The organism is Pseudomonas sp. S2_C11 (assembly GCF_054668395.1).
Map to the genome: position 1 here is coordinate 5,268,518 of NZ_CP162765.1, position 57,671 is coordinate 5,326,188.

Consider the following 57,671-nt stretch of genomic DNA (forward strand, 5'->3'; position numbering starts at 1 on the left):
TCAAAGCAGGCGAAACCACCGGCACCGCAACTGTTCCTGCACCGTCCGATGACGTCTACAAAGACGCCGGTTCCGTCCAGGCAACGATCACTAGCGCTACCGGTGGCAACTTCGAGAATCTGGTACCGAGCACCACGCCAGCAGTGACCAGCGTCACCGACACCATCGACACCACCACCGTAAAACTGAGCGCAACCGCCACGGCGGCCGAAGGCGGCAACGTCGTCTACACCGCAACCGTCGGCGCGCCAGTCACAGGTTCGCCAGTGGTGGTCACTCTGGCCAACGGCCAGAACATCACTATCGCGGTCGGACAGACCACCGGTACCGTAACTGCCGTCGCACCGAACGATGCGCTGACCGGCCATGCGCCGATCACCAACGCCATCACCAACGTCAGCGGCGGCAATTTCGAAAACCTCGTCGCCGACAAGACCCCGGTCAGCACCACCGTGACCGACACCGTCGACACCACCAATCTGTCCTTGAGCGCCACCAACTCGGTGGCCGAAGGTGGCCAGATCACGTACACCGCGACCCTGACCAACGCCGCAGGCTCGCCTGTAACCGTGACCCTGTCGAATGGCGCTGTGATCACCATCAAGGCTGGCGAAACCAGCGGTAATGTGACCGTTCCGGCACCTTCCGATGACGTCTATAAAGACGCCGGCTCCGTGCAGGCGACCATCAGCAAAGCTACCGGTGGCAACTTCGAAAACCTGGTACCGAGCACCACGCCAGCCGTGACCAGCGTCACCGACACCATCGACACCACCACCGTAAAACTGAGCGCAACCGCCACAGCGGCCGAAGGCGGCAACGTCGTCTACACCGCAACCGTCGGCGCACCCGTCACCGGTTCGCCAGTGGTGGTCACTTTGGCCAACGGCCAGAACATCACCATCGCGGTCGGCCAGACTACCGGCACGGTAACTGCCGTCGCACCGAACGATGCGTTGACCGGCAACGCTCCGATCACCAACTCGATCACCAACGTCAGCGGCGGCAATTTCGAAAACCTCGTCGCCGACAAGACTCCGGTCAGCACCACCGTGACCGACACCGTCGACACCACCAACCTGTCGCTCAGCGCGACCGGTTCCGTGGCAGAAGGTGGCCAGATCACTTACACCGCGACCCTGACCAACGCCGCTGGCTCGCCAGTGACCGTGACCCTGTCGAACGGTGCCGTGATCACCATCAAAGCGGGCGAAACCACCGGCACCGTGAACGTTCCAGCGCCAGCTGACGACGTCTACAAAGACGCCGGCACCGTGCAGGCGACCATCAGCAGCGCCACCGGTGGCAACTTCGAAAAACTGGTATCGAGCACCACGCCAGCAATGACCAGCGTCACCGACACCGTCGACACCACCACCGTCAGCATCACTGGCAGCAGCTCGGTGACCGAAGGCCAGACCGCCAGCTACACCGTCAGCCTCAATCACCCGGCGCAGACCGAAGTGACCCTGAAAATCGTCTACAGCGGCACTGCTGCCGACGGTTCGGACTTCACCGGTGTGTACACCGTGAAGATCCCGGCGGGCGCCAGCAGCGCGCAGTTCAACGTCGCCACCCTCGATGACAAGATCACCGAAGGCACCGAGAACTTCGTGGTCAAGATCGATTCGGCTACCGGCGGCAACTTCGAGAACCTCGCGGTCAGCAGCACCAATGGCAGCGTCAGCACCTCGATCATCGACAACGATGCGCCACCGGTGCTCGATCTGGACGCCAACAACTCCAGCGGTGCGACCGGTGCCGATTACAAGGTGACGTTCACCGAGAACACCCCGGGCGCCGGCGTGTCGATCGCTGACACCGACATCAGCATCACCGACCCGGACAGCACGATGCTGACCGGCGCCACTGTGGTACTGACCAACCGTCAGGACGGCGATGCGCTGAATCTGGGCAACAGCGTCAACGGCATCACCATCAATGCCAACAGCACCAACGGCACGGTGACCCTGACCCTCTCGGGTAACGCGACCCTGGCCGACTACATGCAGGCCATCAAGAACATCAGCTTCACCAACAGCAGCGAAAACCCGAGCACCGTGCCGCGCGTCATCACCGTGACGGTGACCGATGGCGGCAACTACTCGAACACGGCGACGACCACAGTCAACGTGGTGGCGGTCAACGATGCACCGGTCGCTGCGCCGAGCAATGTCACCGGCACCGAAGACACGCCGCTGGTACTCGGCTGGTCGACCTTTGGCGTCAGCGATGTCGACAGCCCGGCGAGCAGCCTTGGTATCAAGATCACGCAGCTGCCGGGCGAGGGCAAACTGCAGTATTTGGACGGCTCGACCTGGAAGGATGTTGCCAATAACCAGACCTTCAGCAAGGCCGACATCGATGCCGGCAAGCTGCGCTTCCTGCCGGATGCCAACGAGTCGGGCACCAACGGTTACGGCGGCACCGGTCTGGGCAACAATCAGGCGGACTACGCACAGATCAAGTTCCAGCCTACCGATGGCCAGGCGCTGGGCAGCACCGGCACAGTGAAGATCGACATCACGCCAGTGGCGGATGCGCCGACCGTGGCCGTGGCCGATAACAGCGTTAAATCCACAGGTCTGATCAAAGAAGTCTGGACCGGTCTCTCGGGGCTGGGCACTGACGGCAGCGGCGCGAACTCGACCACCCTGAAAAACGTGATCGACGCCGCCGGCAAACCGAACTCCAGCGCCAACGTCACCAACGTGCAGTCTGACGGCAGTGTCGCCGCCGGTACGGCGTCGAAGACCTCGGGCCTGATCTACCTGGAAGCCGGCAAGACCTACAGCTTCAGCGGCGTGGCCGATGACAGCCTGCTGATCACCATCGGCGGCAAGAACGTGGCGTCGGGTACCTGGGGCGCGGGCGGTGCGATCAACGGCTCGTTCACCCCGACCACCAGCGGTTACTACACGCTCGACATCTACCACCACAATCAGAGCGGCCCGGGCAGCTACGACGTCAACCTGTCGGTCAACGGCGGCACGCCAATCGATCTGAGCAACGCCGGCGTGCCGATCTACACCGGTGTGCAGGATCTGATCAACTCGGGCGTGACCGTCTCCGATCTGCACGGCACCAACGGCGAAGGTTATTACGACGGCTACAAGCTCAACACCGGCGCTGAAGGCACCACGGTGAAACTGTCGGCAATCAGCACCGCGCTGACCGACACCGACGGCTCGGAAACCCTGAGCGTGAAGATCAGCGGCGCACCGGTCGGTTCGGTGCTCAGCGATGGCGCGGGGCATACCTTCACCGTTACCGCGAGCAATGGCGAAGCCAACGTCACCGGCTGGAACCTCGGCTCTCTGACCGTGACTCCGCCGACCTACTACAACGGCCAGTTCAACCTGACCGTGACCTCGACGTCCACCGAACAGGTCGGTGGCTCCGCGAGCAGCACCGCGACCATTCCGGTCACGGTAGTGCCTGCGGTGTACAACGCGGTCACCGCCACCTCGGGTGATGACAACGTTACCGGCACCGATGCCAACGACATCATCGTCGCTGACATCGGCGGCCTGACCGTGGTGCCGGGCACCAACTACAACATCGCGTTCATGGTCGACAGCTCGGGCAGCATGAGCACTTCGTCGCTGAACGCCGCGAAAGACTCGCTGACCTCGGTGTTCAACAGCCTCAAGCAAAGCCTGGGCGGCAGCAACTCGGGCACGGTGAACATATTCCTGGTGGACTTCGATACCCAGGTCAACAAATCGGTGTCGGTGAATCTCAACGATCCGAACGCGCTGACGATGCTCAAAGCCGTACTCAACTCGATGGGCTCTGGCGGCGGCACCAACTACGAGGACGTGTTCAAGACCACGGCCAACTGGTTCCAGAGTGCCGACGCAGTGGCCAACACCGGGGCGAAGAACCTCACGTACTTCATCACCGACGGCCAGCCGACTTACTACCAGACCGGCGAGCAGACCAACCCGACGCTGTATGGCAACGTGAAACTCGACAGCGTGGTGAACGCCAGCAACTACAAGCAGGGCGACACGTTCAGCACCTACATCGACAACTCGCACTACCTGACCATCAACAGTGCTGGCAGCGTTGTGCTGCAAACCTACAACTCGTGGTGGGGCTGGAGCAGCGAAACCCTGGGCACGATTCATGCGCAGGGCGACGGTACTTATGAATTGTCGAACCTCGCGGGTACCGGCAACAGCACCAACTCGTCGACGACCAGCAATTCGACCAGCGGCTTCGCTTTGTTGAGCGGATTGTCGAGCGTCGAAGCCATTGGTCTGAACAACGACGTCAGCCTCAACGACCTCAAGCCGTACGATTCGGACAAAACGCCGCAAACCAACATCGATCCGAAGGATCTGGCCAACTCGATCATCGGCCATACCGAAGCGACGATGCCGGGTAACGACACCGTCAACGGTGGCGAAGGCAACGACATCCTGTTCGGCGATCTGGTCAGCTTCAACGGCATTGCCGGCGAGGGTTACCAGGCGATGCAGGCGTTCGTCGCCAAAGAGACCGGCGTCGACGTCAGCAAAGTCACCACCAGCAACGTGCACCAGTACATCACCGAGCACTATCAGGCGTTCGATGTATCCGGCGCGCACGATGGCAACGACACGCTGCTCGGTGGCGCGGGCCATGACATCCTGTTCGGCTCGGGCGGCAACGACCTGCTCGACGGCGGCAAAGGCAATGACATCCTGCTCGGCGGCACCGGCAACGACACGCTGATCGGCGGTCAGGGCAATGACATCCTGATTGGCGGTTCCGGTGGCGACACCTTCGTCTGGAAATCGGGCGACACCGGTAGCGATGTGATCAAGGATTTCAAAGCCAGCGAAGGCGACCGCATCGACCTGCGCGACCTGCTGCAGGGCGAGACCGGCAGCACGATCGACAACTTCCTGAAAATCACCACAGTGGATGGCACGTCGTCGCTGCAAGTCAGCTCGGCGGGCAAATTCAACTCGGGCGATGCCGCTGCGGCCACGCCGGACGTGACGATCAAACTGGAAGGCAACAACTGGGCGAGCGCCAACCTGCACAACCTGATTGCCGGCAGCGACCCGACCATCAAGGTCGATCACAACAACAGCTGAGGCTGAAACAACGACGGCCGCCTCCTGTGGGGCGGCCGTCGCGTTTGCGGGCAATGCAGCGGTGACGATTTGATCGTCGCCCCGCATACTGGCGCGCAGTTGGCTATGCTGCTGACAGCATGACGCTGTTCATTTGTGAGGGATGCTCAATGTTTTACGTGCAACGCGATGCGCAGGGCCAGTTGATTCGCGTGGAAGCTGCGGCGTACGCCGAGGCCACGGAAACGCTGCCCGCCGATAACCATGAAATTCAGGCGTGGTACGCCAACGAAGCCGTGGAAAACAGCCTCAAACAGCTCAAGCAGAGCGACTTTGAAATGATTCGGGTACTCGACGACCTGATTCAGGTGCTGACCCAGAAAGGCGTGATCCGCGTCACCGACCTGCCAGCGGCGGCCCAGGCCAAACTGATGGATCGTACCCAGGCACGTGAAGCGCTGGGCGGGTTGAGCCAGTTGATCGATGAGGATGAGGGTGGGTTGATCTGATCCTCCCAGGATCCAAAGCTTACCCTCACCCCAGCCCTCTCCCTGAGGGAGAGGGGGCCGATCGAGGTGTCTTGCGCTATCCATCGACCTGAGCGATCGAGTCGATTTTGGATTCAGTGGAGCTCTTGCACGTCGGCGTATCTCGTAAATATCCCACGGTCAGTCCCCTCTCCCTCTGGGAGAGGGTTAGGGTGAGGGCGCTTATTGGCTCACCCCCAAGGCTTCGGCTCACCGAGCAACTGCCCCTGCACGCCATACAAGCCCATCTCGCGAATCACTGACAACTCCCCTTCAGTCTCGACCCGCTCGGCAATCAGCGGCAGATCGATGCTGTGCGCTGCGCGCTGGATCGCTTCGATGAACAGGCGCTTGTCGCTCTCCTGATCGATCGCCCGAATGTAGCTGCCATCGATCTTCAAGTACGCCAGACCCAACCGCGCCAGGTTGCCGATCATGCTGAAGCGCCCGCCGAAGCGCTGCAGACTCAGCGAGAAACCGAGCTCGCGCAGGCGTCGGGTCAACTGCTCCAGCACGGCCTGTTCAGGCAATTGCTCCTCGCCGATTTCCAGAGTAAGACGCGCGCCGAGATTGGAATGCGCGCGCAGAATCTCGAAGACCTTGTTCAGCGCCTGCGGGTCAGCCAGGGTCGCCGAGGACAGGTTCAGCGCCAGCGAATCCTCGTGCCCCTTCATCTGCTCGAGCACGCGTTCGAGCATCAGCCGATCGAGCCGCGCGGTCCAGCCGAAGCGCTCCAGCCACGGCAGGAAGCGCCCGGCGGGAATGGTCTGGCCCTGCTCGTCGAGCAGGCGCGACAGGACCTTGTAATGCAGCACCAGTTGCGTGTCCTGCGCGGCGACCACCGGCTGGAAATACAACTCGAAACGCTGCTGACTCAAGGCCTGATCCAGCAGTCGATGCCAAGCGTGATGGTCATCACCGACCTCCGCCACCAGACTCTGATCGATACACGCCCAATTCTGCTCGCCCTGCCCTTCGGCCTGCGCGAGCGCCTGATCGCCCAGTGTCAGCACCGCTTGCGGGGAGTCGCCGTGAGCGAAGGGCGCCAGCCCGATCGAAGCCACCGCCGGCACATCGGTCGCGCCAGTGGCATGCAGGCTGCTCAGGGCATTGTCGAGATTCTGCGCCAACTGCAGCGCTTCCTCACGCACCAGCCCCGGCGCCAGCACGGCGAATTCACCGCCGCGAATGCGCGTGACCAAGTCCTGGGTTTGTGGATATCTGGCGCACTCGCGGGTCAGTTGCTCACCGACAGCCTTGAGCAATTGGTCGGTACGCTGGCCGCCGAGACGCTGGTTGAGCCCGGCCAGATCCTTGACCCGCAACAGCAGCAAATAACCGGAACTGGCCTGCTCCGGGTTGCTCACACGGTTGTTCAGTTGCATCTCGAAATAACGACGGTTGGCCAGGCCGGTGAGGTTGTCCTGATAGGACTCGGTACGCAGTTTTTCACTGCGCTCGGCCTGCTCCTGGAACAATGTCTTGAGCTTCTCGACCATCTGATTCATCGCCTGCACCACGCGACGCAATTCAGGCGTGCGCGGCAGATCCGGCAGGCTGAGAAATTCGCGGCGGGCAATCGCATGGGACTGCTGGACCATGTAATCGAGCGGCTTCAACTGCCGACGCAGCAACAGCGCGCCGAGCACCGCACTCAATGCGCCGCAGATCAGCAACCAGCCAAGGCTGCCCAGTGCGCTCTGCCACAGCTTGGCCACGGCGAACATCGGATGGCTGACCACCTCGACCCGCGCCGCCTGCTCCCAGCCACGACTGACCAGTGCATCGCCACCAGCCGGTTCGAGGCCGATCAATTTGACGAACCAGTCCGGCACGTTGCTCACCGCCGGGGTACCGCTACGCTCGACAATGGTCTGCTCGGTCTTCACGTCGACCACGCGGATGCTCGCGTAATAACCGCTGTCGAAAATCGAACTGACCAGCAACTCGACCATCGCCGGGTCGTCGATATTCGGCGTCAGCGACAACGCCAGCGCCGTCGCCGCGTCCTGTGCGTGGGAGCGCAACTGGTTGACGTACTGGGTGCGCGAGCTCTCCAGGCTGACCATGAAGCTGCCGGTGAAGGCCACGACCAGGAACAGACAGATAGCGATCAACAGCTGTTTGAACAAAGACATCTGAGCGCGTGCTCCTAGTTAGTCGTCTCGACCGGGAAACCTTCGGCCTGCATTTTTTTCAGCACATCCTGCCAGCGTGACAGGCGTTTGGTGTCGCCGACCTTTTTGTTGCCCTTGGCGCCGGGCAAATACAGGCCTTCGGCATTGAAAGAGTAGACCGGCAGCAAATCGGTTCGCTGCGCCGCCGGCTGGATCGGATCGATCAGGCTGTCGAGCACCAGCGGCATGGCATCGGGGGTCGCATAGTACGTCAACACCATGTGCGCGCGGTTCTGCCGCAGCGCCTTGACGTAGGTGATGCGCAGCTTGTCACTGGAAACGCCGAGATGGCGCAGGCTGAAATACTTGGCGATGGCGTAGTCTTCGCAGTCGCCGGCGCCCTTCCACAGCGCTTCGATCGGGGTTTCCCAGTAATCCACTTCGCGCCACAGATCGATGTCTTCGACGTAACGCACCTGCTTGTTGAAGAACAGGTTCACCACTTTGAGCTTGTCCATCTCACTGGCCTGCTTCTGCGTCGCCAGCAGATTCTGCCAGGCATCGATGCGCTGCTGCCCGGCGCCCAGTGGCCCATAAAGAGCAGTGGCCTTGCGGCTGATCGCGGAAAAATCCCAATCGGCGTGCAGACCGCCCAGCATGACACCGGCCAGCAGCAATGCGCAGCCAAGCCAGCGCAAGGTCCGAGGGATCGCGAAACGTACCGCCACTGCAGGTTTCCAGATGGGTAAAAAGGAGGCGTTTGATGGTGAAGCTTAGCCCGGCAAAAAACAATGGCACCGTGAGATCATCGAAGACCCGCTAGATTTGAGATTGCCGCGCAACGTTTTACAAGGTTTGACAACCTGTAGAGCAATCACTAGTGTCATTTGGATCCAAATATTGCGACCTACAGGGTGTGTTGTCGTGACTCAGAAGCCCAAACCGCTGCACAGCATCAAAGTCGAAGGACCGATTCCTGCGCATCTGGCCCGGTCGGTGATTGAAGAGACCCTGCGCTCGGCCATTCTCGATGGCCGCCTGCCCTGTGGCACTGCGCTGCGCCAGCAGGATCTGGCCGATCTGTTCGGGGTCAGCCGCATGCCGGTGCGCGAAGCCTTGCGTCAGCTCGAAGCGCAAGAGCTGCTCAGCGTCACCACGCACAAAGGCGCCGTAGTCGCGCCACTGATCCAGGGCGATGCCGCTGAAACCTACGAGTTGCGCATTTTGCTCGAATCGGAGGCATTGCGGCAGTCCATTCCGCTGCTGACTGAGGCCGAGCATCAACTCGCCGCCGGCTACATCGAAGAACTGGAAGCGCAGCACGACTACAACGAGATCGGCCGCCTCAACCGTCTGTTCCACATGGCCCTGTACAGCAAGGCGCCCAATCAGCGACTGCTGCGTCTGGTGGAAGACGGTCTGAATGAAGAAGAACGTTTTCTGCGTTTCAATCTGGAAGCCATGGGCCTGGGCAAGCTGTCCCAGGATGACCATCGCGCCATGCTCCAGGCCGTGATCGAGCGGGACATCCCGCGCTCGCTCGAAATGCTGGAGCAGCACCTCAACCGTGGCGTCGAGGTCATCACCCGCTACCTCGCGACTCCCGCCGCACAGAAGCGCCACACCGCACGCTGATATCTCGTACGTCGAATAATCCCCTTACAAATCTTCGCGACCGCTCTGCTGCCGGGTCTGGCAGCGGATCGGCGTGCCCGCTGGCGACCGCCCCGACCCTGCCGACGCGTTTCCGCTGCCCGCCGATGACCAATCGGTAATAGCCCTGACGGCAATTTACCCGCACTCTTCCAGCGCCACCCCTACAGAACGGGGACGCGCCGCCCTGACGGCACAGTCCCCGCAACAGGAACCTACGGAAGGAGCCTTGTCACGGGAAACAGGAAGTCATGGCGCCGGTCCCGGCCAACTTTCGCCCCCTTTGAATTCATAAACTTCCCTTGTTTAAAAAGTTGCTTCGAGTGAGGCATTCACTCTTGTTATCGATTTTGGCCGTTATTAGCCGAAAGGAGTAACTACGCCCAAATAAAACTTGATCCGAAAGTTTTATCGGCCACTCTCATATTCAAAAAACAGCCAACTTAAAATAATTAAAAATAAACTTGTTAAATGCATTTGCCCTGTATTAGTTTTTCTCTCGCCAGGTTTGAACGTCGCCGTTCAGCGCGGCATACCTTACGCAGCAGATGTAGCAACCGTGGCGCCGCAACGGCGTTACACCGCAATCAAGCTATTGCCCGGACAAGTTCCCATCCAACTTGCTCGACCGTTTAAAGCAATGGCAAAGAACCGTGCACTTCATATCAATGATAAAGGACATCATGATGCCTACTAAGCAGCAACTCGCCCTGAAGAAAGCCGAACTGAGTATTCACCCGATCTTTTCCGAGATTACTTCGTTATCGGTATTACGCCGTTTCATGGAAACCCATGTATTTGCCGTATGGGACTTCATGTCGCTGACCAAGCGCCTGCAACAGGAACTGACCTGCACGCGTTTGCCCTGGTTGCCGCCGCGCGATCCCCACGCCGCTCGGTTGATCAACGAGATCGTGCTGGGCGAGGAATCGGACGATCGCCTCGATGCCGGCCATTATAGCCACTTCGAGTTGTACCTGGATGCGATGCGCGAAATCGGCGCGAGCACCTCGGCGGTGGAGCGCTTCGTCGCGTTGCAGCGCGAAGGCGTGAGTTATGACGTCGCATTGCAAAGCGTCGACGTCGACCCGGCGGCGGCACAGTTTGTTCGCGATACCTTGCGCATTGCCCTGGAGGCGCCGGGACACAGCGTTGCCGCCGCGTTCCTGCACGGTCGCGAGAGCGTTATTCCGACGATGTTCCAGCGCATCCTTGATGACTGGGGCATCGGCATCGAACAGGCGCCGACCTTCCGCTACTACCTGCAACGGCATATCGAAGTCGATTCCGAAGACCATGGCCCCGCCGCCGAACAGTTGCTGGAGCGTCTGGTCGATGGCGATCCGCAGCGCGCAGCCGAGGTTTACGCCAGCGCCATCGCTGCCGTGGAAAGCCGCATCGCCTTGTGGGACGGGCTGCGCTTGAGCATGGGCGTGGAAGTTGCCGAGGTGGCCCAATGAACGCTGCCGACTATCAATCCTTCGCCGAGGCCTGGGAAAGCCGCGCGACCATCCGCACCCGTCCACGGCGGTTGCTCGAAGACGATCAGCGCTTGATCTATCCACTCAGCCGCCAGCCGCTGGTGCTCAGCGAAACCTTCCTGCGTGAATGCCCGCAACAACGTGATTTCGCCCTGGTGCAGACGTTGTACAAATTCATCAATGACGTAGTGATTTTCGAGACCGAAATCGTCGACAAGACCGCCCGCAGCATTGCCAAGAATCGCTTCGCCGTGGCGTTCCCGTTCGCCTGTCGTTACGACGCGATGACCGTGGTGGTCGATGAGGATTACCACGCGCTGGTGGCCATGGATTTCATGCAGCAAACGGTGGCACTGACCGGTATCGAACCGATTCCGTTGCCCGACGAAATCGAATTGAGCCGGGCGATTCCCGCCGCTGTTGCGCTGGCGCCGGAACACCTGCGCAGCGCGGTGGAACTGATCTGCGTGGCGATCGCCGAAAACACCGTGACCGGTGATGTCGCCGCGTTCGCCCGCGACGATTCGGTCAAGCCGTCGATCAAGGGCCTGATGGCCGACCACTTGCTCGACGAAGGTCGCCACTCGAGTTTCTGGGCGCGGATGGTGCGCATCTATTGGCACACCGCCAGCGACGCAGACCGCGAAACCATCGCGCAGATTCTGCCGGTGTTCATCGGCCATTACCTGACCAACGACATCCAGAAGTCCTTCGATTTGCGCCTGATCGATGCGCTGCCGGTCAGCGAAACCACGCGCCATTCACTGCGCGAAGAAATCGCCGGACTGGCCTTCCCGATCAATCGCCACCACCCGCTGGTGGGCAACATCGTCAGGTTTTTCCACAACAGCTCGCTGCTCGACACACCGTGCGTGCAGCACGCGCTGCGCGACTATCTGGTTTGAGGAGGCTGACATGAAACGTCTCGACATTTTGCTCACCGGCGCCAGCCAGGCCATGACCGATCTGGCCCGGGAGCTCGAACAGCATGGCCATGCTGTGACCCGCAGCGGCGTGGCTCAAACGGCGGTGGATCTGATCATCGACGATGGTTTTATCGCTGCCGGCGACTTCTGCGCGATCCCGCATCTGCACCTGCGCCTGGGTGTCGCCGCGCAAGACCATGGCGGCCTGCCGACCCTCGACTTGCTGTGCTTTCTCGGCTCGTCGCTGATCAGCCGTGTGCCGATTGGCGATGAGCCGTCCGGCAACGGTCAGTCGCTACGCCAACGAGCGCTTGCCCATGTGGTCGATGAGGTGGCGTTGCTGGTCAGCCGCTTTTCCCGCGATGCCGATTATTTCCGCCATGCCCCTGCGCTGATCGCGCCGGATTTCGAACGGCTGGAAGACCTGCTGTTTATCGACAAACTGGCGTATGTCCACCGTCTCAACGACACGGCAAACCCGGCGCTGCTGCAACAAGCGCAAATCCCGCTGATCGAGCGCCTGCAACAGAGCCTGATCGAGCATGCCGAACGACCTGCCCTGCACCTCGGCGGACAGTCCATCAGCTACCGCCAGTTGCACGCCCACAGCCGCGCGATTCAACAGCGCCTGCTGCCCTTGCTCGAGCAACATTCGCAGCCGTGGGTGGTCGCTGTCTGCCAAGGCAAAAGCCCGGCACTGTTCGCCTCGATTCTGGCGATTCTCGGAAGCGGCGCGGTGTACTTGCCGCTGGAGCCGAGCCATCCTTTGCCGCGCCAGCAATACATCCTGGAAAACGCCGGCGCGGTGCTGTTGCTTCACGATGGACAGCAGGCGCTCAGCGAATCGATAGCGGGGCTCGATGTCAGTGGCATCGAAGCGCCGAACGCCGCTCTCGACCGGCCGCTGATGCAGCACCGCCCGGAGCTCGATGCGCCGTGCATGGCGCTCTACACCTCGGGTACCACCGGGCATCCGAAAGGCGTGCTGCTCAGCCAGGCCAATCTCGCCCACTTCACCGCGTGGTACGCCGACTACGTGCAGTTGCGCGCCGAGAGTCGGGTGTTGCAGTTTTCATCGCTGAGCTTCGATTCGTCGCTGATCGACATCTTCCCCAGCCTGCTCGCAGGGGCGGAACTGGTCGTGCCCGACGACACCCAGCGCCGCGATCCATTGCAGCTGGTTGCGCTGATTCGCCGACGGCAACTGACCCACGCCTTCCTGCCGCCGGCATTGTTGAGCATCCTGCCACTGGAGCAACTGGAGGGCGTGCAGGTGATGACCGGCGGTGATGTCTGCGAGCCGTACGTCATCGAGCAACTGACCCGCCAAGGCACCCTGCACAACCTGTATGGCCCGACCGAAGCCACCGTGCTGATCACCGCGCGCCAGCTCAAACCGGGCGACAGCAACCGCACGCTGGGAGGGCCGATCGCCAACAGTCGGGTGCTGATTCTCGACGACGATCTGCAACCGGTGCCCGATCAAACCGTCGGTGAGCTGTTCATCGTCGGCCCCGGTGTCTGCCTCGGTTACCTGAACAATCCGCAGCAGACCGCCGAGCGTTATCTGAGCCTGTCATTGCCCGGCGGCGAGACCCTGCGCGCCTACCGCAGCGGCGACATGGCCCAATGGGGCGAGCATGGTATCGAGCTGTGCGGGCGGCGCGACAATCAGGTGAAAATCCGTGGCTTCCGCGTCGAGCCGGAAGAGATCGAGCGCTGCCTGCGCGAGAGCCGCTTGTATCGGCAGATCGCCGTGGTCATCGACAGTCAGCGGCGGATTCTGGCGTTCCTCGCCCAGCCACAGACCGAGACTGCCCGCGATGAATTGAAGGCGCATGCCCGGCAATTTCTGCCGGACTACATGCAGCCGATGGCATGGACTGAACTGGCGCAGATGCCGTTCGCCAGCAACGGCAAAGTCGATCGCAACGCGCTGCTTGCATTGCCGGTGACGGTGCAGGACAACGCTGCGAAATGCCTGCCGGCCAATGCTGACGAAGCGCTGCTTCTGGAGATCTGGGCCGAATTGCTGGAACTGCCGACCAGCGACATTTCCACCGACGAAAGCTTCTTCAATCTCGGCGGTCATTCGATTCTGCTGTCGCGGATGTTGCTACGCTTGCGTGAGGAATTCGGCCGGAGCATTTCGATCAATCGCTTCATCGAACAGCCGACCATCAGCAAACTGGCGACGCTGGTGCGCGGCAGCGATGACAGCGCCGTGCTCAGCGCTCAGGCCATGGCCGACGCCGAGCGCGAGCTGGATATCGAACCGCTGCCGATCAGCCGCATGGGCGATGTGCACAAGGTCATCGTCACCGGTGCCAACAGTTTTGTCGGCGTGCACATCGTCGAAGCGCTGCTCGGTTGGGGCGCCAGCGAGGTGGCCTGTCTGGTGCGCGACGGCGCCGGGCAAACGGCGGCGCAACGCTTCGCTCAGGCACTGAGCGAAAACCGTCTGGAGCACCTCGATCTCAGCCGTGTGCGGGTTTACGCAGCTGATATCAGTCGCCCGCAACTGGGCCTGGGCGATGAGGATTATCAGCGCCTGGACCGCGAGTTCGGTGCGCTGGTACACAACGCCGCCAACGTCAACCACGTACTCGATTACGAGTCCCTGGCGGCGGACAACGTCGAGCCGATCTTCGCCCTGCTGAAGCTGTGCGAGGGGCGCAGTAAGAAGGTCTTCAACTTCGTCTCGACCCTGTCGGCATCCAGCACCGTGGATGATGCCGGTCGGGTGCTGGAACTGCCCGCCGCCGCGACGCCGCCGATCTACATTCGCAACGGCTACAACCTGTCGAAGTGGGTCGGCGAACGCATCCTTGAGCGGGCGCGCGAGCGGGGTGTACGGGTCAATCTGTATCGCCCCGGCAACATCAGCTTCAACAGCCTGAGCGGCGTCTGCCAGCCACATAAAAATCGCTTGATGTTGATGCTCAAAGGCTCGATCCAGCTCGGTCAGGTGCCGGCCTTTGCACTGAATTTCGACTTGATGCCAGTGGACTTTCTCGCCCGCTTCATCGCCTTCCATGCCAGCCGTTATTCAGCGGATCGTGCGGTGTTCAACCTGCACAACCCCGAGCCGCTGAGCTGGGATGCCTACGTCGCTTCGTTCCGCGAAACCGGTAGCGAGTTTGCGCTGGTCAGCGTCGCCGATTGGCAACAGCAACTGAGTCGGGTCGACGCCGACAACGCGCTGTTCGGCGTGCTCGGTTTCTACCTCAACGGCTTTGAAGAAGACATCGGCGACATCTCGCTGATCGGCCACGCCAACGCCGAGGCCGGCGTGCAGCAGATGGGCGCGCACTACCCGCAGAAATCCCCGGCGCTGCTGCGTCGCGGCTGCGACTACCTGAAAGAAATCAACTTCATCTGACTCATCCCAAAGGAGCAACACCATGAGCAATCTGCAACCCGACACCCTGATCAAAAACCCGCAAGGCTGCCACGTTGTGTCGTCGGTGGAAGTGCCGGCGGACGCGGCAAAAGTCTGGGCGATCGTTGGCGATTTCGCTGGCTTCGAACGATTCATTCCGGCGCTGTCGCACACCGAAATGACCGGCGAGGGCGTGTCTTCGCTGCGCAAGAAAATCTTCAAGGACGGCAACGTCGTGGTCGAACAACTCAACTCGCGCGATGAACAGGCACAGCGCATGACCTGGACGACGATTTACAACACCCTGGGGGTGGCGAATCTGTGGGCGGCAATGCAGGTGGAATCGCTGAGCGAAGGGAAGTCGCGAGCGACCTGGACGATCATTGCTGAACCAGCTTCCGGCGGAGAAGAGGCGTTGCCGGGATTCAGGGATTTCGTGCAGGGGTTTGCCGATGATGCGATGGGCAATGTCTTGAAGTTGTTTGTTTAAGGCATCGGTTTGGCGGTGATTGAACCGCCGCTTTCGCGAGCAGGCTCGCTCCCACATTTGGAATGCATTTTCCCTGTGGGAGCGAGCCTGCTCGCGAAGAACGATAACGCGGTCTGCGATCTGTGAATCAGATCTTGAAGCTGTCGACCAACTGCTTCAACCGGTTCGCCTGCTGCGACAACGCATCACAATCCTTCAACGTTTCGTTGAGGTTGGCCACGCTCTGCTGGTTCAACAGGTTTATCTGGTTGACGTCGACGTTGAGAGTTTCCACCACCGCAGTCTGCTCTTCAGTCGCAGCTGCCACCGACTGGTTCATACCGTCGATTTCGCCGATACGCTGAGTCACGCTGACCAGACGCAGACCGGCCTGATTCGCCACTTCCACGCTCTGCTCGCTTGACGCCTGGCTGGCGTTCATGGTGCTGACCGCCTCACGCGAGCCGACCTGCAGCGAGGTGATCATCTTGTGGATCTCTTCCGCCGATTCCTGGGTGCGATGCGCAAGGTTGCGCACCTCATCGGCGACCACGGCAAAACCGCGCCCGGCTTCACCGGCACGTGCGGCTTCGATGGCAGCATTGAGCGCCAGCAGGTTGGTCTGCTGCGAGATGCCTTTGATCACATCGAGAATGTGGCCAATGTTGTCGGTGCTGGCGTTCAGGGTTTCGATCTGTGTGCACGACAGGCTGATTTTCTGCGACAGCTCGGTCATCGCCTGAATGGTTTGCTCGACCACCTGACGACCGTCGTCAGCTTGCTCGCTGGCGCCACTGGCGTGCTGCGAAGCATCCGCCGCGTTGCGCGCGATCTCCTGAGTAGCGGCGCCCAGCTGATTGATCGCCGCCGCCACGCTGTTGGTGCGCGCACTTTGCTCGTCGGAACCGACGATCGAAGCGTTGGACGACGCCATCACCCGTTGCGACAAGTCGTGAACGTGACGAGTCGCCGACGACACTTCGGAAATCGAAGCGTGAATGCGCTCGACGAACTGGTTGAACGCGCTGCCCAGTTCACCGAACTCGTCTTTGCTCTCGACCACCAGACGCCGGGTCAGATCGCCCTCGCCCTGGGCAATGTCTTTCATCGCGCGGCCCATAGTGGTCAGCGGACGCATCAACACATTGATCAACAGGCTCAACAGCAACGCAATCGCCGCGACCGCGACAAACATCGCGATCAGCGCTGAGGTGCGGAATTGGCTGAGGGCGGCATAGGCCTTGTCGCGATCGATCGACAGACCGATGTACCACTGCGCATTCGGCAGATCGCTGACCGGGGTGAACGAAAGAATGCGCTCCTGACCGTTGAGCACGACGTTCTGGTTGCCCTTCTCGATGCGCACGCTGGTGTTCGGGTAGATGTCCTTGAGGTTTTTCATCACTTGGTCTTTGTCCGGGCTGACGATCACCTGACCGTCAGCACTGACCAGAAACGCATGGCCGAGGCCACCGAAGTCCACCGAGTTGATGATCTTGACCAGGGTTTCCAGGCTCAGGTCACCGCCGACCACACCGAGCAGTTCGCCGTCCTTCTTCACCGGCATGGCGATGGTCACCACCAAGCCGCCGACTGCCGCCATGTACGGCGGCGTCAGCATGGTTTTGTCGGCGGCCACGGCCTGCTTGTACCAAGGCCGCTGACGCGGATCGTAACCGTCCGGCATCTTCGCATCGGGGCGCTGGGTGAAGACACCGTTGGCCTGGCCGACGTAAGTGAACTGGAAGTTCGAAGTGAAGGCCGGTTGATCGACAAGGCCCGGCAAGTCGGCATTCCTGCCTTGATGGGCAACGTTCTGCGCGAGGTTTTCCAGCACCAGAATCCGTCCGCTCATCCAGTTCTGCACGCTGCTGGCGGTGAGGTCACCGGCCTGCTGCACAGAGGACTGCAGATTCTGGCGAATGGTGTTTCGCTGCAAGTAATCGTTGTAGAGCGTGAACAACGCGAACGCCAGGACGACGACGCCCGAAGCGGCCAGGAGGATTTTATGGCTGAACTTGAGATTCATTTCATGGGACTTCTTATGCCAAAAGTGGGGATGCGTTCCGGTTGCAACATTCCATGTACAGCGCAGGCAGCGTTCTTCTGGCCGCTCTACTTTGGTGCACGCATTTCTCACCAGTCTGTCGGCCAACGGCGGAGAAATCTTAGGGCCGCGTGAGAAATGGACGGTTTTAGGACAGGATTCCCGCCGAACGGCGTGCCAGAGCGGCTGCGAGGGAATTTTTCACAACCGCCATAGGGACGACGGTTGCAAAATCTGTAACCCTTGATGACAATGCGACTAATTATCATTTGTGACGTTCGGGCTGGCGTGTCATGTCTTCACCTGAGTTGGTCGTACAGGCGCTTTACGGTAGTCATCACGGCTGGCTCAATGCCTGGTTGCGCGCGCGGCTGGGCAACGCAGCGGATGCGGCGGATCTGGCTCAGGACACTTTCCTGCGCCTGCTGCAACGTACTGAACGCCTCGAACTCAAAGCGCCTCGCGCTTTCCTGCGGACCATCGCGCGCGGCCTGGTGATCGATCATTGGCGTCGCGAGGAAATCGAGCGGGCCTATCTGGAAACCATTGCTCATTTGCCTGAAGGCGAAGTACCTGACGCCGAATCGCGCGCGTTGGTGCTGGAACTGCTGGAAAGCATTGCGCGCATGCTTGAGGGGTTGAAGCCGAAAGTGCGTCAGGCGTTTCTCCTGGCGCAGTGCGAAGGTTTGACTCACAAACAGATCGCCGAGCAGTTGGGCGTGTCGGTACGTTCAGTGGAACGCTACGTCGCCGACGCGCTATATCACTGCTATGTGTTGCGGTATGAAAGCTGATGCCTGTGGATAACCTCTCACTCGCTCGCCGCGTCGAACCGCGCCAACAGGTGGTCAAGCAAGCGATTCACTGGCTACTGCGGCTGCGCAACAACCACGGCAATTCGCGGCTGACTCGCCAATGCGAGCAGTGGCGCGCCGAGCATCACGAACATGAAATCGCCTGGCAGCGGGTACAGTCGCTGCAAGCCGAATTGAGCTCCAGTCTGCGCGCCGTGCCGGGTGCGCAGGTCGCTTTCAATACCTTGGAAAACAGTGCGCAGGGGCTGGGCCGACGCCAGGCCTTGAAGTTGTTGTCGGGCGCGCTGTTGATGGGCTCCGCCGCGTGGCTGGCCAAGGACAGCGCCCCTTGGCAGCAATGGAGCGCCGACTACGCGACGGCGACCGGCGAACGGCGCGGTTTCCAGTTGCCCGACGGCACGCGGATCGAACTCAACACGGCCAGCGCCGTGGACCTGGATTACACCGCGCAGCAGCGCCTGATCAAACTGACCCGTGGCGAGATCATCGTTACCTGCGGCGGCTCTGACGAAGGCGCGGGATCCGATCGACCGCTGCGCGTACAGAATCGCCACGGGAGTTATGAACCGTTCGACGCGCGTTTCATTTTGCGTCAGGACGATCAGTGCACGCGGCTCAGCGTTACCCGCGGCCGAGTGTTGGTTCGCGCTGGCGGTCATTCCCTCGAAGCGCTCGCCGGGCAAAGTTTTCTGGTCGACCAAAGCGGTTTGCGCGCAGCGCCGACGCCGGATATGGATGCGGGCGCCTGGCTCGACGGTTTGATCGTCACGCGCAATATGCGCCTGGGTGATTTTCTTGCTGAAGTCGCCCGTTATCGCCCGGGGTTTCTGAGTTGCGCGGCGGATATCGCAGACTTGCGCCTCTCTGGGGTGTTCCGTCTGGAGGACACCGACAGGCTGCTGGCGGTCCTGCCGCAGACGCTGCCGGTGCAATTGCGTTATCGCACCCGCTGGTGGGTGACTCTGGAGCGTGCGGTCTGAACATTTTTTGGCGGGTTTTCGCAGGCAGTCCGGCTTAGTCAGTAAGCACTTCAACTCAGCCCCCGCGACTGCCTACGGAAATCCACAATGACTGTCCGCGCCACTTGTAAGAACCCTCTGAATTTCACTGCAGAATCGACACTGCTGCGCCATGCGGTTCGGGCGGCACTGCTGACCACCGCGCTGGGCGTCAGCGTGTTACCGAGCCTGAGTCTGGCCGCCAACACCGGCACCGAGATCAGCCACCGCTACAACATTGCTGCCGGGCCATTGGGCGAGGCGTTGAATCAGTTTGCCCGGCAGGCCGGTATCACCCTGGCGATGACACCGCAACAGACTCAAGGTCAGCAATCACCCGGCGTGCAGGGTGAATATTCGACCGACCAGGCCTTGAGCCATTTGCTCGGCAGCTCAGGGTTGGAAGCCGTCAGCCAGGACGGCAGCAGCTACATTCTGCGCCCACTCGCTGAAAGCGAAGCTCTGGCCTTGCCGACCACTGATATCAAAGGTTTTGCCCTCGGCAACGCGCTGGGCAGCATGGCCGGCTACAACGCCACGCACAGCCAGATCGCCACCAAGACCAGTACCGCATTGCTGGAAACCTCGCAAAGCGTATCGGTGGTCACGCGCGAGCAAATGGATGACCAAGGCTCGCAGACCGTCTCGCAAGCGATGCGCTACGCCCCGGGCGTGCTGACCAACCCGTATGGCGCTACGCACCGTTACGACTACGTGGCGATGCGCGGTTTCAACGACGGCTCGGTGGACAACATCTACCTCGACGGCCTCAAGTCGATGGGCGACAGCGGCACCTACAGCACCATGCAGGTCGATCCGTATTTCCTTGAGCGTGTGGACATTCTCAAAGGCCCGTCGTCCGTGCTGTACGGCCGTAGCTCGCCCGGCGGTCTGGTCGCGCTGACCAGCAAAAAGCCGTTGTATGAGGCCTACCATCAGGTGCAGGCGACAGTGGGGACGCAAGGCCAGCGTGGGGTTGGTTTTGACTTCAGCGGTCCGGTCGATGACGACAAGCGCATTGCCTATCGTCTGACCGGACTAAGCGATCAGTCCGACACGCAATTCGACCATAACAAGGAAAAACGCTTCGCCCTTGCGCCGACGCTGAGCGTCGATTTCAGCGAAGACACCTCGCTGACTCTGCAAGCCTATCTGCAGCACGATCCGGACGGCGGCTATCACGGCGGCGTTCCGGCGGACGGCACAGTCCATCAGCGCAATGGCGAGCGCATCTCGCCGCGCTTCTTCGAGGGCGAGCCGGGGATCGATGGCTACTCCCGTGACCAGCAGTCGTTTGGCTATCAGTTCGAACATCGCTTCAACGATGTCTTCACCGCCCGGCAGAACTTCCGCTATCTCGATTCCAAAGTGAACATGGATCAGGTCTACGCCTATGGCTGGACCACTCCGACCAGCAATGAACTGAACCGTTATTACACCGGCGGTGATGAGCGCCTGCATGCGTTTATCGTCGACAACATGCTGCAGGCCGAATTCTTCACCGGCGCGACCAAGCACACAGTCCTGATGGGCGCGGATTATCAACGGCGCAAAACCGTGGTCGACTGGACCAGTGGTGGGCTGGCGCCGATCAATGCGTTCAATCCGGTATACGGCAACTCGGCGATCGAAATGTACGGCGACACCAGCTATCTGCGTCGCCTCGAACAGACCGGTGTGTACCTGCAAGACCTGATCGAGATGGACAAGTGGCGCTTCTCGCTGGGCCTGCGTCAGGACTGGGTCGAGACATCCGATGAAAACCGCATCGCCGAAGCGGGGCGTCCGGTTGGTACAGAAATCAATGATCGGCGCACGAAACTCACTGGCCGCGCCGGCGCGTTATACCTGTTCGATAACGGTCTGGCGCCATACATCAGCTACTCCGAGTCGTTTAACCCGAACTCCTATGCCGACAGCGCCGGTAATCCACTCGCCCCTACCGATGGCACACAGTGGGAAGTCGGTTTGAAGTATCAGCCGCCGGGCACCGATAACCTGTTCACCGCCTCGCTGTTCCGCATCGACCAGGAAAACCTCGCGACCAAACTGCCGCAGGAAAACTTCTATCGCGCGGTCGGCGCCGTGCGCTCGCAAGGTCTGGAGCTGGAAGCGCATATGCAACTGACCGATAACTTGAAAGTGCTCGGCAGTTACACCTTCACTGATATCGAATATTCCAAATCGATGATCAGCACCTTGAGCACGCCGACCGATGTCATCGAGAACAAGGGCAACTCGCCAACTCAAGCGCCGCGCCACATGGCCTCGCTGTGGGCTGACTACAAGTTCGACAGCGCCGCACTTGATGGGCTGCGCCTGGGTGGTGGGGTGCGCTATGTCGGCTACAGCTGGGCCGATGCGGAGAACACGATGAAGGTGCCGTCTTACACGCTGTTCGATGCCTCGATTGGTTATGACCTGGGCAAGGTCGGCTTGAAGGGTGTGGATGTACGGCTCAACGCGAACAACCTGACCAATGAATCCTATGTCGCGTCCTGCGCCAGCCTCAACTTCTGCTACATGGGCGAAGAACGCAACGTAGCGGCGACCGTCAGCTATCAGTTCTAAAGCATTGTTCTGTGCATAAAAAAGCCAGCCCCTGATATCAGGGGCTGGCTTTGTCGTTTCTTCGGGGTGTTTTGTATGCGTGCGTTTCTGGTTTTGTTGCATCGGTACATTGGCTTGGCCACTGCGACGTTTTTATTATTGGCCGGGCTGACCGGCAGTGTGCTGGCGTTCAATCACGAACTGGACGAGTGGCTGAATCCGCAGTTCTACGAGGCGACGTCAGTGGGTGAGCGCTTGTCGCCGGGCGCGTTGGTAGATGCAGTGCAGACAGCGCATCCGAAACTGCAAGTCTGGTACATGGAGTATCCGCAGGAGGCGGGGCATACGGCGCTGCTGGCGGCCGTTCCGCGTAAAGATCCGGCGACGGGCCAGCCGTTCGATGAGCGCAATCAGGTGTTCTATCTGGACCCGATCAGCGCGGAGCAAAAAGGCGCGCGCTACTGGGGTGAATGCTGTTTTCAACGAGAGAACTTCATCCCGTTCATTCTGGAGTTTCATTACAACCTGACATTGCCCGGTAACTGGGGATTGCTGTTGATGGGTGGGGTGGCGATCGCGTGGGTGATCGACTGCTTTGTCGCATTGTTCCTGACCTTGCCGCGCGGCAAGCCCTTCTGGAAGAAGTGGGCGACTGCGTGGAAGGTCAAAGGCGGGCATGCCTACCGCTTGAACTTCGATCTGCATCGCGCCGGAGGATTGTGGTTGTGGCTGCTGCTGTTACCGATCGCCGTCAGCAGCGTGGCGATGAACTTGCCGAGCCAGGTGTTCAAGCCTGCGGTTTCGTTGTTTTCGCCCATCGAGCCGAGCGTTTATGAAGCCAGAGGACGAATGCCCGCCAATCAACTGGGGACGACACAGTTGAGTTATCAACAGGCGTACGAAAGGGCATTGCAGGAAGGGGAACGATTAGGACTGACGGCCGCGATCGGCGAGTTGTATTACAGCTTTGAGTACAACTTCTACGGCGCAGGATTTGGACAGCACGATACGGACGCTCACGGTAAATCCTGGTTGTTCTTTCACGGTACCGATGGCCGATTATTGGGACAGGAGATCGCGGGACAGGGCACGCTCGGAGAGCAGTTCTATCGACTCCAGTTGCCCATACATGGGGGACGGATCATCGGGGTAACAGGGCAGGTAATGATCGCGGTACTGGGTGTGTTGATTGCGGGGTTGTCAGGGACGGGGGTTTATATCTGGTGGCGCAAGTGGCAGGCAAGACGCAACAGCAAGACTCGCAGAACGGCATGATCTTTCGTACACGTTTTAATGACAAAACCCCTGTCTGCGTTAGCAGACAGGGGTTTCGGAATTCAATCTTGACGATGACCTACTCTCACATGGGGAAACCCCACACTACCATCGGCGATACATCGTTTCACTTCTGAGTTCGGGATGGGATCAGGTGGTTCCAATGTTCTATGGTCGTCAAGAAATTCTTTATCTGGCCCGTCAACACGGTAACAAGCCAGCAAAAACAGGAACTTCTACTAAAACAAAACCCCAACTGCTTTCGCAATTGGGGTTTCGGAATTTAATCTTGACGATGACCTACTCTCACATGGGGAAACCCCACACTACCATCGGCGATGCATCGTTTCACTGCTGAGTTCGGGATGGGATCAGGTGGTTCCAACGCTCTATGGTCGTCAAGAAATTCGGGTACTGACTCGGGACCGGATGGCCTCGCTTCAGCAAATTGGGTATGTGACAGCTAGGTGTTTGTGAGTTTCGAACTTTCGGTTCGTTTCGTCTTCACACACCGCAATCTGGTGCCTTTTCAGGTCAGCAAATTGCTTGGGTGTTATATGGTCAAGCCTCACGGGCAATTAGTATTGGTTAGCTCAACGCCTCACAGCGCTTACACACCCAACCTATCAACGTCGTAGTCTTCGACGGCCCTTCAGGGAACTCAAGGTTCCAGTGAGATCTCATCTTGAGGCAAGTTTCCCGCTTAGATGCTTTCAGCGGTTATCTTTCCCGAACATAGCTACCCGGCAATGCCACTGGCGTGACAACCGGAACACCAGAGGTTCGTCCACTCCGGTCCTCTCGTACTAGGAGCAGCCCCTCTCAAATCTCAAACGTCCACGGCAGATAGGGACCGAACTGTCTCACGACGTTCTAAACCCAGCTCGCGTACCACTTTAAATGGCGAACAGCCATACCCTTGGGACCGGCTTCAGCCCCAGGATGTGATGAGCCGACATCGAGGTGCCAAACACCGCCGTCGATATGAACTCTTGGGCGGTATCAGCCTGTTATCCCCGGAGTACCTTTTATCCGTTGAGCGATGGCCCTTCCATACAGAACCACCGGATCACTAAGACCTACTTTCGTACCTGCTCGACGTGTCTGTCTCGCAGTCAAGCGCGCTTTTGCCTTTATACTCTACGACCGATTTCCGACCGGTCTGAGCGCACCTTCGTACTCCTCCGTTACTCTTTAGGAGGAGACCGCCCCAGTCAAACTACCCACCATACACTGTCCTCGATCCGGATAACGGACCTGAGTTAGAACCTCAAAGTTGCCAGGGTGGTATTTCAAGGATGGCTCCACGCGAACTGGCGTCCACGCTTCAAAGCCTCCCACCTATCCTACACAAGCAAATTCAAAGTCCAGTGCAAAGCTATAGTAAAGGTTCACGGGGTCTTTCCGTCTAGCCGCGGATACACTGCATCTTCACAGCGATTTCAATTTCACTGAGTCTCGGGTGGAGACAGCGCCGCCATCGTTACGCCATTCGTGCAGGTCGGAACTTACCCGACAAGGAATTTCGCTACCTTAGGACCGTTATAGTTACGGCCGCCGTTTACCGGGGCTTCGATCAAGAGCTTCGCGTTAGCTAACCCCATCAATTAACCTTCCGGCACCGGGCAGGCGTCACACCCTATACGTCCACTTTCGTGTTTGCAGAGTGCTGTGTTTTTAATAAACAGTCGCAGCGGCCTGGTATCTTCGACCGGCATGAGCTTACGGAGCAAGTCCTTCACCCTCACCGGCGCACCTTCTCCCGAAGTTACGGTGCCATTTTGCCTAGTTCCTTCACCCGAGTTCTCTCAAGCGCCTTGGTATTCTCTACCCAACCACCTGTGTCGGTTTGGGGTACGGTTCCTGGTTACCTGAAGCTTAGAAGCTTTTCTTGGAAGCATGGCATCAACCACTTCGTGTTCTAAAAGAACACTCGTCATCAGCTCTCGGCCTTAAGATCCCGGATTTACCTAAGATCTCAGCCTACCACCTTAAACTTGGACAACCAACGCCAAGCTGGCCTAGCCTTCTCCGTCCCTCCATCGCAATAACCAGAAGTACAGGAATATTAACCTGTTTTCCATCGACTACGCTTTTCAGCCTCGCCTTAGGGACCGACTAACCCTGCGTCGATTAACGTTGCGCAGGAAACCTTGGTCTTTCGGCGTGGGTGTTTTTCACACCCATTGTCGTTACTCATGTCAGCATTCGCACTTCTGATACCTCCAGCAAGCTTCTCAACTCACCTTCACAGGCTTACAGAACGCTCCTCTACCGCATCACCCGAAGGTGATACCCGTAGCTTCGGTGTATGGTTTGAGCCCCGTTACATCTTCCGCGCAGGCCGACTCGACTAGTGAGCTATTACGCTTTCTTTAAAGGGTGGCTGCTTCTAAGCCAACCTCCTAGCTGTCTAAGCCTTCCCACATCGTTTCCCACTTAACCATAACTTTGGGACCTTAGCTGACGGTCTGGGTTGTTTCCCTTTTCACGACGGACGTTAGCACCCGCCGTGTGTCTCCCATGCTCGGCACTTGTAGGTATTCGGAGTTTGCATCGGTTTGGTAAGTCGGGATGACCCCCTAGCCGAAACAGTGCTCTACCCCCTACAGTGATACATGAGGCGCTACCTAAATAGCTTTCGAGGAGAACCAGCTATCTCCGAGCTTGATTAGCCTTTCACTCCGATCCACAGGTCATCCGCTAACTTTTCAACGGTAGTCGGTTCGGTCCTCCAGTCAGTGTTACCTAACCTTCAACCTGCCCATGGATAGATCGCCCGGTTTCGGGTCTATTCCCAGCGACTAGACGCCCTATTAAGACTCGCTTTCGCTACGCCTCCCCTATTCGGTTAAGCTCGCCACTGAAAATAAGTCGCTGACCCATTATACAAAAGGTACGCAGTCACAGAACAAAGTCTGCTCCCACTGCTTGTACGCATACGGTTTCAGGATCTATTTCACTCCCCTCTCCGGGGTTCTTTTCGCCTTTCCCTCACGGTACTAGTTCACTATCGGTCAGTCAGTAGTATTTAGCCTTGGAGGATGGTCCCCCCATATTCAGACAAAGTTTCTCGTGCTCCGTCCTACTCGATTTCATGACTAAGAGATTTTCGCGTACAGGGCTATCACCCACTATGGCCGCACTTTCCAGAGCGTTCCGCTAATCTCAAAGCCACTTAAGGGCTAGTCCCCGTTCGCTCGCCACTACTAAGGGAATCTCGGTTGATTTCTTTTCCTCAGGGTACTTAGATGTTTCAGTTCCCCTGGTTCGCCTCTTGCACCTATGTATTCAGTACAAGATAACCATCTTATGATGGCTGGGTTCCCCCATTCAGACATCTCCGGATCAAAGTCTGTTTGCCGACTCCCCGAAGCTTTTCGCAGGCTACCACGTCTTTCATCGCCTCTGACTGCCAAGGCATCCACCGTATGCGCTTCTTCACTTGACCATATAACCCCAAGCAATCTGGTTATACTGTGAAGACGACATTCGCCGAAAATTCGAATTTCTCAACTAAGAGAACTCACAAATTTTACCTTAGCCTGATCCGTTACCAGTGAAAGTAACGTTCAGTCTATCTTTCTATCACATACCCAAATTTTTAAAGAACGATCTAGTCAAAGACTAGAAATCAACATTCATCACCAAACCGGTGGAATGCTCATTTCTAAGCTTTCAAACTTCAGAAGCAGTAGTGGTGGAGCCAAGCGGGATCGAACCGCTGACCTCCTGCGTGCAAGGCAGGCGCTCTCCCAGCTGAGCTATGGCCCCGTATTTCTACAGGCGTTTCCCACACAAAATTGGTGGGTCTGGGCAGATTCGAACTGCCGACCTCACCCTTATCAGGGGTGCGCTCTAACCAACTGAGCTACAGACCCAATTTCGGGCTGCTTCTATCGTCTTCTTCAATGAATCAAGCAATTCGTGTGGGAGCTCATGCAGCAGCTGATGTCGTCGATTAAGGAGGTGATCCAGCCGCAGGTTCCCCTACGGCTACCTTGTTACGACTTCACCCCAGTCATGAATCACACCGTGGTAACCGTCCTCCCGAAGGTTAGACTAGCTACTTCTGGTGCAACCCACTCCCATGGTGTGACGGGCGGTGTGTACAAGGCCCGGGAACGTATTCACCGCGACATTCTGATTCGCGATTACTAGCGATTCCGACTTCACGCAGTCGAGTTGCAGACTGCGATCCGGACTACGATCGGTTTTATGGGATTAGCTCCACCTCGCGGCTTGGCAACCCTTTGTACCGACCATTGTAGCACGTGTGTAGCCCAGGCCGTAAGGGCCATGATGACTTGACGTCATCCCCACCTTCCTCCGGTTTGTCACCGGCAGTCTCCTTAGAGTGCCCACCATTACGTGCTGGTAACTAAGGACAAGGGTTGCGCTCGTTACGGGACTTAACCCAACATCTCACGACACGAGCTGACGACAGCCATGCAGCACCTGTCTCAATGTTCCCGAAGGCACCAATCCATCTCTGGAAAGTTCATTGGATGTCAAGGCCTGGTAAGGTTCTTCGCGTTGCTTCGAATTAAACCACATGCTCCACCGCTTGTGCGGGCCCCCGTCAATTCATTTGAGTTTTAACCTTGCGGCCGTACTCCCCAGGCGGTCAACTTAATGCGTTAGCTGCGCCACTAAGAGCTCAAGGCTCCCAACGGCTAGTTGACATCGTTTACGGCGTGGACTACCAGGGTATCTAATCCTGTTTGCTCCCCACGCTTTCGCACCTCAGTGTCAGTATCAGTCCAGGTGGTCGCCTTCGCCACTGGTGTTCCTTCCTATATCTACGCATTTCACCGCTACACAGGAAATTCCACCACCCTCTACCATACTCTAGCTTGCCAGTTTTGGATGCAGTTCCCAGGTTGAGCCCGGGGATTTCACATCCAACTTAACAAACCACCTACGCGCGCTTTACGCCCAGTAATTCCGATTAACGCTTGCACCCTCTGTATTACCGCGGCTGCTGGCACAGAGTTAGCCGGTGCTTATTCTGTCGGTAACGTCAAAATTGCAGAGTATTAATCTACAACCCTTCCTCCCAACTTAAAGTGCTTTACAATCCGAAGACCTTCTTCACACACGCGGCATGGCTGGATCAGGCTTTCGCCCATTGTCCAATATTCCCCACTGCTGCCTCCCGTAGGAGTCTGGACCGTGTCTCAGTTCCAGTGTGACTGATCATCCTCTCAGACCAGTTACGGATCGTCGCCTTGGTGAGCCATTACCTCACCAACTAGCTAATCCGACCTAGGCTCATCTGATAGCGCAAGGCCCGAAGGTCCCCTGCTTTCTCCCGTAGGACGTATGCGGTATTAGCGTTCCTTTCGAAACGTTGTCCCCCACTACCAGGCAGATTCCTAGGCATTACTCACCCGTCCGCCGCTGAATCCAGGAGCAAGCTCCTTTCATCCGCTCGACTTGCATGTGTTAGGCCTGCCGCCAGCGTTCAATCTGAGCCATGATCAAACTCTTCAGTTCAAACATCTTTGGGTTTTTAAGAAACCCTAAACTTGGCTCAGCAATCGTTGGTTACATCTTTGATTTCTCGCGGAGTAACTTGTGATGCTGATAATCTTGTTGACTATCAGTCTGACTGCACAAACACCCACACGAATTGCTTGATTCAGTTGTTAAAGAGCGGTTGGTTAAGATCTTTCGTCTCAACCGAGGCGCGCATTCTACAGCAGCCTCATTTGCTGTCAAGTGATTATTTTCAGAAGTTTTCGAAGAATTCTTCAACAACTTCAACCACTTGCGCTTCCGATCTCTCGTTAGCGGGAGGCGAATTCTACAGCGTTAATCGCTGCTGTCAACACCTCTTTTTCTCCGCTTTCGACCGAGAAGATCGAACCGTTAAAAGAGCTACACATCACTGCTCTTTCAACTCCTTCCAGGCTTCGATAATCTGAAGCAAGCCGCTGTCGAAAACCGCATAACTCTTTGAATATCAAGGAGTTTTCCGTTTCGACTGCGCCGGAAGTGGGGAGAATTATAGACCTCTGGAATCTGCCGTCAACCGTTAATTTCGCTTTTCTTTCAATAACTTGCGTATTGGTTAAAAAACATCCAATCAAATGAGAAAAGAGTTTCTTCTATATAGAAGAAGACTTAAAGGACGCCTTCCTCCTTCAACGCAGCCACCGCGCCTGCCCCCAGACCCAGCACCCGCTGCAGAACCTCTAATGTGTGCTCACCTAATAAAGGAGGCGCATGACGATATTCAACGGGCGTCTCCGACAACCGGATCGGGCTGGCCACCTGAGGCACCATCCCCGCCAATGCATGCGGCAGCTCTATCGCCAGACCGCGCGCCTTCACCTGGGAATCTTTAAACACCTGCGACAGATCATTGATCGGCCCACAAGGCACACCCGCCTGCTCCAGTTGAGCAACCCACTCGGCCGTGGTCTTGAAGACCGTAGCTTGGCGGATCAACGGGATCAGCACCGCGCGGTTCGCTACCCGCAGCTTGTTGGTCGCGAACCGCGGATCATCCGCCCACTGCGGTTGGCCAGCCACCTCTGCGAACTTGCGGAACTGCCCGTCATTACCCACGGTAAGAATGAAGTCACCATCCGCCGTAGGAAAGTCCTGATAAGGCACGATGTTGGGATGCGCATTTCCCAGACGCTTTGGCGCATTGCCCGTGGTCAGGTAGTTCATCGCCTGGTTAGCCAGACACGCGACCTGCACATCCAGCAACGCCATATCGATGTGCTGGCCACCACCGTCGTGATCGCGATGAGCCAACGCCGCGAGGATCGCCACCGTTGAATACAGCCCAGTAAGAATATCCGTGAGCGCGACACCGACTTTCACCGGACCGGCGCCCTCATCTCCGTCAGGCCGGCCGGTCAGGCTCATCAAGCCGCCAAGCCCCTGGATCATGAAGTCATACCCTGCGCGCTTCGCGTACGGGCCGGTCTGGCCGAAGCCGGTGATTGAGCAGTAGATCAGATTCGGGTTGAGAACCCTCAGCGACTCATAGTCCAGACCATAGGCCGCCAGACCGCCCACCTTGAAATTCTCGATCAGAATGTCCGACTTCGCCGCCAGGTCGCGCACCAGCTTCTGCCCTTCAGGCCGGGTGAAGTCGATGGTCACCGATTGCTTGTTGCGGTTTGCCGAGAGGTAATAAGCCGCTTCCGATGTGTTCTCGCCGTAAGCGTCTTTAAGAAAGGGCGGGCCCCAGGCGCGGGTGTCATCACCATTGCCCGGGCGCTCGACCTTGATCACCTCGGCACCCAGGTCGGCGAGGATCTGTCCGGCCCAAGGCCCGGCCAGCACTCGTGATAAATCCAGTACCCGTAGATGCGACAGCGCGCCCATGGTCCGCCCTCCTATTAATAGAACGCCTGCAGACCGGTTTGCGCACGCCCGAGGATCAGCGCGTGAACGTCATGGGTACCTTCATAGGTATTCACCACTTCCAGGTTGACGAGGTGACGGGCCACGCCGAACTCATCGGAGATACCATTGCCACCGAGCATGTCGCGCGCCATCCGCGCAATATCCAGCGACTTGCCGCAGGAGTTGCGCTTCATGATCGAAGTGATTTCAACGGCGGCGGTACCTTCGTCCTTCATCCGGCCCAAGCGCAGGCAACCTTGCAGCGCCAGAGTGATCTCGGTCTGCATGTCGGCGAGTTTCTTCTGCACCAGTTGAGTCGCGGCCAACGGACGACCGAACTGCTGACGATCCAGAGTGTATTGACGCGCGGTGTGCCAGCAGAACTCGGCCGCGCCCAGTGCGCCCCAGGAAATGCCGTAGCGTGCGGAGTTGAGGCAGGTGAACGGACCTTTCAGACCTCGGACGTCCGGGAAGATGTTTTCTTCCGGCACGAACACATTGTCCATGACGATCTCGCCGGTGATGGAAGCGCGTAGGCCGACCTTGCCGTGAATCGCCGGAGCGCTCAGACCTTTCCAGCCTTTCTCCAGAACGAATCCACGGATATCGCCGGCATCATCCTTGGCCCAGACCACAAATACGTCAGCAATCGGGCTGTTGGTGATCCACATCTTCGCGCCGGTCAGGCTGTAGCCGCCATCGACCTTGCGCGCCCGGCTGATCATCGCGCCCGGATCGGAACCGTGGTTCGGCTCGGTCAGACCGAAGCAACCGATCCATTCGCCGGAAGCCAGTTTCGGCAGGTACTTCTGCTTCTGTGCTTCGGTACCGAATTCGTTGATCGGCACCATCACCAATGAGGATTGCACGCTCATCATCGAGCGATAGCCAGAGTCGACGCGCTCGACCTCTCGGGCAATCAGGCCATAACTGACGTAATTCAGACCACTGCCACCGTATTGTTCGGGAATGGTCGCACCGAGCAGGCCGACTTCACCCATCTCGCGGAAGATTGCCGGGTCGGTCTTTTCATGACGGAAAGCTTCGAGCACACGCGGGGCGAGACTCTGTTGAGCGAACTGCGCGGCGGTGTCGCGGATCATCCGCTCTTCTTCAGTGAGCTGTTGATCCAGCAGCAGGGGATCGATCCAGTTGAAGCTAGCTTTACCGCCCATGAGTGTGCCCTCGCAATCGGGTGAATTAACGTGGCATTGATCCTAGGCGCGGTTCGCCGTCGGAGCAAACGAGGATTTCGCATTCTGTTGTGCTAATTTCTCACTCCGTACCGTCGCGAATAGCCTTTTATGCGGCGCATTAGTGAGGTTGACGTACATGCGTAGGAAGATCCCCAGCACCGCCGCCCTGATCAGTTTCGAAGCTGCCGCCCGCCATGAGAGCTTTACCCGTGCTGCTGAAGAACTGTCGCTCACCCAAGGCGCCATTTGCCGACAGATCGCCAGCTTGGAAGATTTCCTCAGCGTGGAACTGTTCCGACGCTCGCGACGTGGAGTGAAACTGACCGAGGCGGGTCTTTCCTACAGTCGTCGGGTGGCGACTCAGCTCGATGCAGTGGAGCGCGACACCCTCTCGGTGATGGGCCAGCAGGGCACCAACGTCATCGAGCTCGCCGTCGTCCCGACCTTCGGCACGCAATGGCTGCTGCCACGCCTCAAGGATTTCCAGCTCAAGCACCCTGAAGTGACCGTCAACCTGACCAACCGCACCCGGCCATTCCTGTTTGCCGACACCGAATTCGATGCCGCGATTTACTTCGGCGACGCCGACTGGTCGGGTACCGAATCCCACAGATTGATGGGCGAGAATCCGATGCCGGTGTGCAGCCCCGCCCTACTCGGCGATCGCAAGCATCTGACAGCGCAAGCCATCGCTGAACTACCGCTGCTGCAGCAAACCACCCGACCTTACGCCTGGCGCCAATGGTTCAACTCGCAGCAACTGAATATCCCTCGCGACATGACAGGTCCACGCTACGAGCTATTCTCCATGCTTGCCCAGGCAGCCATGCACGACATGGGCGTTGCGCTGATTCCGCCGTTTCTGATTCAGCGCGAGCTGACAGAGAAACGTCTGGTGGTTGCCAACTCTCAAGCGCTCTCCAGCATCAAGGCCTATTACCTGATGATTCCGGAGCGAAAGGTCGAATCGGCATCGCTGAAGGCATTTCGTGACTGGCTGGTAAATCAAGCGCAGAGCTACAGCCTAGAAGAATAAAGGCTTTGCGCAATACCTAACCCCGTAGTCAGAAAAACAAAAGCCCTACAGATATAACTATTTGTCGCTTCTGAGCAGACTGTATCCGAAAGTCGTACAGACGTCCCACAAGCTGCCAAACACGTGGCTTTGAGCCTCTAATGGCGACTCATTGCTGCCTATTCACGCCACCGATGCGAATTTTTTTCAAATTCAGCCAGAATCCTTGCAGGGCACGGCCTGCAAGGGGTTCAACTGGCCATCTGCGACATTCGGTCACGGCATGACTTGTAGTTAATTTTCCGTCACCCGTCATAATCCCTTGAAGGGCATAAAGTTCGCCTGCAAAATGCCGCGCCCCGCCCTGATTCGGCGGGATCGTGCTGATCGGCCGCCCCAGTCGCACCATCCGTAGTGCATGGGTTTACTCAATAAGATCACGCAGGAGATTTGACGTGCACATTGGTGTTCCTCTCGAAACCCAGACCGGTGAAACACGGGTTGCTGCAACCCCGGAAACCATCAAGAAGCTGATCAGCCAAGGCCATAAGGTCACTGTGCAAAGCGGCGCTGGCGTCAAAGCCAGTGTCGTCGACAGTGCCTATGAAGCGGCCGGCGCAAGCATTGGCAGCGCCAATGACGCGTTTGGCGCCGAGCTGATTCTCAAAGTGGTCGCGCCAAGCGATGCCGAACTGCCGCTGATCAAGCGCGGCACGGTGCTCGTGGGCATGCTCAACCCGTTCAACAACGAGACCATCGCGAAGATGGCCGAATGCGGCATTACCGCGTTCGCCCTCGAAGCGGCGCCGCGCACCTCGCGGGCGCAGAGTCTTGATGTGTTGTCGTCGCAGGCGAATATCGCCGGCTACAAAGCGGTGTTGCTCGCGGCTCACCATTACCCACGCTTCATGCCGATGCTGATGACTGCTGCGGGTACCGTGAAAGCGGCGCGGGTGCTGATTCTTGGCGCAGGCGTGGCCGGTTTGCAGGCGATTGCCACGGCGAAACGCCTGGGTGCGGTGATCGAAGCGTCCGACGTGCGCCCAGCGGTGAAGGAACAGATCGAATCCCTCGGCGCGAAGTTCGTCGACGTGCCTTACGAGACCGATGAAGAGCGCGAATGCGCCGTCGGTGTCGGCGGTTACGCGCGGCCGATGCCGGCGAGTTGGATGCAGCGTCAGGCCCAGGCCGTGCACGAGCGCGCCAAGCAGGCCGATATCGTCATCACCACTGCGCTGATTCCGGGCCGCAAGGCGCCGACGCTGCTCAGCGCCGAGACCGTGGCGCAGATGAAGCCGGGCTCGGTGGTCATCGACCTCGCGGCCGCTCAGGGTGGCAACTGTCCGCTGACCGTCGCCGATCAGGTCGTTGTGGAAAACGGTGTGACGATCGTCGGTCCGACCAACCTCGCCGGTGAAGTCGCTGCCGATGCTTCGGCGCTGTACGCACGCAACCTGCTGGACTTCCTCAAGCTGGTGTTCACCAAGGAAGGCCAGTTCGACGTCAACCTCGAAGACGACATCGTCGCCGCGTGCCTGATGTGCCGCGACGGCCAAGTCATCCGCAAAAACGCCTAAGCAGGGATTCAGACGATGGAAGAGCTTATCTCCCCCGGTATCTACAACCTGATCATCTTCGTGCTGGCGATTTATGTCGGTTACCACGTGGTCTGGAACGTTACGCCTGCGCTGCACACGCCGTTGATGGCAGTCACCAACGCGATCTCGGCGATCGTGATCGTCGGCGCCATGCTCGCCGCTGCGCTGACAGTCACGCCTTTGGGCAAGACCATGGGCACGCTGGCTGTGGCACTGGCGGCGGTCAATGTGTTCGGTGGCTTCCTGGTCACTCGCCGCATGCTTGAGATGTTTAAAAAGAAAGCCCCGAAAGCAAAAGAAGAGGCGCCGAAGTAATGAGCATGAATCTCGTGACGACGCTCTACCTGATCGCGTCGATCTGCTTTATCCAGGCCCTCAAAGGCCTGTCGCACCCGACCACCTCGCGGCGCGGCAACCTGTTCGGCATGCTCGGCATGGCACTGGCTATCATCACCACCGTCGGCCTCATCTATAAGTTGGGCGCTGAACTGGCCACGGCTGGCATCGGTTATGTGATCGTCGGCCTGCTGGTCGGCGGCACCGCCGGTTCGATCATGGCCAAACGCGTTGAAATGACCAAGATGCCGGAACTGGTAGCGTTCATGCACAGCATGATCGGCCTCGCGGCGGTGTTCATTGCCATTGCGGCAGTGGTTGAGCCGCAGTCGTTGGGTATCGTTAAACAGCTGGGCGATGCGATCCCGGCGGGCAACCGTCTGGAGCTGTTCCTCGGTGCGGCAATCGGTGCGATCACTTTCTCCGGCTCGGTGATTGCCTTTGGCAAGCTCTCGGGCAAGTACAAGTTCCGCCTGTTCCAGGGCGCACCGGTACAGTTCAGTGGCCAGCACAAGCTCAATGCGATTCTGGGTCTGGCAACGCTGGTTCTCGGTCTGACTTTCATGTTCACCGGCAACCTTACGGCGTTCGCACTGATGCTGGCGCTGGCGTTCGTGATGGGCGTGCTGATCATCATCCCGATCGGCGGCGCCGACATGCCGGTGGTGGTTTCGATGCTCAACAGCTATTCCGGCTGGGCGGCGGCGGGCATCGGTTTCTCGCTGAACAACTCGATGCTGATCATTGCCGGCTCGCTGGTGGGTTCGAGCGGTGCGATTCTCTCGTACATCATGTGCAAGGCGATGAACCGCTCCTTCTTTAATGTACTGCTCGGCGGTTTCGGCAATACGGCAGATGCAGGTCCTGCCGGTGCGCAGGAAACCCGCCCGGTGAAATCCGGCTCGGCGGATGACGCGACTTTCCTGCTGACCAACGCCGACACCGTGATCATCGTGCCGGGTTATGGCTTAGCAGTAGCGCGTGCACAACATGCGCTGAAGGAGCTGACCGAGAAGCTGACCCATCGTGGCGTGACTGTGAAGTACGCGATCCACCCGGTGGCCGGTCGGATGCCTGGGCATATGAACGTCCTGCTCGCCGAGGCCGAAGTGCCTTACGACCAGGTGTTCGAGATGGAAGACATCAACTCCGAGTTCGGTCAGGCCGACGTGGTGCTGGTGCTCGGCGCGAACGACGTGGTCAACCCGGCCGCGAAGAACGATCCGAAGTCACCGATTGCCGGCATGCCGATTCTCGAAGCGTTCAAGGCCAAGACCATCATCGTCAACAAGCGCTCGATGGCCAGCGGCTATGCCGGTCTGGACAACGAACTGTTCTATCTGGACAAAACCATGATGGTTTTCGGCGATGCGAAGAAAGTCATCGAAGACATGGTCAAAGCGGTCGAGTAATCACCCGTTGCAATAACGAACGCCCCGACTTGTCGGGGCGTTTTTGTTTGCGCCAGACGCTGGACAATTTGCCGCGTTGTTGCAGATCCGGTAACGGTGTTTTACTGCAAACCCGCGAAATAGAGGCCTCGTTTGCGACCTTGGTAGCGGGACAGGCGCCGGCCAAATTCACTAGACTGCGCATCCTGCTACTCGTTGCCCGAGATAATAATCCATGTACCGTGACCGTATTCGCCTGCCTTCGTTGTTGGATAAAGTGATGAGCGCCGCCGACGCCGCTGCTCTGATTGAGGACGGCATGACCGTCGGCATGAGCGGTTTCACCCGCGCCGGCGAAGCCAAGGCCGTTCCCCACGCACTGGCCGAGCGCGCCAAGGTCACGCCGCTGAAGATCAGCCTGATGACTGGCGCCAGCCTGGGCAACGACCTCGACAAGCAACTGACCGAGGCCGGCGTGCTGTCGCGGCGCATGCCGTTTCAGGTCGACAGCACGTTGCGCAAGGCAATCAACGCCGGTGAAGTGATGTTCATTGACCAGCATCTCTCGGAAACGGTCGAGCAGTTGCGCAACCAGCAATTGAAGCTGCCGGACATTGCCGTCATTGAGGCAGTCGCCATCACCGAACAAGGCCATATCGTGCCGACCACTTCGGTGGGCAACTCGGCCAGCTTCGCGATCTTCGCCAAACAAGTGATCGTCGAGATCAACCTGGCCCACAACGCCAACCTCGAAGGCCTGCACGACATCTATATCCCGACGTACCGCCCGACGCGGACGCCAATCCCGCTGGTGAAAGTCGACGATCGCATCGGCAGCACGGCGATCCCGATTCCACCGGAGAAGATCGTTGCGATTGTCATCACTCAGCAGTCGGACTCGCCGTCCACAGTGTCGGTACCGGACGTTGATACCAATGCCATTGCCGAACACCTGATCACCTTCTTCAAGCAGGAAGTCGCGGCCGGGCGCATGACCAACAAGCTAGGCCCGCTGCAAGCCGGGATTGGCAACATCGCCAACGCGGTGATGTGCGGCTTGATCGACTCGCCGTTCGAAGACCTCACCATGTACTCGGAAGTGCTGCAGGACTCGACCTTCGACCTGATCGATGCCGGCAAGCTGAGCTTCGCCTCGGGCAGTTCGATCACCCTGTCCGAGCGCCGCAACAGCGACGTGTTCGGCAACCTGGAGAAGTACAAGGACAAACTGATTCTGCGGCCGCAGGAGATCTCCAATCACCCGGAAGTGGTGCGGCGTCTGGGCATCATTGGCATCAACACTGCGCTGGAGTTTGATATCTACGGCAACGTCAACTCTACCCATGTCTGCGGTACGCGGATGATGAACGGCATCGGCGGCTCCGGCGACTTCGCGCGCAATGCGCATCTGGCGGTATTCGTGACCAAATCGATCGCCAAGGGTGGCGCCATCTCCAGCGTGGTGCCCATGGTCAGCCACGTCGACCATACCGAGCATGACGTCGACATTCTGGTAACCGAGGTCGGCCTCGCCGACCTGCGTGGCCTGGCGCCACGGGAACGTGCACGAGTGATCATCGACAACTGCGTGCATCCGGACTTCCGCCAGGCACTGAATGATTACTTCAGCGCTGCCTGTGCAATCGGCGGTCACACCCCGCATATTCTGCGCGAAGCCCTGAGCTGGCATATGAACCTGGAAGAAACCGGGCGCATGCTGGCAGTGTGATTCACACAGATACCCACCGAGGCAAACACAGTTTTGCCTCGGTGGATGCCCGCGAGAAGCAGGATCGCAAAAAACTGTACTGCTGTACCGGTCTTTTCCTACCGCAAACTCCTACTCAACCCCCTGATACGAGCCGAAATGCACCAATCAAGTGCAGACAGGTACAGTTTGCCCAATTTCGACCCGTACACCATCCATAAACAGTTAACTGCTCACTCACAATACAAATGAACTGTATCTACAGAGACTAGGCAAACGAGAGGATCATGGGCACCAGTCAAACCACTACCTGATCCCGCCACAAGCGGAAGGATGTCAACCATGGAACGTACACTCAGTTCCGAACTGTTCTTCGAAGACAAAGCTGTAAACACCCAGGCTTCCCTGCCTCTGCGCGTTATTGCCAACCTGATGTTGTGGCAGCGCCGCATCTCCAGCCGCCATCAACTGGCCCGTCTGGATTCGCGTCTGCTGGCCGACGCCGGTATCAGCGAAGCACAACGCTACGAAGAGCTGAGCAAGCCGTTCTGGCGCTGAGCAGCGTCGCTGGCTCTGGTCGTCAGACCCACCGCCAGCAACCCGAATTGCACAAGCAAAACCCGTCGTGGGCAACCACGACGGGTTTTGTCGTTTCAGGGCCTTGAATGCTCTAAAACGCATAACTGAATGAGTACAGGTACAATTCACGAAAGCCTCAGATAACACCAGTACAGTTATGCAGAACCTTTGGAGTATCACTGGCCACCACTGGGCGAACCGGATTTGGCAGCCTAATATCCATGCAGAACGTGGCGAACGTTGCGCAACAGGCGTCTGACTGCTCAGATACCGAGCCACCTCTCACTACGGTTTGTCCAAAGGAGTTACATCATGACCCGTCTTCGCCTGCTCAGTGCCGCCGCCCTGCTGGCCGTGGCTGCCAACGCCAGTGCTACCAGTTTCATCGTCACCACCGACTCGATCGTCGGCGCGCTGAAAGCCACTTCCGACGCCACTTCCGATGTGACCTCCTCGTTCCGTGACGACAAGATCGTCCTCGCCGCCCGCGACGATGCCGCCAGCTTCGTGGCCAGCGAAGGCGATATCCGTGGTGTGAAACTGGAAAGCGCGCTCGATCACATCCGCCATCAGGCGCCACAACTCAATGCCACCGATGCCCAATTGGCTCAGGCCATTCTGACGCTCTGATCGCTTGCGGTATTGCGGGACACGCCAGCCGTGTCCCGATGTTTCAACGCTGGCTCTGGCCCGGGCATTTGCGCTAGCCTTCAGGCTCGCTAACAGTTGTCGAGTCCCATGCGCTTTCTTCCAACTTTGCTCATCTCTTCTACTCTATTCACCGCCTGCTGGGCGATGTCTGCCAACGCCTTCGATGCTTTCAATGCATCGACCCAAGGCACGGTTGTCAGCGGTTACGCCACCAGCATGGTGTCTTCTGCGCCGTTCGACCGTAAACTGCTGCTCGCCGCCCATGATGACGCGGCCGCCTTCGTCGCCAGTGACGGTGAATGGCGAGGCGCACGGCTGGAATCCGCGCTGCATTACCTGCGCAAAACCCGGCCGAAACTTCATGCCAGCGACCTTGAACTGGCAGAAGCAATTCTCGTCCAATAGTTATCCTTGTCCTTCCGGAGTCGTTCCATGCGTAGCCCGCTGATTGCTGCCGCCCTTGGCCTGTTTGTATTGGCCGATGTGGCCCAGGCGCACACCCTGGTAGCCACCAGTAACATCATCGTTCGTGCCTCCCAGCGCAGCATCGATTTCACCTCCGATACCACCACGTCGATTCGCGACTCGAAAATCATCCGCGAAGCCCACGACGACGCCGCCAGTTTCGTCGCCAGCAACGGCGACATCCGTGGCGCGCACCTCGAAGCCGCTCTCAACACATTGCGTACACGGGTGCCGGAAGCGCGCGACGCCAGTGATCAAGTACTCGCCGAAGCCATCCTCGCACTGTGAGGTCCGTTGGCGCCTGGCTGCTGGCCGGGGCGTTGTTGCTGCTTGGCAACAGCGCCCATGCCGGCCTGCAATTGCGGCTCAAGACCGAGGGTCTGAGCCCCGCTCAACAACAGGCCAGTCAGGCGCTGATTGATGAGGCCATGGCGAAACTGCCGCCGAGCTTCATCGAGCGGCTGGATCGGCGCATCGACGTCGGCTGGACCGACGACATGCCTGCCAACGCTTACGGGCAGGCAACGCTGGTTGCCGAGCTTGATCTGAATCGCAAGCTTCTCGCCGCTCTCACCGATGGCAGCGCGGCAAAAGAGAAAACCAATCGCCCCCACGGCACTGTGCGCCAGGAACTGCTAGCCACAGTGCTGCACGAAATCACGCATATCTACGACCGCGCGCGTTTATGGCCAAGCGCCGAGCGCACGTTGATCCAGCGCTGCACCCGACGCTTCAACAGCGCCGGGCTGATCGGTATTCCCGATGAGTGTCGCGGGCAGAACGGTCGCCGCTTCACCATCAGCGACGATCCGCGCCTGCTCGATCTGGCCGGGTGGCAACAGTACGTCGGCCGCCGTGGCGAGCGTGAACAACATAACCGCCAGATCGCGCGCAGCCCGGACCTGTACGAAATTTCCAGTCCCAAGGAATTTGTCGCGGTCAACATGGAGTACTTCCTCCTCGACCCGAGCTACGCCTGCCGCCGCCCGGCGCTGTATCGCTACTACAAGGAACATTTCGGCTGGGCGCCGCCAGCACTAGGACACCTGCAGCAAGAGCTTTGCCTTTCTCAATGCGGGCAATGACTTCGCCAAGCAACCCTTGGGACAAGTCGATCCGGAACGGGTCTACGCTGTCGATTACCTGCTGGCCGAGGCCAATCAGAACTGGGTCAGTCGCTGGGGCCACAGCATGTTGCGCCTGGTGATCTGCGCCCCCGGTCGCCCGCGCGGCCCGGATTGCCGCCTCGATCTCGATCAACACTTGGTGCTGTCCTATCGCGCCTTCGTTGGCGATGTGCAGCTGTCGAGCTGGGACGGACTGGTCGGCAAATACCCGTCGCGGCTGTTCGTGTTGCCGCTGGCACAGGTGATCGACGAGTACACCAAGACCGAGCTGCGCAGCCTCGCTTCAGTGCCGCTGAACCTGTCTCGCGAGGAGATCGAGGGCGTGGTCGAACATGCCGCCGAGATGCACTGGAGCTACGACGGCAACTATTTCTTCCTCTCCAACAACTGCGCGGTAGAGGGTTTGAAACTGTTGCGCAGCGGCAGCAATAACAGCCAACTGGTCGGCCTCGACAGCATCATGCCCAACGGCTTGCTGGAAGTGCTCAAGGGCCGTGGTCTGGCCGACACCAGTGTGCTCGACGATCCGAAAGAAGCGCTGCGTCTGGGTTACCGCTTCGACTCGTTCCGCGATCGCTATCAAGCGATGTTCGATGTATTGAAGAAGCAGCTGCCGATCAAGCAGACCACTGTCGAAGACTGGCTGTCACTCAGCGCTGAGCAACGCCGCGAATGGTTCGACCGCGCCGACCTGCGCACCAGCGCGGCGCTGTTGCTGCTTGAGCAGGCGAGTTTCCGCCGACAGTTGTTGCTGGCCCAGGACGAGGTCAAGCAACGCTACCTCGGCGCCCGCGAGCTGGAAAATGGCGGCATGGACAAAGCCAACGCGACCTTGCAGGAGATCCTCGCCAACAGTGGTTTCCTCAGCCGCCCGGCGGAACTGCTCGACTCCAAAGGTTACGGGCTACCGCAACCGAGCGAGTTTGGCCGACTGGAAGCGGAAAGCAGCCAGCGGCAGAAGAAGCTGCTGGCACTGTCCGGCGATCTCGATACCGAAGTGCGCAAGCTGCTTGAACCCAAGCGCGCCGCCGAGATTGCCGCCAGCGAGGCCAACGTGAAACAGATTGGCGAGCATCTGCGCAAACTGCACAAGGCTTCGGGCGGACTGCAATTGCCCTGAGCACAAAAAAAGGCTTCAGAACGCCTGTTCTGAAGCCTTTTTGTTTTCCCCTGCGGCTTTAGACGCGAGCCTTGCGCACGCCTTGGGACAGCGCCGAACACAGACTCAACACGCCATCGATGGCCTGCTCAGGCGTATCGGCACTGGCGATGTGATCGATCAACGCCGAGCCCACCACCACACCGTCAGCCAGACGCGCGATGGCCGCAGCCTGCTCCGGTGTACGGATACCGAAGCCAATGCTGATCGGCAGGTCGGTATGCCGACGCAGACGTGCAACCGCCTCTTCCACGTGTTCCAGAGTCGCTGCACCGGCGCCGGTGACACCCGCGACCGACACGTAGTAGACAAAACCGGAACTGCCGTTGAGCACACGCGGCAGACGCGCGTCGTCGGTGGTCGGCGTGGTCAGGCGGATGAAGTCCAGGCCAGCAGCCTGCGCCGGGTCGCACAGCTCTTCGTTGTGCTCTGGTGGCATGTCGACCACGATCAGGCCATCGACGCCGGCATCCTTGGCTTCTGCGATAAAGCGCTCGACGCCGAATTTGTGGATCGGGTTGAAGTAACCCATCAACACCAGCGGCGTGTCGCTGTTGCTTTCACGGAATTCGCGAACCATTTGCAGGGTTTTCGCCAGATTCTGTTTGGCGCCCAGTGCACGGATGTTGGCCAACTGGATCGCCGGACCATCGGCCATCGGATCGGTGAACGGCATGCCCAGCTCGATCACATCGGCACCTGCGGCAGGCAGGCCTTTGAGGATTGCCAGCGAAGTGTCGTAGTCAGGATCGCCAGCGGTGACAAAGGTCACCAGCGCGGCGCGGTTCTGTTGCTTGAGGTCGGCAAAGCGGGTTTGCAGGCGGCTCATCAGTGTTTCTCCTGCTGCGACTGTTGCATATGGTGCATCACGGTTTGCATGTCCTTGTCGCCACGGCCCGAGAGGTTGACCACCATCAGGTGATCCTTCGGCAGCTTCGGTGCACGCTTGAACACTTCGGCCAGAGCGTGGGCGCTTTCCAGGGCAGGAATGATCCCTTCCAGACGGCAGCATTTGTGGAACGCTTCAAGCGCTTCGTCGTCGGTTACCGAGGTGTACTGGACGCGGCCGATGTCGTGCAACCAGGCGTGTTCAGGACCGATGCCCGGATAGTCGAGGCCGGCGGAGATCGAGTGGGCGTCGATGATCTGCCCATCGTCGTCCTGCAGCAGGAAAGTGCGGTTACCGTGCAGCACGCCCGGCACACCGCCGTTCAGACTGGCCGCGTGCTTGCCGGTTTCGATGCCATAACCGGCGGCTTCGACGCCGATGATCTCCACGCTCTTGTCATCGAGGAACGGGTGGAACAGGCCCATGGCGTTGGAACCGCCACCGATGCATGCCACCAGACTGTCCGGCAGACGACCTTCCTGAGCCTGCAGCTGATCGCGGGTTTCCTTGCCGATGACGGCCTGGAAGTCGCGGACCATTGCTGGATAAGGGTGTGGGCCGGCCACAGTGCCGATCAGATAGAAAGTGTTGTCGACGTTGGTCACCCAGTCACGCAGGGCTTCGTTCATCGCATCCTTCAGGGTGCCGGTGCCAGCCACCACCGGAATGACTTCAGCGCCAAGCAGCTTCATGCGGAAGACGTTGGCCTGCTGACGTTCGATGTCGGTGGTGCCCATGTAGATCACGCAGTCCAGACCGAAACGCGCAGCGACGGTGGCCGTGGCCACGCCGTGCATGCCGGCGCCGGTCTCGGCGATGATGCGCTTCTTGCCCATGCGCCGCGCCAGCAGGATCTGGCCGATGCAGTTGTTGATCTTGTGCGCGCCGGTGTGATTCAGCTCTTCACGCTTGAGGTAGATCTTGGCGCCGCCGCAGAACTCGGTCAGGCGTTCGGCGAAATACAGCGGGCTCGGACGTCCGACGTAATCACGCTGGAAGTAGGCCAATTCTTCTTTGAATGCCGGATCTTCCTTGGCCGCTTCGTATTCGCGGGCCAGGTCGAGGATCAACGGCATCAGGGTTTCCGCTACATAACGGCCACCGAACGCACCGAACAGGCCGTTGGCGTCAGGGCCGTTACGCAGATCAGAGGTGTTCGAAGTCTGGGTCATGGGTCGCTCCAGGTGAATTCGGTCAGAAGACAATGACGACCACTCTACCCCTGACTTTCCAGGCTGAAAACCGATAAGATCGCCGCAACCTGTCAGGAAAACTCACAGATACCATGAGCCACGACCTTCCCCCGCTCAATGCCTTGCGCGCCTTCGAGGCCACCGCCCGTCTGAACAGCGTCAGTCAGGCTGCCGAGCAGCTGCATGTCACTCACGGCGCGGTCAGCCGCCAGCTGAAAGCGCTTGAAGAACATCTCGGCGTGAGCCTGTTCGTCAAGGACGGGCGTGGCTTGAAACTCACAGATGCCGGCGTGCGTCTGCGCGATGCCAGCGCAGAGGCGTTTGATCGCTTGCGCACTGTTTGTGCGGAATTGACCCAAAGCACTGCCGATGCGCCGTTCGTGCTTGGTTGTTCGGGGAGTCTGCTGGCGCGCTGGTTCATTCCGCGTCTGGGACGGCTGAATGCCGATTTGCCTGATCTGCGCTTGCACCTGTCGGCCGGTGAAGGCGATCTCGATCCTCGGCGCCCGGGCCTTGATGCGCTATTGCTGTTCGCCGAGCCACCGTGGCCGGCCGATATGCAGGTCTACGAACTGGCGGCGGAACGCATCGGCCCGGTGATGAGCCCGTTATTCAGCGGTTATCAGAACCTGCACGACGCTCCTGCCGCAGAATTGCTCAAGCAGCCCTTGCTGCACACCACCTCTCGCCCGCAAGCCTGGCCCAGCTGGGCACAGCAAAACCACCTCGATCCCAAGGCGTTGAAGCTCGGGCAAGGTTTTGAGCATTTGTATTATTTGCTGGAGGCGGCTGTTGCAGGTCTCGGCGTGGCAATCGCACCGGAGCCGTTAGTAACTGAAGACCTGAAGGCGGGTCGCCTGGTTGCGCCATGGGGCTTCTGCGAAACCCCGGCGCAACTGGCGTTGTGGCTACCCAAGCGCGCCGCGGACGGGCGCGCTCGGCAACTGGCGCAGTGGCTCAAAAACGAGCTGCGCCAGCCTGATCACTCACCGCGCTTGAACAAAAAGTAGGCAGCGAGCAGACCGATTGCACCGACAGCCACGCCAGCCGTGGTCCATGGGTGTTCCTGCGCATAGTCACGAGTGGCAATGCCGGTCTCGCGGGTTTTCACTTTGACTTCTTCGTACGCGTCGCTGAGCAGATGACGGGAATGTTTCAGTGCACTTTCGGCATTGCTTTTCAGCGCCTTGAGGGTCTTGCGCGACTCGTCCGAAGCATCGTCTTTCAAGCTTTCCAACGATTTGAGCAGACTCTCGATCTCGGCTTCCATGCTTTGCAACGAGGCTTTACGTAAAGAGGTGTTGGCCATGGTGGCTCTCCTGCATTGGTGATGAGTGGCGTGTGTTGGTTGGGACTTCACCACTTCGAGAAAGTGCAGAAATTCTGAACTTCGCCAGCGCAGCGGCGCCGAAATCAACAGTGCAATTGCCTGCTAGGCTCAATTTCACACGCCATTCCAACCCAAGGAGAACGCCATGAGTGACCATCACACGTACAAGAAAGTCGAGCTGGTCGGTTCGTCCACCACCAGCATCGAAGACGCCATCAACAACGCACTGGCCGAAGCCAACAAAACCCTGCGCAATCTGGAATGGTTTGAAGTGACCGAAACCCGTGGCCACATCGAAAACGGCCAGGTGGCGCACTTTCAGGTAACGCTGAAAGTCGGCTTCAAGATTGCCGCCAGCTGAGTTTGAGCTAGTCTTCTGAACTTGCGCGCTGGCCGAGTGCCATAGGGAATGGCAAAGCGCTACAAGGTGGGCGCATCGGGTGGATGACCCGATGCCCGCCTCATTCAATCCGACCAGGGAGTGCGACCGATGAAGAAGTTCATGTTGGCAGTAGGTTTGTTGAGCCTTGCGGGTGGTGCGTTTGCAGCCGGCAAGCCTTGTGAAGAGCTGAAAAGCGAAATCGCCGCGAAGCTCGACGCCAAAGGCGTATCCGGTTATTCGCTGGAAGTTGTCGACAAGGGTGCGGCCGCTGATGGCGACGTCGTCGGCAGTTGCGAAGGCGGCAGCAAGGACATCGTCTACAAGCGAGGTTGATTGCGCCTGAAATACAAAAGCCGACGTGGATGCGTCGGCTTTTTTGTGGACGATGATTTTCCGGGTAGGAGCTGCGGGACGCTGCGATCTTTTGATCTTGATTTCAAATCATAATCAAAAGATCGCAGCCTCGTTGCACTCGACAGCTCCTACAAGGGTTCGCGTTATCCCTTCATGACTTGGGCCAGCAATTCGTAGGAATGGATGCGATCGGCGTGTTCGTAAAGATCACTGGTGAAAATCAGCTCGTCCGCCTGGGTCTGCTCGATCAACACCTCAAGCTTGGCGCGGATCTTCTGCGGGCCGCCGACCATGGCGAGGCCGAGGAAATCGCCCACCGCTTCACGTTCATGGGGCAGCCACAGGCCGTCCATGGTTTTCACCGGCGGACGCTGCACCAGGCTCTGACCACGCATCAGCGCAAGAATGCGCTGGTACACCGACGTCGCCAGATAATCGGCTTGCTCATCGGTATCCGCTGCCACCAGCGGCACGCCGAGCATTACGTACGGTTTGTCGAGCACCGCCGACGGTTTGAAGTGGTTACGGTAGATGCGGATCGCCTCGTGCATGAAGCGCGGCGCGAAGTGCGAGGCGAAGGCGTAAGGCAAGCCGCGCTCACCCGCCAATTGCGCACTGAACAGGCTTGAGCCGAGCAGCCAGACCGGCACGTTGGTGCCGGTGCCGGGCATGGCGATCACCCGTTGCTCCGGGGTGCGCGGGCCGAGGTAGCGCATCAGTTCGGCAACGTCTTCAGGGAAGTCGTCAGCGCTGCCCGAGCGCTCACGGCGCAAGGCGCGGGCGGTCATCTGGTCAGAGCCGGGCGCGCGGCCCAGACCCAGGTCGATCCGTCCCGGGTACAGGCTCTCGAGGGTGCCGAACTGCTCGGCGATCACCAGCGGCGCATGGTTGGGCAGCATTACCCCGCCGGAACCGACGCGGATCGTCGACGTGCCTCCGGCCAGATAGCCGAGCAACACCGAAGTTGCCGAACTGGCGATGCCGTCCATGTTGTGATGTTCGGCGACCCAGAAGCGCGTGTAGCCGAATTTCTCGGCATGCTGCGCCAGGTCCAGCGAGTTGCGCAGCGATTGCGCCGCGCTGCCGTTTTCGCGCACTGGCACCAGGTCGAGGGTGGAAAATTTTACGTCGGACAGTTTTTTCATGAACCTGCATCTCCGGGTGGGGAGGCAGGTTTTTCTTGCGAGCGAAAACCTGCCAAATCCATAAGCGTGTTTTATGGAATGAGGGCATATACCCGAGATTCAATAGCAGCGGCGAAATTTCCTACTAAAAAAGTCAACGATTCAGCCAGGCTGAACTTTGTTCCGCCGTCTATCCTCAGAAGCCTTGCTAGTAAAAACCGCGAAGGCGCGGCGTCCCGCGCCACATTTGAGGAGGCAGACATGGCTATCGTGAAAAAGGCATCGGCGCATTGGGAAGGCGATCTGAAAACCGGTCTCGGCTCGATCTCCACCGAAACCGGCGTACTGCGCGAAGCGCCGTACGGCTTCAAGGCGCGCTTTGAAGGCGGCAAGGGTACCAATCCGGAAGAACTGATCGGCGCGGCCCACGCCGGCTGCTTTTCCATGGCGTTTTCGATGATTCTCGGCGATGCCGGCCTGAAGGCAGACAGCATCGACACCAACGCTGAAGTCACCCTCGATCAGGTTGACGGCGGCTTCGCAATCACTGCGGTAAAGCTGATTCTCAAGGCGAAGATTCCAGGCGCAACTCAGCAGCAGTTTGAAGAACTGAGCAACAAGGCCAAGGAAGGTTGCCCGGTTTCCAAAGTGCTGAACGCGAAGATCACCCTCGAGGCTTCGCTGGTCAGCTGATTCGGCGTTTGCCGGGCTGACGCCTTCGCGAGCAGGCTCGCTCCCACAGGGGATTTGTGCACGGCGCAGATCCCCTGTGGGAGCGAGCCTGCTCGCGAACGCAGTCTCGAAACCAGCTCAGCGGCCGGCAATTAATACAAGGTGTGAGCAAAGTCAGAACCCGCTCTGCAGAATTGTGGTCGAATAATCGACAGCAGCTTCAGCGCACACCCGTGCGCGCTGCCTCAAGGAGCTTCATCGATGAAACGTATTGGCTTGGCGATCCTTTGCAGTGCACTGGCCACTTCCGCTTTCGCAGCCCCCAAGGACTGCGAAAAGCTCAGAAAGGAAATCGAGGTCAAAATTCAGGCGAAGGCGATCCCCTCGTACACCCTGGAAATCATCACGGTAGAAGAGGCGAAGCAGCACGATTCGGCCATGATCGTCGGTACTTGCGAGAACGGCACCAAGCGAATCATCTATCAGAAAAACGATAGATGATTGTCCTTCACGGCACGCAATTGATCTGCCGCTCGTTGGCAACGATCTGCCCCTGACGATTGATCAAGCGTGCACTTGGCGTGAAGGCCAGCGATCGGGCCTCAAGGCGGTAACGCTGCCCGGCCTCGAAGTGGTCATAGGGCACGGTCATGTAACATAGCCGCTCTTGCGGATCGGTATCCATGCCCTGACCACCCCCGAATACTTCGAAGTCAAAGCGCACGGTGAGCTCATGACCACCGGGCGTCACCTGAAAAAACCGTCCGTCGCGCGAGCGCTGTTTATCCAGGCGCTCGGCCATCAGCACCTTGCCGCCGGGGGTAGGCATGGCGAAGTCGACCCAGGCTTTGTCTGGATCGGCCGCCGGCAACGGGCTCTGACAACCGGCGAGCACACTGGCGGCCAGCAATGTCGTCAACTTGCGCATGATCGATATCCTTAGACGGGATTTCCAGCATAGCGCCGATCAACTGCTCTGACAGCCCGCCGGTGTGCCCTGACCGACAACCTTGCGCTGTTCGTCATACAGCTTGGCCCAAGGCCTGAAGCCGATGCTGCCAGCCTGCAGCTGATAGCGCTGGCCGGCGTTGAAGTCCTTGAATTTCACGCTCAACTGGCAATCGCGCCACAGCGGTTCGGCAGTCGGGCCGATATTGGTGGCCTCGACCGGGAATTGATAGCGCACCTTCAGCTCATGGCTGCCGGGCTGCACTTCGAAATAGCGTTTGTCGATGGCCTGGGTGGCATCGACTTGAACGGCTTGCAGCGCCGTGTCGTGTTGGCGAGCGTCAAGATCGATCCAGGCTTGCGAGGGGTCGGGGTCGGGCATTCCGAATCCGGCACAACCGGCCAGCGTCAGCAGGCCTCCTGTCAGCATGAACATGCGCATAGCGGTGCTCCTTGAGGCGGGATAGTCTTGGGGCAGACTTTCCGGGGAATTTCTTATTTTGATCAGGCCGTTTTCCAGCCTTGGGTTACTTGATCGCGTTTTTCCGATTTTGTTTCCGGGTGTGTTGTTTTTGTTGCTCAACGGTTGCGCCAGCGTCAGCTATTACAGCCAGCTCGCCAGCGGCCAGTTGCAATTGCTGCGCGCCCGGGAGCCGGTGGAGAAGGTCATTGCCGACCCCAGCCGCGATGCCAAATTGCGCGCGCATCTGGCTCAATCACAAAAGGCCCGTACCTTTGCCAGCGAGCATCTGCATTTGCCGGATAACCAGAGCTATCGCCTGTACGCCGATATCCATCGCCCTTACGTGGTGTGGAATGTGTTCGCTACTCAAGAGTTCTCCCTGACACCGCAGAATCACTGCTTCCCGATTGCCGGCTGCGTGGCCTATCGCGGCTACTACAGCCAGAGCGCAGCCCGTGGCGAAGCGGCGATTCAACGTTTGCAGGGTATGGATGTGTCGATCGGCGGGGTCGAGGCGTACTCGACGCTCGGCTGGTTCAATGACCCGATCCTCAATTCGATGATGGGCTGGGGCGATGAGCGACTGGCCACGCTGATCTTTCATGAGCTGGCGCACCAGAAGTTCTATGTGAAGGACGACACCGAATTCAACGAGTCATTTGCCACGTTTGTCGAGCAGGAAGGTACGCGGCAATGGCGCGCCTTTCGCGGCTTGCAGGCGGAATCCGATGCCAGGCTCAAGCAGCGTGACCAGTTCATCGAACTGGTACTCGCCACGCGTTCACGACTGGAGACGCTGTATGCGCAGCCGCTGTCGGTTGAGCAGATGCGTGAGCGCAAAGCAGCTGAATTCGAGCGCTTGCGCCGGGAGTATCAGGCAACGCGCGACAGTCAGTGGGCCGGGGACAAGCGCTATGACGCCTGGGTCAATGCGCCGCTGAACAATGCGCGGTTGTTGCCGTTCGGGCTGTATGACCAGTGGGTGCCGGCGTTTGCGGCGCTGTTCAGGCAAATGGATGGGGATTGGCTGAGGTTTTATGCCGAGGTTGAGCGGTTGGGACGGTTGCCGGTTGATGAGCGTAAGGCGGCGCTGGAAGCGCTGGCCCAGTCCTAAGGAACTCGGAGGCATAACGGCTCTTTCGCGAGCAGGCTCGCTCCCACATTGGATCGCGCTGCCTCTGTGGGAGCGAGCCTGCTCGCGAAGGCTATTTCATCAGCGCTGCAAAAACGCCTGATGCAACTCGTCCAAGGTTTCAAAGTGATAAGGCGGCGCCTCGGCATTCAGTTCTTCAAAACTGCCGAACCCATAGCCCACCGCCGCCGCATCCAGGCCGTTGCTGCGGGCGCCGATCAGGTCATGCTTGCGATCACCGATCATCAGGGTCTGTGCCGGGTCCAGGCGTTCTTCCTCAAGCAGATGCGCAATCAACTCAACCTTGTTGGTCCGCGTGCCGTCCAGCTCGCTGCCGTAGATCACTTTGAAGTGGCGGGCGAAGTCGAAGTGCCGGGCGATCTCGCGGGCGAACACCCACGGTTTGGACGTCGCGATGTACAACTGCCGCCCCTGCCCGCTCAAGGTTTCCAGCAACGGCGTCACCCCGTCGAACACCCGATTCTCGTAGAGGCCGGTGACCTTGAAGCGCTCGCGGTAAAAATTCACCGCTTCCCAGGCCTTGGCCTCGTCGAAATCGTAAAACTGCATGAACGCTTGCAGCAGCGGCGGGCCGATGAAGTGTTCCAGTTTGCTCAGGTCCGGCTCGTCGATGCCGAGATTGGCCAAGGCAAATTGAATTGAGCGGGTGATGCCCTCACGCGGGTCGGTCAGGGTGCCATCGAGGTCGAACAGTACAGTCTGGTAATGCATGGAAATTCCCGAGCAGGTGTAGGGCGATTCAGAGCTGGTCGTAGCCTTCGGCCAGATGCAGGTCCTTGAGCTTGACGTAATTCGCCGCGCTGTAGGTGAAGAAGGCGTTTTCCTTTTCGGTCAGCGGGCGCACTTGCTTGACCGGGCTGCCGACATACAGGAAGCCGCTCTGCAGGCGCTTGCCCGGCGGCACCAGGCTGCCGGCGCCGATGATCACATCGTCCTCGACCACGGCGCCGTCCATGACGATGCTGCCCATGCCGATCAATACGCGGCTGCCCACGGTGCAGCCGTGCAGCATGACCTTGTGGGCGATGGTCACGTCATCGCCGATCAGCAAGGGAAAACCGTCCGGGTTGAACGGGCCGGCGTGGGTGATGTGCAGCACACAGCCGTCCTGCACGCTGGTGCGCGCACCGATGCGGATGCGGTGCATGTCGCCACGGATCACCGTCAGCGGCCAGACCGAGCTGTCTGCGCCAATTTCGACGTCGCCGATCACCACCGCCGAACCGTCGACGAATGCGCCGTTGCTCAGGCGGGGGGTGTGATTCTGGTATTTGCGAAGGGACACGATTAGTTCTCTCTCTGTCGCCGATAGCTGCGGTGAGTGTCGATTGTAATTAAGATGGGCGCATGTTTCTTCCAGCCAAGGTGCCAACCGTGAGCGTGAACAACCCTCTTTTGCAGTCCTACGACCTGCCGCCGTTCTCCACGATCCGTGCCGAACACGTCCTGCCCGCCATCGAAACCATCCTCGCGGACAACCGCGCCGCCATCGCCGAGATCCTCAAGACCCAGGGCAAGAACCCGACCTGGGCCGGTCTGGTATTGGCGATGGACGAACTCAATGATCGCCTCGGTGCGGCATGGAGCCCGGTCAGCCATCTTAACGCCGTGTGCAACAGCGCCGAATTGCGTGAAGCCTATGAGTCGTGCCTGCCGGCCCTGAGCGCCTACTCCACCGAAATGGGCCAGAACCGCGAACTGTTCCAGGCGTATGAGGCGTTGGCCAACAGTCCGGAAGCTGCCAGTTTCGACGTCGCGCAAAAAACCATTCTGGAACACGCCCTGCGCGATTTCCGTCTGTCGGGTATCGATCTGCCGGAAGCCGAGCAGAAACGTTACGCCGAAGTGCAGAGCAAGCTGTCCGAGCTCGGCAGCCGCTTCTCCAACCAATTGCTCGACGCCACTCAGGCGTGGACCAAACACATTACCGATGAAGCCGCCCTCGCCGGCCTGACCGATTCGGCCAAGGCGCAGATGGCTGCCGCCGCCCAGGCCAAAGGTCTGGATGGCTGGTTGATCACTCTGGAATTCCCCAGCTATTACGCGGTGATGACCTACGCGCAAGACCGCGCGCTGCGCGAAGAAGTCTACGCCGCCTACTGCACCCGTGCCTCGGATCAAGGCCCGAATGCCGGGCAGAACGACAACGGCCCGGTGATGGAAGAGATCCTCGACCTGCGCCAGGAACTGGCCCGACTGCTGGGCTTCGCCAGTTTCGCCGAACTGAGTCTGGCGACGAAAATGGCCGAATCCAGCGATCAGGTGCTGAGCTTCCTGCGCGATCTGGCCCAACGCAGCAAGCCGTTCGCCGCGCAGGATCTGCAACAGCTGCGCGCGTACGCCGCCGAACAGGGCTGCGCCGATCTGCAAAGCTGGGACAGCGGTTTCTACGGTGAAAAACTTCGCGAGCAGCGTTACAGCGTTGCTCAGGAAACCCTGCGTGCCTACTTCCCGATCGATAAAGTCCTGAGCGGCCTGTTCGCCATCGTTCAGCGTTTGTACGGTATCGAGATCGCCGAGCAGAAAGGCTTCGACACCTGGCATCCGGACGTCCGCCTGTTCGAGATCAAGGAAAACGGCCAGCACGTCGGCCGCTTCTTCTTCGACCTGTATGCCCGTGCCAACAAGCGTGGCGGCGCATGGATGGACGGCGCCCGCGACCGTCGTCGCACCGTCGACGGCGTGCTGCAAAGCCCGGTGGCCAATCTGGTGTGCAACTTCACCCCGGCCGACAGCGGCAAGCCTGCGCTGCTGACCCACGATGAAGTGACCACCCTGTTCCACGAGTTTGGCCATGGCCTGCATCACCTGCTGACCCGCGTCGAACACGCTGGCGTATCCGGCATCAATGGCGTGGCCTGGGATGCGGTCGAGCTGCCGAGCCAGTTCATGGAAAACTGGTGCTGGGAGCCGGAAGGCCTCGCTCTGATCTCCGGCCACTACGAGACCGGCGAGCCACTGCCGCAGGACCTGCTGGAAAAAATGCTCGCGGCGAAGAATTTCCAGTCCGGGCTGATGATGGTGCGTCAGCTGGAGTTTTCGCTGTTCGACTTCGAACTGCACGCCACCCATGGCGATGGCCGCAGCGTGGCGCAAGTGCTCGAGGGCGTGCGTGACGAGGTGTCGGTGATGCGTCCACCGGCTTACAACCGCTTCCCCAACAGCTTTGCGCACATTTTCGCTGGTGGTTACGCGGCGGGTTATTACAGCTACAAGTGGGCTGAAGTGCTGTCCGCCGACGCCTTCTCGAAATTCGAGGAAGACGGCGTGCTCAACGCTGAAACCGGTCGGGCGTTCCGCGAGGCGATTCTGGCGCGCGGCGGCTCGCAGGCACCGATGGTGCTGTTCGTCGACTTCCGTGGCCGTGAGCCGTCGATCGACGCGCTGTTGCGCCACAGCGGCCTGAGTGAGGACGCGGCAGCATGAGCGACGGCCCTGTGATCACCAAGAAGCGCTTCATCGCCGGGGCGGTCTGCCCGGCGTGCAGCGAGCCGGACAAGTTGATGATGTGGAACGAAGACGGCGTGCCGCACCGCGAATGCGTGGCCTGCGGTTACTCCGACACGCTCAACGAGCAAGGCCTGTCGGTGCCCAAAGAGCTGGGCACGCGGGTCAATACCAGCGCGCTGAAACCTGCCGCCGACAAAAAGGTTCAGGCGGTGCAGTTCTTCCCCAACCCCAAGTTGAAGAAAAAGTCCGACGAGCAACAATGACAACGACCGCTGCCTGCCGATCATCGTCGGCAGGTGGCGGTATCTATTCACCACCTTGCCTCTGCGCTTCCTGATTAGGCTGGCCAATCCAGCCCTCTCTCACGGAAGACGCCATGCCTGACACCAACCCACTCCTGCAACATTGGCAGTTGCCGCCCTGGGCGGCGATACGCGCCGAACATCTGCTGCCAGCAGTCGAGCGCATCGTTGCCGACAACCTGCTGATCATCGAAAACGTCATCGCCACTCAGGTCGATCATCCCAACTGGGACGACGTGGTAATTGCCATCGATGAAGCCGATGCGCGCCTGGATGAAACCATGGCGATCATCGAATTCCTCTCGATCAGTCATGCCGATGAGCCCCAGTGGTTGATGCAGGAAGCCCTGAGTACGCACGCCGCGCAGCGTTACAAGACTGCGAAGGCCGGCAATCGACAGTTGCTCCAGGTTTATCAACGATTGGCACAGAGCTCCATAGCCGCCAGCTTCAGTGATGCACGCAAAGCCTCGCTGGCGAAAATCCTGCGCCGGTTTCACTTGGCGGGAAGCGAATTGTCGAGTGCGCAGCGCAAGGATCTGGCGCGATTGAACGGCGAAATCGATCTGCTGGAAAAGCGCTTCATGAGCAACCTCAAATCGGTCAACGCGGCATGGAGCAAGGACATCGACGATGCCGCGCTATTGGCGGGACTGCCGGCCGAAATGCAGACGCATCTGGCCGCCAATGCCCACAAGGCCGGCCTGCCCGGGTGGCGGCTGACCCTGGATCAGAACACTTACCAACAGGTCATGAGGCGGGCACAACACCGCGGACTGCGCGAGGAGTATTTCAAAGCCTGGTGCACCCGCGCTTCGGATCAGGGGCCACAGGCCGGTCGCTTCGATAACGGGCCGGTTTTGCAGACGCTGCTGGCCGCACGTCATGCCAAAGCCCGGCTCTTGGGTTTTGACAACTTTGCCCATCTGCGCCTGCACAACCGTATGGCTACCGGTACCGATCAGGTTGGCCGTTTTCTGCGCCAGCAGATCGCCCGCAATGCCGTGTCACTGGCGGGCGAGACCGATGATTTGCAGGCCTTGGCCCGCGAGCACGGGGTTGAACAGCTAGAAGCGTGGGATCACGATTTCCTCGCCGAGCAATTACGCCTGAAGCAGTCCGGCGGCACGGAGCAGGACCTGCGCGAGTTCTTCGCGCTGCAAGCCACACTGCACAGCCTCTGCCGCTTCAGCGAGCATATGTTCGGTATCAGCATCAGCGAAAATACCGTCCACGAGCGTTTCGCCGAAAATGTTCGCCTGTTCGAAATCAGCGAGCGTCAGCAACCGGTTGGTTACATCTACATCGACCCGTTCCACCGCGACGCGGGCAACGACTATGCCTGGACCGGTGTACTGCGCAATCGACGGATCACCGCCGAAGGCCGACCATTACTGCCGATTGCCTCGCTTCAATGCAATTACCCGGCAGCGGAAAACGGGCAACCCTACCTGCTGGATCCGCAGGATCTGCGTGTTCTGCTGCACGAATTCGGCCATTGCCTGCATCATGTGCTGACGCGTTCGCCGCATTACAACCTGTCCGGCATTTCGCATCTGAGCCGCGACGCTGCCGAGTTTGTCGGGCAACTGTTCGAAAAATGGGCGTTATCCGGGCAATTCCTGCGCTGGCTGGGTACGCATCACCAGAGCGGTGAGCGTCTGTCCGAAGCGCAGGCCAATACCGCGTTTTCCGCCACAGGCATCCAGCGCAGCCGGGAGACGGCAATGCTGTTGCTGAACGCGCTGGTCGACTTCGAACTGCACCGCTGTCACGGTGACGGTCGCACTGTTCAGCAAGTAGTCGAGGATGTGCAAAGTGAGTTCGCGCACCTGTCCATCCCGGCCTACTGCCGCTTCGCCAACAGCTGCGATTATCTGGTTACCGGTTATGAGGCTTCGCTGTACGCCTACAAATGGTCGGGTGTGCTGGCGAGCGAGGCGTTCAAGCGCTTCGAACGTGAAGGTCTGTTCAACGAACAGACGGGCCGCGACATGCGCGAACACCTGCTCTCGGGGGACAGGCAGGCACTGCCCGCCGCACTGCAAGCCTTTCTCGGAAAACCCATCGACAGCGCACTGTTTCCTGCGCCAGCCGATTGAACTGATCAACGCTGGACGTGCGCCGAGTCGAACCAGCTCTTCATCGAACACATGGCGAATGCACTGGTGCTGCATTCGCCATTGATCAGGGCTTCGTGCAACCGATCAACATCGGCCTGCATCACGTAGCGCACGCTGTCGTGGAAATGCTGACTGTCACCAAAACCGCCCTCGGTCATTTCCTTGAGCGCCTGCTCTTTGCTCCAGCCCTGCACCACCACCCGGTACATCGCCGCCATCAGACCGGTGCGGTCAGAACCGTGCTTGCAGTGCATGAGCACCGGGCCGTCAGCTTCGGCGGACTGAATCGCGCGCAGAGCCTTGAGCACATCGCTGTCGTCGACGTGGTTGGTGCGATATGGTAGTTGCACCTGCTTGATGCCCGGCGCGGAGAGCCAGTCGCTATCAGCGTCAGGCAGGAAGTTGATTACGGTGACGACATGCAGATCGTTCAACAGCGGCACCGCACTGCGGCTGGGCAAGGCGCTGCGATACAGCGTCGGTGACATGCGGAACAGGTTGAACTGCGCCTCAACCGGCTGTGCCCACTCGGCCGGGCGAGATGGCGTGGCGTCGGCCGCCCGGGCGGCAATGCCATGCAACAGTGCAACAAGCGAAAAACATAACGCGGGGAAAAAGCGCACTCGAGACATGCTGGGCTGACCGTTTCGGCAATCTTCATGGGAGGAATTGCAGCTTCGCTTTTGAGCGGTCAACGCGCCGTGAGCCGGCCGTCAAAGAAACGTGAATCGTCGCCGCGCCGGGCTTTTTTCCGTGCAAACGGTTTTTCTTGATGCTTAGCCTGCTACCATTTGTCACATGATGTTGCAGAGGGATCGGCTTTTACCCGACCGAACCCTGATCGTCGCAACGCAAAATTCCTCGAGCTGCTCGCAGAAGCGGCTGACTTCTATGCCTGATGAGGTGCCCCCCATGTCTGATCAAGATCGAGACAACCCGCGGCGTGAATTCTTGCGCAAATCCCTGACCCTGATTCCGGTGGTCACGCTTGCCGGTACCGGCCTGGGCAGCAGCGTGCTGCAAGCCGCACCTGAAAGTACACCGGCGCCGGCCGCAGCAAAACCTGCCGCTGTTGGCGCGGGTGATTATCAGCCGAGCTTTTTCACCGCTGAAGAATGGGCATTCATCAATGCCGCCGTCGCCCAGTTGATCCCCAACGACGCACAAGGCCCCGGTGCCCTCGAAGCGGGCGTGCCGGAATACATCGACCGGCAGATGAACACCCCGTACGCCGCCGGTGCCCTGTGGTACATGCAAGGCCCGTTCAATGCCGACGCGGCACCGGAGATGGGCTGGCAGAGCAAACTGGTGCCCAAAGACATCTATCGCCTCGGCATCGCCGCCACGGATCAGTGGGTAAAAGGTCTGAGCGGTAAAACATTT

44 protein-coding genes, 2 tRNA genes, 4 rRNA genes and 2 pseudogenes (2 of these 52 running past the window's edge) are annotated in these 57,671 nt (G+C 59.2%); 31 read left to right on the forward strand and 21 right to left on the reverse strand.

Annotated elements, in window-relative coordinates:
- Positions 1–5,090 carry the 3' end of a LapA family giant adhesin gene (locus AB4N48_RS23645; protein WP_460094405.1) on the forward strand. It extends 10,249 nt beyond the left edge of the window, so 5,090 of the gene's 15,339 nt are visible here — the last part of the coding sequence; its start codon lies beyond the left edge, outside the window; its stop codon occupies positions 5,088–5,090.
- A gap of 149 nt (positions 5,091–5,239) precedes the next feature.
- On the forward strand, positions 5,240–5,578 hold the full coding sequence (locus AB4N48_RS23650; protein WP_016772279.1) for a hypothetical protein: 339 nt from the start codon (positions 5,240–5,242) through the stop codon (positions 5,576–5,578).
- A 209-nt stretch (positions 5,579–5,787) separates the two neighbouring features.
- Here AB4N48_RS23650 and lapD read toward each other — a convergent pair whose 3' ends face one another.
- Both lapD and lapG read right to left on the reverse strand, forming a co-directional pair.
- A complete protein-coding gene (gene lapD, locus AB4N48_RS23655) occupies positions 5,788–7,734 on the reverse strand; it encodes a cyclic di-GMP receptor LapD (protein WP_056786903.1) in 1,947 nt (648 codons plus the stop codon).
- 14 nt (positions 7,735–7,748) lie between these two features.
- Positions 7,749–8,441, reverse strand: a complete 693-nt coding sequence (lapG, locus tag AB4N48_RS23660; RefSeq protein ID WP_056786901.1) for a cysteine protease LapG — start codon at positions 8,439–8,441, stop codon at positions 7,749–7,751.
- A gap of 196 nt (positions 8,442–8,637) precedes the next feature.
- Here lapG and AB4N48_RS23665 point away from each other — a divergent pair, with 196 nt between their 5' ends.
- The 5 genes from AB4N48_RS23665 (at position 8,638) to AB4N48_RS23685 (ending at position 15,645) form a co-directional block, all read left to right on the forward strand.
- On the forward strand, positions 8,638–9,348 hold the full coding sequence (locus AB4N48_RS23665; protein ID WP_056786898.1) for a GntR family transcriptional regulator: 711 nt from the start codon (positions 8,638–8,640) through the stop codon (positions 9,346–9,348).
- A gap of 701 nt (positions 9,349–10,049) precedes the next feature.
- Positions 10,050–10,826 carry a DUF3050 domain-containing protein gene (locus tag AB4N48_RS23670; RefSeq protein ID WP_236169884.1) on the forward strand — a complete coding sequence of 259 codons (777 nt, stop codon included), beginning with the start codon at positions 10,050–10,052 and terminating at the stop codon, positions 10,824–10,826.
- Positions 10,823–11,752 (forward strand): diiron oxygenase, encoded by a 930-nt coding sequence (locus AB4N48_RS23675; protein WP_460059745.1) that lies wholly within the window; start codon positions 10,823–10,825, stop codon positions 11,750–11,752. The genes AB4N48_RS23670 and AB4N48_RS23675 overlap by 4 nt, the downstream gene beginning before the upstream one ends.
- Positions 11,753–11,762: 10 nt before the next feature.
- Positions 11,763–15,155, forward strand: coding sequence for a non-ribosomal peptide synthetase (locus AB4N48_RS23680; protein ID WP_460094406.1), 3,393 nt, complete (start codon positions 11,763–11,765; stop codon positions 15,153–15,155).
- 22 nt (positions 15,156–15,177) lie between these two features.
- Positions 15,178–15,645, forward strand: a complete 468-nt coding sequence (locus AB4N48_RS23685; protein WP_310219489.1) for an SRPBCC family protein — start codon at positions 15,178–15,180, stop codon at positions 15,643–15,645.
- Between the two features lie 127 nt (positions 15,646–15,772).
- Here AB4N48_RS23685 and AB4N48_RS23690 read toward each other — a convergent pair whose 3' ends face one another.
- Entirely contained in the window at positions 15,773–16,558 is a 786-nt protein-coding gene (locus tag AB4N48_RS23690) for a methyl-accepting chemotaxis protein (RefSeq protein WP_370593577.1), read from the reverse strand.
- A gap of 117 nt (positions 16,559–16,675) precedes the next feature.
- Positions 16,676–17,653 (reverse strand): annotated as a pseudogene (locus AB4N48_RS23695) (cache domain-containing protein); the annotation flags it as partial.
- Between the two features lie 311 nt (positions 17,654–17,964).
- On the opposite strand from AB4N48_RS23695, the gene AB4N48_RS23700 reads away from it, so the two are divergent.
- From AB4N48_RS23700 to AB4N48_RS23715, 4 genes are all read left to right on the forward strand, one after another.
- Complete coding sequence (locus AB4N48_RS23700) at positions 17,965–18,465, forward strand: sigma-70 family RNA polymerase sigma factor (RefSeq protein WP_041479723.1); 501 nt, start codon at positions 17,965–17,967, stop codon at positions 18,463–18,465.
- A complete protein-coding gene (locus AB4N48_RS23705) occupies positions 18,465–19,466 on the forward strand; it encodes a FecR domain-containing protein (RefSeq protein WP_375122952.1) in 1,002 nt (333 codons plus the stop codon). Before AB4N48_RS23700 ends, AB4N48_RS23705 begins: the two co-directional genes overlap by 1 nt.
- 87 nt (positions 19,467–19,553) lie before the next feature.
- Positions 19,554–22,055 carry a TonB-dependent siderophore receptor gene (locus AB4N48_RS23710; RefSeq protein ID WP_150637821.1) on the forward strand — a complete coding sequence of 834 codons (2,502 nt, stop codon included), beginning with the start codon at positions 19,554–19,556 and terminating at the stop codon, positions 22,053–22,055.
- Positions 22,056–22,130: 75 nt separating this feature from the next.
- A complete protein-coding gene (locus tag AB4N48_RS23715) occupies positions 22,131–23,309 on the forward strand; it encodes a PepSY-associated TM helix domain-containing protein (RefSeq protein ID WP_150637819.1) in 1,179 nt (392 codons plus the stop codon).
- 66 nt (positions 23,310–23,375) lie between these two features.
- Here AB4N48_RS23715 and rrf (AB4N48_RS23720) read toward each other — a convergent pair.
- The 8 genes from rrf (AB4N48_RS23720) to AB4N48_RS23755 all read right to left on the reverse strand — a co-directional run bounded on the left by rrf (AB4N48_RS23720) (position 23,376) and on the right by AB4N48_RS23755 (position 31,855).
- Positions 23,376–23,491: ribosomal RNA gene (gene rrf, locus AB4N48_RS23720) — 5S ribosomal RNA — on the reverse strand.
- A 105-nt stretch (positions 23,492–23,596) separates the two neighbouring features.
- A 5S ribosomal RNA gene (gene rrf, locus AB4N48_RS23725) occupies positions 23,597–23,712 on the reverse strand.
- 154 nt (positions 23,713–23,866) lie between these two features.
- Positions 23,867–26,760: ribosomal RNA gene (locus tag AB4N48_RS23730) — 23S ribosomal RNA — on the reverse strand.
- A 247-nt stretch (positions 26,761–27,007) separates the two neighbouring features.
- Positions 27,008–27,083, reverse strand: a tRNA-Ala gene (locus tag AB4N48_RS23735).
- A 30-nt stretch (positions 27,084–27,113) separates the two neighbouring features.
- Positions 27,114–27,190: transfer RNA gene (locus AB4N48_RS23740), tRNA-Ile, on the reverse strand.
- Between the two features lie 81 nt (positions 27,191–27,271).
- A 16S ribosomal RNA gene (locus tag AB4N48_RS23745) occupies positions 27,272–28,808 on the reverse strand.
- The 16S, 23S and 5S rRNA genes sit together here with 2 tRNA genes alongside, the layout of an rRNA operon.
- Before the next feature lie 630 nt (positions 28,809–29,438).
- Positions 29,439–30,659 (reverse strand): CaiB/BaiF CoA transferase family protein, encoded by a 1,221-nt coding sequence (locus tag AB4N48_RS23750; protein ID WP_460094408.1) that lies wholly within the window; start codon positions 30,657–30,659, stop codon positions 29,439–29,441.
- A gap of 14 nt (positions 30,660–30,673) precedes the next feature.
- Positions 30,674–31,855 carry an acyl-CoA dehydrogenase gene (locus tag AB4N48_RS23755; protein ID WP_024015035.1) on the reverse strand — a complete coding sequence of 394 codons (1,182 nt, stop codon included), beginning with the start codon at positions 31,853–31,855 and terminating at the stop codon, positions 30,674–30,676.
- Positions 31,856–32,012: 157 nt separating this feature from the next.
- Between AB4N48_RS23755 and AB4N48_RS23760 the strand changes: the two genes are divergently transcribed.
- The 10 genes and pseudogenes from AB4N48_RS23760 to AB4N48_RS23805 all read left to right on the forward strand — a co-directional run bounded on the left by AB4N48_RS23760 (position 32,013) and on the right by AB4N48_RS23805 (position 41,866).
- Positions 32,013–32,912 carry a LysR family transcriptional regulator gene (locus tag AB4N48_RS23760; protein WP_041476445.1) on the forward strand — a complete coding sequence of 300 codons (900 nt, stop codon included), beginning with the start codon at positions 32,013–32,015 and terminating at the stop codon, positions 32,910–32,912.
- A gap of 434 nt (positions 32,913–33,346) precedes the next feature.
- Complete coding sequence (locus AB4N48_RS23765) at positions 33,347–34,468, forward strand: Re/Si-specific NAD(P)(+) transhydrogenase subunit alpha (protein WP_056791317.1); 1,122 nt, start codon at positions 33,347–33,349, stop codon at positions 34,466–34,468.
- A 15-nt stretch (positions 34,469–34,483) separates the two neighbouring features.
- Positions 34,484–34,804, forward strand: coding sequence for an NAD(P) transhydrogenase subunit alpha part 2 (locus AB4N48_RS23770; protein ID WP_003220416.1), 321 nt, complete (start codon positions 34,484–34,486; stop codon positions 34,802–34,804).
- Positions 34,804–36,237, forward strand: coding sequence for an NAD(P)(+) transhydrogenase (Re/Si-specific) subunit beta (locus AB4N48_RS23775; protein WP_460094409.1), 1,434 nt, complete (start codon positions 34,804–34,806; stop codon positions 36,235–36,237). The genes AB4N48_RS23770 and AB4N48_RS23775 overlap by 1 nt, the downstream gene beginning before the upstream one ends.
- A gap of 214 nt (positions 36,238–36,451) precedes the next feature.
- Positions 36,452–37,945: an acetyl-CoA hydrolase/transferase family protein gene (locus AB4N48_RS23780; protein WP_071173986.1), complete on the forward strand. Its 1,494-nt coding sequence runs from the start codon at positions 36,452–36,454 to the stop codon at positions 37,943–37,945.
- Between the two features lie 321 nt (positions 37,946–38,266).
- Positions 38,267–38,482 carry a DUF1127 domain-containing protein gene (locus AB4N48_RS23785; RefSeq protein WP_007911656.1) on the forward strand — a complete coding sequence of 72 codons (216 nt, stop codon included), beginning with the start codon at positions 38,267–38,269 and terminating at the stop codon, positions 38,480–38,482.
- A 333-nt stretch (positions 38,483–38,815) separates the two neighbouring features.
- Complete coding sequence (locus tag AB4N48_RS23790; protein WP_016772298.1) at positions 38,816–39,133, forward strand: DUF2388 domain-containing protein; 318 nt, start codon at positions 38,816–38,818, stop codon at positions 39,131–39,133.
- Between the two features lie 108 nt (positions 39,134–39,241).
- Positions 39,242–39,559: a DUF2388 domain-containing protein gene (locus AB4N48_RS23795; RefSeq protein ID WP_095182269.1), complete on the forward strand. Its 318-nt coding sequence runs from the start codon at positions 39,242–39,244 to the stop codon at positions 39,557–39,559.
- Positions 39,560–39,586: 27 nt separating this feature from the next.
- Positions 39,587–39,907 carry a DUF2388 domain-containing protein gene (locus AB4N48_RS23800; RefSeq protein ID WP_041476450.1) on the forward strand — a complete coding sequence of 107 codons (321 nt, stop codon included), beginning with the start codon at positions 39,587–39,589 and terminating at the stop codon, positions 39,905–39,907.
- Positions 39,904–41,866 (forward strand): annotated as a pseudogene (locus tag AB4N48_RS23805) (DUF7844 domain-containing protein). The gene AB4N48_RS23800 and the pseudogene AB4N48_RS23805 overlap by 4 nt, the downstream one beginning before the upstream one ends.
- A 58-nt stretch (positions 41,867–41,924) precedes the next feature.
- Here AB4N48_RS23805 and trpA read toward each other — a convergent pair.
- A complete protein-coding gene (trpA, locus tag AB4N48_RS23810; protein WP_076564881.1) occupies positions 41,925–42,734 on the reverse strand; it encodes a tryptophan synthase subunit alpha in 810 nt (269 codons plus the stop codon).
- A complete protein-coding gene (gene trpB / locus AB4N48_RS23815) occupies positions 42,734–43,966 on the reverse strand; it encodes a tryptophan synthase subunit beta (protein ID WP_016772302.1) in 1,233 nt (410 codons plus the stop codon). The genes trpA and trpB overlap by 1 nt, the downstream gene beginning before the upstream one ends.
- Before the next feature lie 113 nt (positions 43,967–44,079).
- On the opposite strand from trpB, the gene AB4N48_RS23820 reads away from it, so the two are divergent.
- Positions 44,080–44,997, forward strand: coding sequence for a LysR family transcriptional regulator (locus AB4N48_RS23820; RefSeq protein ID WP_252882950.1), 918 nt, complete (start codon positions 44,080–44,082; stop codon positions 44,995–44,997).
- Here AB4N48_RS23820 and AB4N48_RS23825 read toward each other — a convergent pair.
- Positions 44,970–45,296: an ElaB/YgaM/YqjD family protein gene (locus tag AB4N48_RS23825; RefSeq protein ID WP_039757078.1), complete on the reverse strand. Its 327-nt coding sequence runs from the start codon at positions 45,294–45,296 to the stop codon at positions 44,970–44,972. The two genes, AB4N48_RS23820 and AB4N48_RS23825, sit on opposite strands and share 28 nt — an antisense overlap.
- A 166-nt stretch (positions 45,297–45,462) precedes the next feature.
- On the opposite strand from AB4N48_RS23825, the gene AB4N48_RS23830 reads away from it, so the two are divergent.
- The gene (locus tag AB4N48_RS23830) at positions 45,463–45,678 is read left to right on the forward strand and encodes a dodecin (protein WP_016772305.1); all 216 of its coding nucleotides are present in this window, start codon (positions 45,463–45,465) and stop codon (positions 45,676–45,678) included.
- A 129-nt stretch (positions 45,679–45,807) separates the two neighbouring features.
- A complete protein-coding gene (locus AB4N48_RS23835) occupies positions 45,808–46,032 on the forward strand; it encodes a DUF1161 domain-containing protein (protein ID WP_071173980.1) in 225 nt (74 codons plus the stop codon).
- A gap of 164 nt (positions 46,033–46,196) precedes the next feature.
- Here the strand turns inward: AB4N48_RS23835 and AB4N48_RS23840 are convergent, their stop codons facing one another.
- Entirely contained in the window at positions 46,197–47,198 is a 1,002-nt protein-coding gene (locus tag AB4N48_RS23840) for an LLM class flavin-dependent oxidoreductase (protein ID WP_056791299.1), read from the reverse strand.
- A 240-nt stretch (positions 47,199–47,438) separates the two neighbouring features.
- Between AB4N48_RS23840 and AB4N48_RS23845 the strand changes: the two genes are divergently transcribed.
- Together AB4N48_RS23845 and AB4N48_RS23850 are read left to right on the forward strand one after the other, a co-directional pair.
- On the forward strand, positions 47,439–47,870 hold the full coding sequence (locus tag AB4N48_RS23845) for an OsmC family protein (protein WP_016772308.1): 432 nt from the start codon (positions 47,439–47,441) through the stop codon (positions 47,868–47,870).
- A 240-nt stretch (positions 47,871–48,110) separates the two neighbouring features.
- Positions 48,111–48,350 carry a DUF1161 domain-containing protein gene (locus tag AB4N48_RS23850; protein WP_460094411.1) on the forward strand — a complete coding sequence of 80 codons (240 nt, stop codon included), beginning with the start codon at positions 48,111–48,113 and terminating at the stop codon, positions 48,348–48,350.
- Between the two features lie 7 nt (positions 48,351–48,357).
- On the opposite strand, the gene AB4N48_RS23855 is transcribed toward AB4N48_RS23850, so the two are convergent.
- Both AB4N48_RS23855 and AB4N48_RS23860 read right to left on the reverse strand, forming a co-directional pair.
- A complete protein-coding gene (locus AB4N48_RS23855; protein WP_460094412.1) occupies positions 48,358–48,777 on the reverse strand; it encodes a PA0061/PA0062 family lipoprotein in 420 nt (139 codons plus the stop codon).
- 39 nt (positions 48,778–48,816) lie between these two features.
- Positions 48,817–49,239 carry a PA0061/PA0062 family lipoprotein gene (locus AB4N48_RS23860; protein ID WP_056791288.1) on the reverse strand — a complete coding sequence of 141 codons (423 nt, stop codon included), beginning with the start codon at positions 49,237–49,239 and terminating at the stop codon, positions 48,817–48,819.
- Between the two features lie 58 nt (positions 49,240–49,297).
- On the opposite strand from AB4N48_RS23860, the gene AB4N48_RS23865 reads away from it, so the two are divergent.
- Positions 49,298–50,374: an aminopeptidase gene (locus tag AB4N48_RS23865; protein ID WP_460094413.1), complete on the forward strand. Its 1,077-nt coding sequence runs from the start codon at positions 49,298–49,300 to the stop codon at positions 50,372–50,374.
- Between the two features lie 99 nt (positions 50,375–50,473).
- Here the strand turns inward: AB4N48_RS23865 and AB4N48_RS23870 are convergent, their stop codons facing one another.
- The gene (locus AB4N48_RS23870) at positions 50,474–51,124 is read right to left on the reverse strand and encodes an HAD family hydrolase (RefSeq protein WP_460094414.1); all 651 of its coding nucleotides are present in this window, start codon (positions 51,122–51,124) and stop codon (positions 50,474–50,476) included.
- 28 nt (positions 51,125–51,152) lie between these two features.
- Complete coding sequence (locus AB4N48_RS23875; protein ID WP_150637331.1) at positions 51,153–51,698, reverse strand: gamma carbonic anhydrase family protein; 546 nt, start codon at positions 51,696–51,698, stop codon at positions 51,153–51,155.
- Between the two features lie 62 nt (positions 51,699–51,760).
- Between AB4N48_RS23875 and prlC the strand changes: the two genes are divergently transcribed.
- From prlC to AB4N48_RS23890, 3 genes are all read left to right on the forward strand, one after another.
- Complete coding sequence (prlC, locus tag AB4N48_RS23880; protein WP_163032799.1) at positions 51,761–53,839, forward strand: oligopeptidase A; 2,079 nt, start codon at positions 51,761–51,763, stop codon at positions 53,837–53,839.
- Positions 53,836–54,126, forward strand: coding sequence for a YheV family putative zinc ribbon protein (locus tag AB4N48_RS23885; RefSeq protein ID WP_056791282.1), 291 nt, complete (start codon positions 53,836–53,838; stop codon positions 54,124–54,126). The genes prlC and AB4N48_RS23885 overlap by 4 nt, the downstream gene beginning before the upstream one ends.
- A 113-nt stretch (positions 54,127–54,239) precedes the next feature.
- Positions 54,240–56,267 (forward strand): M3 family metallopeptidase, encoded by a 2,028-nt coding sequence (locus AB4N48_RS23890; RefSeq protein WP_305381923.1) that lies wholly within the window; start codon positions 54,240–54,242, stop codon positions 56,265–56,267.
- A 5-nt stretch (positions 56,268–56,272) separates the two neighbouring features.
- On the opposite strand, the gene AB4N48_RS23895 is transcribed toward AB4N48_RS23890, so the two are convergent.
- Entirely contained in the window at positions 56,273–56,920 is a 648-nt protein-coding gene (locus AB4N48_RS23895) for a phosphatase domain-containing protein (protein ID WP_024015019.1), read from the reverse strand.
- A 280-nt stretch (positions 56,921–57,200) separates the two neighbouring features.
- Between AB4N48_RS23895 and AB4N48_RS23900 the strand changes: the two genes are divergently transcribed.
- A protein-coding gene (locus AB4N48_RS23900; protein WP_460094415.1) for a gluconate 2-dehydrogenase subunit 3 family protein crosses the window boundary here: on the forward strand, positions 57,201–57,671 show its 5' portion. 276 nt of this gene lie beyond the right edge of the window; 471 of the gene's 747 nt are visible here — the first part of the coding sequence; the start codon lies at positions 57,201–57,203; the stop codon falls past the right edge of the window.

Coding starts and splice junctions, on each gene's coding strand:
- AB4N48_RS23650 (WP_016772279.1), top strand. CDS start 5,240: ATGTTTTACGTGCAACGCGATGCGCAGGGCCAGTTGATTCGCGTGGAA.
- lapD (WP_056786903.1), bottom strand. CDS start 7,734: ATGTCTTTGTTCAAACAGCTGTTGATCGCTATCTGTCTGTTCCTGGTC.
- AB4N48_RS23670 (WP_236169884.1), top strand. CDS start 10,050: ATGATGCCTACTAAGCAGCAACTCGCCCTGAAGAAAGCCGAACTGAGT.
- AB4N48_RS23675 (WP_460059745.1), top strand. CDS start 10,823: ATGAACGCTGCCGACTATCAATCCTTCGCCGAGGCCTGGGAAAGCCGC.
- AB4N48_RS23680 (WP_460094406.1), top strand. CDS start 11,763: ATGAAACGTCTCGACATTTTGCTCACCGGCGCCAGCCAGGCCATGACC.
- AB4N48_RS23685 (WP_310219489.1), top strand. CDS start 15,178: ATGAGCAATCTGCAACCCGACACCCTGATCAAAAACCCGCAAGGCTGC.
- AB4N48_RS23690 (WP_370593577.1), bottom strand. CDS start 16,558: ATGGCGTCGTCCAACGCTTCGATCGTCGGTTCCGACGAGCAAAGTGCG.
- AB4N48_RS23700 (WP_041479723.1), top strand. CDS start 17,965: ATGTCTTCACCTGAGTTGGTCGTACAGGCGCTTTACGGTAGTCATCAC.
- AB4N48_RS23705 (WP_375122952.1), top strand. CDS start 18,465: ATGCCTGTGGATAACCTCTCACTCGCTCGCCGCGTCGAACCGCGCCAA.
- AB4N48_RS23710 (WP_150637821.1), top strand. CDS start 19,554: ATGACTGTCCGCGCCACTTGTAAGAACCCTCTGAATTTCACTGCAGAA.
- AB4N48_RS23715 (WP_150637819.1), top strand. CDS start 22,131: ATGCGTGCGTTTCTGGTTTTGTTGCATCGGTACATTGGCTTGGCCACT.
- AB4N48_RS23750 (WP_460094408.1), bottom strand. CDS start 30,659: ATGGGCGCGCTGTCGCATCTACGGGTACTGGATTTATCACGAGTGCTG.
- AB4N48_RS23755 (WP_024015035.1), bottom strand. CDS start 31,855: ATGGGCGGTAAAGCTAGCTTCAACTGGATCGATCCCCTGCTGCTGGAT.
- AB4N48_RS23760 (WP_041476445.1), top strand. CDS start 32,013: ATGCGTAGGAAGATCCCCAGCACCGCCGCCCTGATCAGTTTCGAAGCT.
- AB4N48_RS23770 (WP_003220416.1), top strand. CDS start 34,484: ATGGAAGAGCTTATCTCCCCCGGTATCTACAACCTGATCATCTTCGTG.
- AB4N48_RS23775 (WP_460094409.1), top strand. CDS start 34,804: ATGAGCATGAATCTCGTGACGACGCTCTACCTGATCGCGTCGATCTGC.
- AB4N48_RS23780 (WP_071173986.1), top strand. CDS start 36,452: ATGTACCGTGACCGTATTCGCCTGCCTTCGTTGTTGGATAAAGTGATG.
- AB4N48_RS23785 (WP_007911656.1), top strand. CDS start 38,267: ATGGAACGTACACTCAGTTCCGAACTGTTCTTCGAAGACAAAGCTGTA.
- AB4N48_RS23790 (WP_016772298.1), top strand. CDS start 38,816: ATGACCCGTCTTCGCCTGCTCAGTGCCGCCGCCCTGCTGGCCGTGGCT.
- AB4N48_RS23795 (WP_095182269.1), top strand. CDS start 39,242: ATGCGCTTTCTTCCAACTTTGCTCATCTCTTCTACTCTATTCACCGCC.
- AB4N48_RS23800 (WP_041476450.1), top strand. CDS start 39,587: ATGCGTAGCCCGCTGATTGCTGCCGCCCTTGGCCTGTTTGTATTGGCC.
- trpA (WP_076564881.1), bottom strand. CDS start 42,734: ATGAGCCGCCTGCAAACCCGCTTTGCCGACCTCAAGCAACAGAACCGC.
- trpB (WP_016772302.1), bottom strand. CDS start 43,966: ATGACCCAGACTTCGAACACCTCTGATCTGCGTAACGGCCCTGACGCC.
- AB4N48_RS23820 (WP_252882950.1), top strand. CDS start 44,080: ATGAGCCACGACCTTCCCCCGCTCAATGCCTTGCGCGCCTTCGAGGCC.
- AB4N48_RS23825 (WP_039757078.1), bottom strand. CDS start 45,296: ATGGCCAACACCTCTTTACGTAAAGCCTCGTTGCAAAGCATGGAAGCC.
- AB4N48_RS23830 (WP_016772305.1), top strand. CDS start 45,463: ATGAGTGACCATCACACGTACAAGAAAGTCGAGCTGGTCGGTTCGTCC.
- AB4N48_RS23835 (WP_071173980.1), top strand. CDS start 45,808: ATGAAGAAGTTCATGTTGGCAGTAGGTTTGTTGAGCCTTGCGGGTGGT.
- AB4N48_RS23840 (WP_056791299.1), bottom strand. CDS start 47,198: ATGAAAAAACTGTCCGACGTAAAATTTTCCACCCTCGACCTGGTGCCA.
- AB4N48_RS23845 (WP_016772308.1), top strand. CDS start 47,439: ATGGCTATCGTGAAAAAGGCATCGGCGCATTGGGAAGGCGATCTGAAA.
- AB4N48_RS23850 (WP_460094411.1), top strand. CDS start 48,111: ATGAAACGTATTGGCTTGGCGATCCTTTGCAGTGCACTGGCCACTTCC.
- AB4N48_RS23855 (WP_460094412.1), bottom strand. CDS start 48,777: ATGCGCAAGTTGACGACATTGCTGGCCGCCAGTGTGCTCGCCGGTTGT.
- AB4N48_RS23860 (WP_056791288.1), bottom strand. CDS start 49,239: ATGCGCATGTTCATGCTGACAGGAGGCCTGCTGACGCTGGCCGGTTGT.
- AB4N48_RS23870 (WP_460094414.1), bottom strand. CDS start 51,124: ATGCATTACCAGACTGTACTGTTCGACCTCGATGGCACCCTGACCGAC.
- prlC (WP_163032799.1), top strand. CDS start 51,761: ATGTTTCTTCCAGCCAAGGTGCCAACCGTGAGCGTGAACAACCCTCTT.
- AB4N48_RS23885 (WP_056791282.1), top strand. CDS start 53,836: ATGAGCGACGGCCCTGTGATCACCAAGAAGCGCTTCATCGCCGGGGCG.
- AB4N48_RS23890 (WP_305381923.1), top strand. CDS start 54,240: ATGCCTGACACCAACCCACTCCTGCAACATTGGCAGTTGCCGCCCTGG.
- AB4N48_RS23895 (WP_024015019.1), bottom strand. CDS start 56,920: ATGTCTCGAGTGCGCTTTTTCCCCGCGTTATGTTTTTCGCTTGTTGCA.